We start from the raw sequence: 57,671 nt of genomic DNA on the forward strand, positions 1-57,671 counted from the left end.
CGTCATCGGGTTTCCAGGAACAGGAGAAAACAGCGGCATTCCGTCGTGGAGCATACCGGATGAATATTTACTGAACTTTGGCTCGACAGCTCAATCGAGTAACTTTAGTCGAGTCTCGCAGGTATACTGGATTAGCGGCGGACTGGGAGAAGCTGGTGATATGGGTTCAGCCAACTATACGCCTAGAACGAATGGGCTAGCGCCTTATTCGGTGGAAGGATTGTTCGGTGATCCGCAGACTCCTGCAGAGCGGAAGATTACTCCGTCGAAACGCGGGACCTTGACCTTGTCTTTTAACCCTAATGTGGTAGATGCAGCCGGTACAACGATAACCGTATATCGCTATACGTCAAAACGCGAATGGCAAAACATAGGCGGGGAAGTTGACATGCGGAATCATACGGTAACCGTTCCGTTTGACGAATTCGGTTATTATAAAGTAATGAAGTTAAGTCGCGGCTATAATGATATAACGAATCATAACTGGGCGCGCAATATTTTGAATGGTTTGTATTCTAAAGGGTTTATGAACAACTTGCGTTTTGAACAGTTCGGTACAGACGATCATACGACTAGAGGGGAATTTGCAACGCTGCTCGTTAAAGGACTGAGTCTTCCAATAAACTCGGACGAAAATCGTACGTTTGTGGATCTTGTGCCGGGTGCGCGTTCCGCAACGTGGGATTACGACAGCATTGAGACAGCAGCAAGAGCGGGCATTGTGACAGGTCTGACGGATGGAGTATTTGGTCCGGATCAGCCGCTGACACGTGAACAAGCAGCAGTAATGATTGCCCGTGCTCTGAAGCTGAAATTAGCTAACAACGATGCTAAGCTTGATGCTTCATTGGCCAAAGCCTTTGTTGATTCCGGAAAAGTCGATAAATATGCCCGTCCTGCCGTTATGGCTGTGTCCAAAGCCAAGATCATGGAGGGCTCGGCATCCACGCCGCCGGGACAGAAGAAACCGCAGTACAGCTTCAATCCGAAAGGCAATCTGACCCGTGCGGAAGCCGGTAAAATTGCCGTTGAGCTGCTGAAGAAGAGCACTAATGTTTTCCCTAAAAACCTGAGTTAACACAGATTACACAGGACTGCCCTATCCGTCAGGATAGGGCAGTATTTTTATGACAGTAATCCCTTTCCATTTACAATTCTTTGTAATTTGATGTAGAATACGATACAATAACGAAAGTACATACTATTTTTTAGAGGGTGAAGACGAATTTATGAAGCCGATTTTATCGAAAGCGCAACTGGACTATATGAAGGCTAAGACTCAGTTTGAAGATAAAGCCAAGGTCATGGAGAAGAAGATTGAGCTTGCCCGCGGTGTCCATGATGAGATTACTCAGGAGATCATGGAAGGTCTGGTTCTGGAAACTGGCTTTCACGATGCGTTCAATGAACTGACGTTGGCAGAGAATGCGTTAATCCAATGGTCACACGTTACGATTAAACATGAGAAGACTTACCGTGACAATAAAGTTGAGATCGAATTGATGTATGATAAGCTGAATGATGATCCTCAAATGCGTGCCCGGGTTATCCAGCTCGCTATGAAAATTCGCTAGAATATGACACAGACGCCGAAAGGCGTCTTTTTTTGTTCTTATGCCACGAATTGGCGTTGTTACGCTCAATTTGAGCCTTTTATATAAACTTTTTTAAAAAAATTTAAAAAAACTTGGAAACATCCGCAACTTTTTCCGCTGGCAAACGTTTAAGATGTAGAACCCAATGAGAAACCAATAAGTACCGAATGAAGAAACTTGTCTATAAATTAGAAAAATGTTCTTTACGGTTCTGGGTACTCATTGTATAATACCTAGGTAGGATTATAGGAATCTACTCTAGTTTGCAATGTTCTATTGTTAACCGGTTTCTGTGATACCCGTCACAGACATCATTTATATGATTTCTGCTCAACTCGGGAAAGGAGGTGTACGGCTAATGAGTAACACGAGCTATCAATTTAAAGAAAATAATCAAGAGATGATTCAAGGAGGAGAAAAAAAGGTTATGAAGAAAATTTTATCCGTAGCACTGTCTACAGCAATGGCATTCTCCATGTTTGCTTCTGTTGCATTCGGTGACGCTGCACTTACATCCCAACAAAAGTTTGACGTTCTTAAAGAAGCGAAGATTATGACTGGTTACGCAGATGGTTCTGCTGGCCTTGATAAAGACATGAATCGCGCTGAGTTCGCGAAAGTGGTTGCTAACTTGATGGGCCTGGAGCCAATCAAAGGCCAAGTGTCTTTTAAAGACAAAGGATATACAGAATCGTACTGGGCTACACCTTACATCGAAGCAGTTTACGCTGCAGGACTGATGCAAGGTAAGAACGAAACTAAGAAAATCTTTGACTACAAAGGTAAAGTAACTGTTCAAGAAATGGCTGCGGTATTGGTTCGTGCACTGAAACTTGAAGTGCCAGCTAACCCTAACAACAACGCATCCGACTGGGCTAAAGGTTATGTTCAAGCAGCAATCGATGCAAAAATCATCGAACCTAGCGTGAACGCTAAAGCTAACGCTACAAGAGCACAATTGGTTGACACTGCTTACGAAATTCACATTCAACAGCAGAAACCAAAAGTAGTTTCCTACGAAGTTAAAGAGAGCGGTAAAGTAGTTGAGTTCAAACTTGCTAACAACGAACTTGTTAAAGTAGAACTTGAAACTGCACTGAAAGCTAACACTGCAACTGATGTTAAATTCACTCATAACAACTATGAGTACACGCATAACGTAACTTGGGTTGTAACTTCTGCAACTAAAGTTGAATCCGCAACTTCCACTAACTTGAAAGAAGTTGACGTTGTATTTGACGGTAAAGTTGAAAAAGCGTCCGCTACTGACAAAAACAACTATGTCATCGATTCCAACTCTAAAGGAATCAAATCCATTACTGTATTGGAAGATGGCAAAACTGCACGTATCCTGTTGAACGAATCCAGCAAATTCGTACAAGGAACAACATACAAAATTGTTGTGAAGAATGTTAAAGGCGAGCAAGGCGCTACAATCCCGCAAGGTGAAGTGTCTTTCTCATCGTCCGACAACACGCTGCCAACAGTAACTGAAGTAAAAGCTCTCGGAACTAAAGTTATCAAAGTGACTTTCTCCGAGCCTGTTATCGCTCCATCCAGCAGCAACTTCCAACTGGATGACAAAATGTTTAGTGGCACTGTAACACAAGGCCCTAACCAAAGAGAAGTTATCCTGAAAGACTACACAGGTGGAATCTCTGTTGGCGCTCACAAGCTGACAACTTCCCTGGTTGAAGACTATGCAGGATTGAAATCTTTGGCTGACACTAAAGACTTCACTGTTGCTGTAGATACTGAAGGTCCTAAGGTTACTGAAATTTCCGCTACTTTGGAAAAGGTAACTATAACGTTCGACGAAGAAATCGATCCTGCTTCTGTAACAGAAGATAGCTTCTATTGGAAGTCTGGCGACAGTAAGAAAAAAGGTAAAGCAACTCAAATCGCTGCAAATGTGTATGAAGTTGACTTTACTTCAAATCGTCTGCCAGGATACGAAACAAACCTCTTCGTTGAAGTTAAAGACTACTCTGGTAACGTAAACCCAGTGAAAGAACACAAAGTTACAGCAAGTATTGATCTGGTACAACCACGTGTACTTGAAACTACATTTGGCGTTGACAGAAAAGATACACTGACAGTTCGTTTTGACAAAGCAGTAGATGCTGCTGACAAAAAGTACTTCACTGTTAAAAAAGGTAGCGACGTTATTCCTGTGAATACTGTAGTTGCTGCTGATGCATCAAACAAAATCTTCTATGTTAGCTTCTTCAGTAAACTTGAAGGTACTTACGATCTGAAGGTTAAAGATGTAAAAGACAGAACTGCGCTGCAAAACACTATGGTTGAATACGATGGTACATTCGTAGCTGCTGATAATGCTAATTTGACTCAGTTCTCTAACTACGACTGGAATGATTCAACCCGTAAGCTTTCTTTGCACTTTGGCAAAGAAATGGATATTACCACTACCCAAAACAAAGCTAACTACTACATCGAGTTCCAAAAGAACGGTGGCGATGTACAACAGATCGCTTTGCCAAGCGAAGTTGTACCTTCTGCAGTAAACGGTGGTAAATCGGTAGTTCTTCAGTTCCCAGAATTCATTAACGGAACTAGAGTGACATTTGGTGAGAATGGTACTGTTAAAAAAGTGTTGGCTTCTGGTCTTAAATCCAAAACTGGTCAAAACGTGGCTTGGATTAATGAAACACTTCAAGCAGCTAAAAACCAGCTGACATGGACTGGAGCAAAACAAAAGGATGCTAAGACTTTTGAACTTGAATTCACTAATGTAATTGCTCATGCTTCCTCTAGTGATTTCACTGTCAATGGTTCCTACCCATCAGAAGTAAAAGTAGATGGAAACAAAGTAACATTGAAAACAAGTGATGAGCATACTGGTGCAACAATCACCCTGTTTGCTAACAACTCCATCGAAACTTATTCTAACAACAAGCTTAACTTGTCCGGCAATGCTGTAATGACAGTTAAAAATGTTGTTGCACCTAAATTGACTGGAGTTACGAACAGAGTAGGCGCTTCGTTCACGGTTACATTCTCAACTTATGTTGACTCTGTAAGTGAAGTTGCAGATCTGAAAAATGACTTCATTCTTAGAGATCTTTCAAAGACTAATAATCCAATCATTCCTGTAACTGACTATAAAACTAGTTATGCTAATGATGGTAAGGGCAGCGTGGTAATCACACTTACTGATGCTAAACTGCTTCAAGATAATCCTCCAATTTCAGTAAAAGTTCGCAAGGATGCTCAGTACATTGTAGCCCAAGGTTCAACTACTAAAGCCCTTGAATCTGATGAGTTTAATGTAGCTGCACCTGCTGCACCAGCTGTTGAACCAGTAAGCGTTACAGACACAACATATAATGAAGCAACTTCTACATTGACTGTTAAAGTGGGTAAGACTCTGAATAACATCGTTAATGGTAAAGTTTCGATTGCTACTAATAAAGGAACAACTTATTATAATGCAGAATTGGCTGCTGACGGAAATTCCTTCACAGTAGTAGTTCCTAAGGAAGCTACCATTAATGGTGGAGAGCTGACTGCTAGTGTTGTTCTGAAAGAAAATGGTATTACTGTTGATTTGAAAGGTACTATTAAGTACTAAAATCGACTAACTAAAATAAAGCTTAGCATCTAAGCTTTGACACACTGGAGAACATAATGTTCTCCAGTGTGTTTTTTTAATTCATCAAAGGAAATATCCTCAGCCTTACCTACAGTAGGGTTGTTCAGCTCGAGTGTTTTCTTTATAGTTAAGTAGCATAGATAACTTTAGGAGGAACAGATTACATGAAACCTTATTTGAAGGTTGGCTTGGCGGCGCTGACGATTGGAGCTGGCATATGGATTGGTGCAACCTACAACAACACCGCAACCGGCGCAGGGACCACCCCAGGTACCACTGACGACCCGGTCGTCACCAAAAGCTACGTTGACCAACAAATTCAGCAAGCGCTGAATGGCGGTGGTGGAGGGTCTACGAACCCAACAAATCCTACAAATCCAACTCAGCCATCCCAAGGTGCTGATGAAGTTAAGAACGTTGCGCTGAAACCAGGTAAGATTCTGATTGCCGATGCAGGAACGGAGTTCATTGTTCGCTCAGGTAATGCTGTGATCTACACAGAAGTCGCTAGCGGCGTTGCAGACCTAACCGATGGCAAAGACCTGTTAAATGGTGAAACGGCGCCTAAGAACCATCTGCTTTCTTTCCCGCGTGAAGGTCGGGGAATACAGGTAAAAGAAGGGCAGACAAGCAATCTGATTGTCATGGTCCGCGGTGGTTACACCATTAAGTAGTTCTACTCAAATTATTGCCAGATGTGACAACGTTTTATACGTGTATGCACGGAAAAGAACACAAATAATACTTCTGTAAACAACATTGCAGGAGGTGCATTGAAATGGCTAATAGTAGACGTAATAATCGACAGGTTGTACCGGAAAGCCGTCATATGTTGAATCAGATGAAATATGAGATTGCTGCAGAGTTTGGTTTGAATATGGGTCATGGCAGCAGCTCATATGGAGCTGATACTGAGTTTGGCTCCGAACTGGGGGCTATTGGTGGAAATTCGTCGTCTCGCCGTCCTGGCTGGGGACATATAACGTCTCGTGAAAATGGCTCTGTAGGCGGAGAAATTACGAAGCGTCTGGTTCGACAAGCTGAGCAAAGCATGTTCGGTCAGCTGTAGTATTTTTCCACAGAAAAAAAGTACTCATTACATGAATATTTCGCCGTATGTAAATGTAAAGAAAATTCACGAAAATCCTTGAAAAATGGCTTGGAAACTGGATTGACACCAGGTTTCAAATAAGTTAATATGCATGTTGAGGATTGTACATTCAAACCTTTTCCAATCGGAAAAGGTTCATTTTTTGTGTAGGACCTCTTCTTATACAACATACTATCCATATGGGAGGTTGATCTCATGTCTGTAACAGGGCGACGTTTATTTACTTCTGAGTCCGTAACTGAAGGACATCCGGATAAAATCTGCGATCAGATTTCCGACGCGGTACTCGACGCTTTTTTGGCCAACGATCCCAATGCACGGGTTGCATGTGAAGTGTCCGTAGCTACAGGTCTGGTGTTGGTCATTGGTGAAATCAGCACGAAATCCGAATATGTGGACATCCCGTCCATCGTAAGAAATACCGTGAAGGAGATCGGGTATACCCGTGCAAAATACGGTTTTGATTACAATACCTGTGCCGTGTTGACATCGCTTAACGAGCAGTCAGCAGATATCGCACAAGGGGTAAACGCTGCACTGGAGAATCGTGACCCTTCCCAAGTGGATCAGGAAACCGAGAACATTGGCGCAGGTGACCAAGGTCTGATGTTCGGTTTTGCTACCAACGAAACACCTGAATTGATGCCACTTCCAATCGCGTTGTCCCACCGTATTGCACGCCGCTTGTCGGAAGTGCGTAAAGACGGTACACTGGACTATCTTCGTCCGGATGGCAAAACGCAGGTTACGATTGAATATGATGGTAACAAACCAGTGCGTGTAGATACTATCGTTGTATCGACACAGCATGCAGAAGAAGCTACTCTGGAGCAAATCCAGAAAGATATTAAAGAACAAGTTATTCTTCCAGTCGTTCCTGCGGAACTTCTTGATGAAGAAACCAAATATTTCATTAACCCGACAGGCCGTTTCGTAATTGGCGGACCTCAAGGTGATGCCGGTCTAACCGGTCGTAAGATCATCGTTGACACGTATGGCGGCTATGCTCGTCATGGCGGCGGTGCTTTCTCCGGTAAGGATCCTACAAAAGTCGACCGTTCTGCAGCTTACGCGGCTCGCTACGTAGCTAAGAACCTGGTAGCAGCTGGTTTGGCTGATAAGTGCGAAATTCAGCTTGCCTATGCGATCGGTGTAGCTAACCCTGTCTCGATCAGTGTAGATACTTATGGTACAGGTAAAGTAAGCGAAGAGACACTGGTTGAATTGGTTCGTAACAACTTCGACCTGCGTCCGGCAGGCATTATCCGTATGCTGGACCTTCGCCGTCCGATTTACAAGCAGACTGCAGCCTATGGACACTTTGGACGTACGGATGTTGAGCTTCCTTGGGAACAAGTGGACAAGATAGATGTTTTGAAAGCTCAAGCAGGCATCTAAGTATATAACGATTCATTCAAACAAGATTCGGGACCTAAGCAATATCCGGATCATGAAGCAACAATTACTAGTAAAACATTTATATAGAAGCTGATATCTGATCTCAGGTATCAGCTTTTTTTGTTTTCGGTAGAGTCATCCAGTAGTTACAAGTTTCAACATGTTGTAATTTGGTACAAAACCAAGAATAATCATGCGAATCCAGTAGATTATTGGACTTTTTTCGTAACTTTTCCTCTTAAAAACAGTCTATTAATTAGAGACTTAAAACGTTCTGCAGTAGAGTTGCTAGGACTATAGATGGGAGAGTTACAATAATCATGATGCGTAAGGAAGAGTTGAATCCGTCACAAAGAGGTCATTCGGGGAAAAAATGGTTGGTCATTACACTTGCTGGTGTCATTTGGATTGGTCCGGTCCTTGGAAATGGAATTCCGGTGCTGAATGGGCCACTATCTTCTTCGGTAGTAGAAGCAGCGTCATCATCAGCTAAAAAGTTAAGTGAAGAAATTATTACATCTGGTGCAATTCTTATGAATTACCAATTCACAACAGGCTCACAGAAGTCACTCGCTAACGTCATTCGAGTAGATTTGAAGAACCCTAACGTGAAGCTGGACGTGATGACAGGTAAAGAAGGTTACTTTACGACGAGACAGAGCACAGGCGGGATGGCGAAGGAAAACGGCGCAGTCGCGGCGATCAATGGTGATTTTTTCAATACCGGTGCACAAGGTGCTCCTATGGGAGGACAAGTATCCGGTGGTTTGCTCATGTCAACACCGTCAGTGCTGAAGGGAATGTACGCATTTGCAGTGACTAAAGACGGCACGCCGATGGTGGATGAATTTACGTTCTCTGGCAGCTTTACCGCGGAGAATGGTGAGAAATTTACGCTTGCAGGTATGAACAAATCGGCTTATGTACCGGAAGGAACGTCTTCCACTTTCAGTCATTTGAATGCAGCCTATATATATACAAGTGCGTGGAAAGCAGTAGAGCGTCCGACAAACAGCTCGACCACACCAACTGAAGTTATGGTAAAGGATGGAGTCATTACAGAGATCTCGGATAAAGCCAGCATCCAGAAGTCCATTCCGGAAGGAAGCTTTATTTTGCGGACACATGGCACAGCGGCCAATTTTGTGAAAAATAATCTGGAGGTAGGACAAAAACTTACGGCTGATTATTCATTAGTCTCCAAGAAAACCGGGAAACAGATTAATCCGGAATCTCTTCAGATCATGATTGGCGGGCATACCATTCTGGTAAATGACGGTAAAGCAGCATCATTCTCACGGGACGTCAGCAGCATCGGTGGTTATCGTGCGCGTACAGCAGTGGGCTATTCCAAAGATGGCCGATATGCTTATCTGATTGCTACAGAAAAACATAGCGGAAGCGCAGGCATGTCACTCGGCCAGCTGCAGAGTTTCATGACCCAAATTGGCGTATGGAAGGGACTTAACCTGGATGGCGGTGGATCGACAACGATGGTTAACCGTCCATTGGCTGAGATGAACACAACTTTAACGTTTAACACGGAGTATGGTACGGCTCAGCGCAGTATCGTCAATGCGCTTGGAGTATTCTCTACGGCACCTAAAGGTTCGTTGAAGGGCTTTAAGGTTAGCGGGGACACGACTCTATTAATCGGGCAGACGGGCTCTTATCAACTGAAAGGCTATGATACGTACTATAACCCGGTTGACATGCAGTCTGTGAATCCGACTTGGAAGTCCAGTAATGGTAACATAAAGGTGAGTGGACAGAACGTTAAAGCAGTGTCATCAGGAACTTCGACGGTAACTGCTGTTAGCGGAAACGCTAAAGCAACCATGCAGGTGCAGGTGCTTGGTGGAGGCGATGTAGCATCCCTGAAGGTCGGTACGGCAGCAGCACCATTAGCAGCAGGAACAACCGTTTCTGTGCCTATAACAGCCACGTTGAACAACGGAAAGAGCATCGAGGTTCCGGGTAGCGCGCTCAAGTGGGAATTTATCGGTTTTAATGGTAAAGTAACGGACGGCCGTTTGACCGTATCATCTGTAAATACGAATACGAAAGTAGGATACGCTATCGCCCGTTATGACGGGTTCAGCACCGTTGTTATCCTCTCAGCAGCAGGGGAGAGCACATGGGAGAATTTTGAAAATGTAAGCTATCCGATTAACTTTACAACGAATGTGTCCGGGGTAACCGGAAACGCATCGGTTGTGAAGGGAAGCGGCACTCATGCAAATTCCAAAGTTTTGAAACTGGATTACGATATGAACGGTGGAATTGGGCAGAAAGTGTACGCCTACGCCCAGTTAAACAACTCTACAGGCAAAACGATCCCGGCAGCGGCGACAGCCATGACGCTTGACGTGGAAGGGGATAATAGTCTAAACTGGCTCCGCGCGGAGTTAAAAGACAACAACGGCAAGACCGTATATGTTGACTTGGCCAAAGTGATCGATTGGACCGGCTGGAAAACACTCAGTATTGATCTGAGCGGTTATAACATTGCTTTCCCAGCACAGTTGAAAAGAATGTATGTAGTCAACGTGGAGGAAGGACAGGATGAGCGTGCATTGACCGGTTCGGTATCTTTTGACGATATCCGATTTACGATGCCTGCGCTGTCGAGTGATGCAGGGTTGCCAACGGGTACAGCGGTCATGACAATCGGTCAGAAGTCGTTAACGATGAACGGCAAAAAAGTAGCTATTGATTCGGCTCCAATCCTGAAAAACGGTACAACATATGTTCCGATCAAACATGTGCTGGACGCCTTCGGCGGTCAGGCCAAGTGGAACTCATCAGCTCAGCGTGTAACTGTACTTCGCGGCGGAAAGCTGATGGATCTTACGGTTGGCAAGAAGGATTTTGTCTTAAACGGCAAGCGGATATCAGCTGCAGTCGCACCTATCATCTCTGGCGGTAGGACTTTGGTCCCTCTTCGCCTCGTTTCAGAGCAATTGGGCCTTAATGTAAAATGGGACAAGAACACGAAGACCGTTACGATCAAATCATGATATGGTATGATGTGTGTATGAAACGTTAGAAATGGAGTAGAGTGCGTGGATTATCAAGCTGATGCCATCGACCGTGTCATAAAGAACGCCATCCAAGTGATGGAAGACAGCAAATACCAGATGTTTGAAATATTGGAGACATCGCGCGATGAGCTCGTGTCTCTCAATCAGGAGCTGCAGCAGGTATTGAAAGAAACGACGGAAACCTTGGAGAAGGTAGACCAGTTGGAACTGAACTACCGCCGTTCCCGGATCCGGTTGACGGAAGTCAGCCGGGATTTTGTCCGGTATAAGGAAGAGGACATCAAGCAGGCGTACGAGAAGGCAACGCAACTTCAGCTTGATCTCATGATTTATCGCGAGAAGGAAATGTACTTGAAAGCAAGACGCGACGAGCTCCAAAAGCGGGCTCGCAGTGTCGAGAGCTCGGTGGAACGAGCGGAATCCATCGGATCGCAAATGGGGGTAGTGTTAGAATACTTGTCAGGGGAACTCGGACAGGTGTCTCGAATTATCGAGTCCGCCAAGAATCGTCAGGTTATTGGGTTGAAGATTATTTTGGCTCAAGAGGAAGAACGCAAGCGCATTGCACGTGAAATCCATGATGGACCGGCACAGCTGCTGGCTAATCTGGTTCTTAGGACGGAAATTGTAGAAAGAATGCTTGTTAAGCAGGAATTTAAGATGGTGCAGGACGAAATAGTAGATTTGAAGGGGCAGGTCCGATCCAGCCTTGAAGAAATGCGCAAAGTTATCTTTAATCTGCGTCCAATGGCACTCGATGATTTGGGGCTTATCCCCACACTCCGTAAATACGTGCATGATTTTGAAGAGAAAACCAAAATCCGCATGTTGTTTGAAACACGTGGCAAGGAGCATCGTCTCTCTTCTGCGATGGAGGCGGCCATCTACCGGTTGGTGCAGGAAGCACTTACAAATGCGGCCAAACATGCTTACCCGACATATGTGCTAGTGGAACTTACATACCAGGCGCAAATGGTTAAAATCGTCGTACAAGACAACGGACTAGGATTCAAGGTTGAATTACTGGAACAGAAGAGCAAGGATCACTTTGGGTTAATCGGCATGCGGGAGAGGGTCGAACTGCTCGAAGGGAGAATGGAAATTGAATCAGCTGAGAATCAAGGTACAAAGATCATTATCCATATCCCGACGAACGTAGAGAAGAGAAAGGAGTAACAGAATGGAAAATTTCGAGAATGAAAATCCGGTCATTAAAGTGCTTTTAGCAGATGACCATCAGCTTTTCCGTGAAGGGCTTAAACGTATTTTAAATATGGAGGATGACATTGACGTCATCGGTGAATGTGGAGACGGCATTCAGGTGCTGGAATTCTGCAATCAGATTAAGCCGGACATCGTTCTGATGGACATCAATATGCCTACGGAGAATGGCGTGCAGGCTACCGAGAAACTGCGTGAGTTATTCCCGGAGATTAAAGTTATTATTCTTTCCATTCATGATGATGAGAGCTATGTGTTTGAGACGCTCCGTAAAGGAGCAAATGGATATTTGCTGAAGGATATGGAAGCTGAATCGCTGATCAATGCGATCCGCTCCGTTCACGAGGGCTATGCCTTCATTCATCCGAAAGTAACGGGTAAGCTTATCCAGCAGCTTCGCCGCATGACTTACGTGAATGAAGCCGGAGCTATGGCAGAAGGCGGTACACGTGAAGCTGGCGTTAAATTTGTCGCTGGGGAGAATAACCCGTTGACACGCCGCGAAGCTGAAGTGCTTCGTCTGATGGCTGAGGGTAAGAGCAATAAGATGATCGGGGAATACCTATTCATTAGTGAAAAAACCGTAAAAAACCACGTCAGCAGCATTTTGCAAAAGATGGAGGTCGACGATCGCACGCAAGCGGTTATCAACTCCATCAAATATGGCTGGGTGACACTGTAAGCCGCCGTCCGAAGCACGGACACGGCTGTACACATGGGGGAGGGAATCGCCAGGATATGGCGGTTCCTTTTGTGTTTTTTTGAGGAGTCAGATTAGTGCCGTGACCTGGGGCTAATGTGCGGGCTTCAGGTCATCCTGTCACCGCTTTTCTTTTTTCGGCATATACTGTCGGTAAGAGAAGGAGGTGAGTCTCATGGTTGCCCATTTACTGTGGATACTGGCCATATACGGGATCGCAGTGGCGTTGGTACACATCCTGCATGCCCGTCGGCATCGTGGAGGATCACCGAACCGGCGTTCACGGATGCATTATGAGCTGATTACGTCCAACCATGAGCGGCAGGTGGAATGGTACTTGAGAGCCCTTTCACTGTATGCCCTGCTAAGCGGGACGCGGGTGCGCGTCACCGTCCTTGATGACCGGTCGGATGATGATACGATGGTAATTGTGCACAGATTGGTGAACTTGTCTGGAATAGAGCTGCATGTTGGCGAGTTGAATTCAGATGAGGACGCGAACAAGGGTATGAAGAAGATAACTTCCGAAAGTGATGAACATTTTATTCGCATTGATCTGCGAATCCCAAGTGAGGCTGTCCGAATCCCCTATGTACAGGGTTAGGCGGCAGGAAAGTGGTTATGTCGGCTTTTTTTTCCGGGCTATAGATGTTATGGCGTGAAGCACACTCCAACCTTTACAGGGAGAGGAGGGTGCTTTTTTGCGTTGGGAGGGGCGAGGTGCCAGGTGATAGGCAATGGTTCCATTGGGTATGAAGCCGAAGCATGCGAGCGGACTCACGTTCCGTTATATTGAGTAATTTCGTCTATTAGAGTGAAGTGGCGGACTGAGAGGACGTTATTTGTACCTATTCAAGCGAAATCGGGCATGTTTTGAGGAAATAGCGGCTTCTCAGTCCGAAAAAGATTGCAAAACTCGTCCAATGCAGCGAATAGCGGAATGTCAGTCCGGCAATATGTGCCGCTCGGGGCTTGTCTCGTATTTTCGTACCTCGCGTAGCTCCCGAACATCGGTGTGGCCGTGCATTTAACCACTATCGATTGACAGCGATTAGTTACTTAATAACTTATTGTGGATTGGAGTCCGAGAGTTTTCGTTATTTTATACATGTGGTCGATCGGCGTCATGCAACACCACTCACCGCGTTGGGAGCTGCGTGCGGTGCGAGAAATAAGGACAAGCGGTGGCGGGAAGCGGCGCATGTGATACTGATATTTTTCTTTCATTTTTTATATCTGTAGAAGATGAAAGGCAAGCTTTTTGTACACGACCTTCGTTATGAAAAGTCACACTGTATTGGGACTTGTATGGCTAGTAATAGAGGTGGAAAGGAGGATGTCTGTTGCAGGCAGCTTTGTATGCGGTGAAGAGTATGGGGGTTTGGAGAATTGAGGTATCGTTGGATGTCCGAGTAGATGTGCAGTGGTGGCTGTTAGGTGGGGGGAAAGAGCAGGAATTGAAGAGAGTCAGGGGACTAAAAGGTGGAGATACATATTACGCGAAACTCCCAGAGCGCAGTTCGACGTCGTTTGACGGTGATCGACGACGGCGGCAGGCGACTGACCGTCAACATATTGCAACCTCACCATTAAGGCAGGTTGCTGAGGATCGGGTGATGTTAGAGGGGAATAGGAGGTATGACGGGTTACCTTCGGTTGAGGAGAACAAACAATCAGCAGAATGGTTTGTCCTGTTAGCCTGGAGTTTGCCATTGGGCTGGGCAGTCAGCTTGAGGGAGAGGTTTCGTGGAGAGAGGGTGATGGATGGCTGGGGATTAAAGGAATGGCGTGCATATGTGCTGCGATCTCTGGCTGTGCATTTAGCCGCAGAGCCGCAAGGTCAGGAAGAACAGCTGTTAGGCAAGGCTAATGATATGGTGATGTGGACGTCCGGGAATATAGATGGAGTAAATACCGGGTTTGAGGATTCTATCGTGTGGGATAGGCTGCTTGTGCAAGTGGAGGAGTTAGGGGAACTACTGCAAGGACGGGCACTGCTGGCCGGCGAGGTGGAGGCTTTGCTGGAGGAGGCTTCTGACTGTGTGAAGCCTCCAGAACGCGGTGCGGCGTCGCATGATGCCGCTCGACCACATGGTGGAATGGACTTGTCCGTCGGCTGGCTTGCCGCGGCCCAGCTTGGCTGCCTGCTGGGCCGCCTGCGCCTGAATGCGGGGCTGGCACAGCCCGCCCCGCGGGAGAAGCCCGGCTGGCTGCGCCGCAGCCGGGCAATGGCCCTTCGCTGCCGGCGCTGCGGCAGCGAGGCCCTTAGCCGCACGGCATGCGCCACGTGCGGCTCGGCGGCTTGCGCCTATTGCGAGGCCTGCCTCGCGATGGGGCGCAGCCGCTCTTGTGCGCTGCTGCTGCAGGGCGCAGCGCAACCGGCCGTGCGTGGCACGGCCGGGGGTTCCCCCACCGAGGCCTTGGGCCGGTGGGGGCTGAGCGCAGCGCAAGGCGTCGCTGCAGGCGCCGCGCTGCGGTTTTTGGCGGAGCCGCCGGAGGCGGGCTCCGCGGCCGCCCGCTTCCTGATCTGGGCGGTGACGGGCGCCGGGAAGACCGAAATGATTTTCCCGCTGCTTCAATCCGTACTGGATGCGGGCGGGCGGGTGCTGGTGGCGGCGCCTAGAAGAGACGTGGTGCTGGAACTGGCACCCCGGCTGGCCACCGCCTTTCCGAGTGAGAGCATAGTGACGCTATATGGAGGCAGTCCTGATCGCTGGAAGCGAGGCAGCATTACCTTGGCGACGACACATCAGCTGCTGCGTTTCCGCTACGCTTTTGATCTGGTTGTCATTGATGAGATCGATGCTTTTCCGTATCATAACGATCCGATGCTTGATTATGCCGCCAAGGGGGCCTGTAAGCCAGGCGGCAAATATATCTACCTGTCCGCGACCCCGCCCTCGAAGCTACAGCGTGAGGCGGCTGCAGGGAGACTGCCTCACGCCAAAGTACCCGCACGTTTTCACGGTCATCCCCTGCCTGTGCCGAAGCCTCTCAAAATCCCCTCTGTCCAGCGTTGTCTGACTCAGAAGAGTCTTCCTTCAAATCTGGTGCGTGAGCTAAAGATCTCTATTAGCCGGGGAGCCCAAGTCTTTTTATTCGTTTCGCGCATCCGTCATATTGATTCGTTTTTGCAACTGTTACGCCGCTATTTTTCGGAGATTACGATAGAGGGGACATCTTCTGTGGATCCCGACAGAGGAAATAAAGTGATGTCGTTTCGGAACCGTGATATTCGTCTGCTTGTAACAACTACGATATTGGAGCGCGGTGTCACTGTGCCTAAAAGTGACGTATTTATCGTGGATGCAGACAGTGATCTCTTTGATGAAGCGGCGCTGATTCAAATGGCCGGTCGGGCTGGCCGTTCCAAGGATGATCCTGCGGGGAAGGTTGTATTTGGCTCACCTCAATGGACACGGTGTCAGCGCTCGGCTGTGAACCAGATCAAGCGAATGAACCGGATTGCCAGGAAGGGTAATTATTTGAAGGTTTGAGTGAGAGCTTAGGAGGCCAATAATCATGCTAATGGATACGCTGGACCGAATTCTGGGGCCATTTCACCGAATGCTGGTAGCATCCGGGCAGAAGTGCCTTACTTGCGGTAGAACGACAGCTTTGTCACGTGAACACCTCGGATTATGCAGAACGTGTTACCTATCGATTCCGTGGATTACGAATCCAAGATGTATGTACTGTGGAAGACATATCGGTTGTCCAGATTGTACTCGTGAGAGCGCTGGACCGTGGCATTTTGTATGTAACCGAAGTGCAGCAGCTTATAACGCCGATATGAGGGAGTGGTTGGCACAGTATAAATACCGTGGGAACGAGTCGTATGCTTCACTTTTGATCGGCATGTTGGAGCGGGCGTACCGTCAGTTGCAGCGAGAGGCACAAAAGAGATGGCAGTTTATATCATCACATGAGACTAGTAAAAAGTCAGGTTTGCACTGGCGTATCCAACTCGTTACATCGGTTCCAGTCAGTGAGACGAGACTCAAGGAAAGGGGCTTTAACCAAGCAGAGGTGCTGGCGCGCGGCTTGGCCGCTGCCTGTAAGCTGCCATATGCCGAATTGCTCCGGCGCGATCGGCATACAGACAAACAGAGTTTCAAGAGCCGGATGGATCGATTGAAAGATATGGAGGGGATTTTTCGCTGCATACCGGAAGCGGGAGAAATACTAGACTTTCAAGCAAACCATACATATATAAGTTCTCCCCAGCGAGCATTCCAAGTCCCAACGGACAGTGCATTTCCAATACGAATATTATTAATAGATGATATCTATACAACGGGCAGCACCGTGAATGCTTGTTCCAAAGAGCTAAAGGCCGCTGGGGAGGTACAAGGAATCTTGGTAGAAGTGTATAGTCTGACTTGGGCACGTTCTTGATAGAATAAGGGATAAATACGTAATATTTTTCCTGTAAAATATGGACGCAAGGACTAATATAAGTTAATCTAGGGGTATCAAAGGATCTATGCGTCATGGAGGGCGGTTAGTATGAACTTGGGGAATTGTCCTCGGTGCGGCAAATTGTATGCGCTGAACTTCCGGGATATGTGTTCTGACTGTTTGAAAGGCATTGAGGTAGAGTACCAGGATTGCGCTCAATATTTACGAGATACGAAGGGTGCTACAATCCATGAAGTATCCGAAGCGACAGGAGTTACGATTCGCCAGATCACAAAGTTTATTCGTGAAGGGCGGATTTCTATTGCTAACGCACCGAATTTGTCGTATCCCTGCGAGGTTTGCGGAACGCTGATACGTGAGAGCAATATGTGTGAATCGTGCAGAATACGGCTGACGAAGGAATTAAGAAGCGTTGCTGCGGATGACCAATCCGGAAACGACAGTCAAAGTAAGAAGGACGATCATACCTATAGAGCAGTTGACAAATTACGCAAATACTAAAACGCTACAATCGAACTATTAACTATGTTTCATTCCCGACCGATAATCTTAGTAAAGGTTATCGGTTTTTTCACATTATTCTAAGTCTTTTGTAGAATGTATGTACAGGTTTTTTCTATATAAAAGGAAGGTGAGCGTTATGAAGATTAACGAAACCGGACGCGTTGGCGCTGTCCACTCGTACCAACGAAATATGGAGGCCCACCGACAGGAACAACACAATAAGACTCGTCGCAAGGACGAGGTGTCTATTTCAACGGAAGCGAAGGAGATGCTTCAGGCTCAGGAACGTGCTGGCGATCCGGCGCGCATAGAGAAGATTCAATCCCTGAAAGAACAGGTCTCCTCGGGGACTTACCAAGTGAGTGCCGATAAACTTGCGGAGAAGCTGCTGCCTTATTTTAAGCAGTTTCCTGAGAGCTAAGGGTGTCTGATATGACAGTACAGGTATTAATTGATTCCCTGCAGCGGCTAGAAATGGTATATAACGACATGCTAGCTGTGGCTGACGCTAAGAAGCAGGCCATTACGAAGAACGATGTGGATGCTGTCGTCCAGTTGCTGAATCGAGAGTCTAAAGGAATGAAGACGATTGAGCAGCTGGAGAAGGAGCGCATCGAAGCCGCGTATACTTTTTTGCAGAGCCGCGGAGTCAAGTCACAGTTGGAGTTAACACTGACAGAGCTTGCGCGGCTTGTATTTGATCCGGAGGAAAAAGTGAAGCTGCTGGATGTTCAGTCCCGTTTGTCCCGCACGCTTCTTGCGCTGAAGGAGAAAAATGATCTGAATCAGCAGTTGCTGGTGCAATCACTCGATTTCATCGATTTCTCCCTCGACATGCTGACTGGAAAATCATCACAAGACGAGGTCACATATCATCACCCGTCTGACAAAGGCGGCAGCACAGGACGGCCGGGCCTGTTCGATACCCGAGCGTAAACAGGAGGATTTTGTCATGCGATCTACATTTCATTCATTAGAAACGGCCAAGCGGAGCCTGTTTACACAAACAGCCGCACTCGGAACGACAGGTCATAATATTGCTAATGCCAATACGGAAGGCTACTCCCGTCAAGTGGTGAAGATGCAAGCGTCCATTCCAATGGAAGCCTACGGTTTGTCACGTTCCACTATCGCTGGACAGATGGGTACAGGCGTTGAGTTCACTAGTATTGATCGTATCCGGGAGATGTTTTTGGATGATCAGTTCCGCGGTGAGAACAGTTCGTTCGGCAGCTGGAACATACAATATGACACGCTGGACAAGCTGGAGGCGATTATAAATGAGCCTTCCGACAGCGGTATCCGCAAAGTTATGGATAAGTTCTGGAACTCATGGTCTGAGCTGTCTAAAAGCCCCGATGACCCGACTGCACGCAAAATCGTGAAGCAAACGGCTGAGGCCTTGACTGACGCACTCAATCATATGAGTACTCAGCTAGATAATTTGAGTAAGGATTTGAATTCCAATATCGATGTTAAGGCTAGGGAAGCCCAAGGGTACTTAACAACGATTGCTGACTTAAATAAGACGATTAACCGGATCGAACAAATGGGTGATCAGGCAAACGATCTCCGCGACCAACGCGATCTGATGGCCGATAAGCTGTCCAAAATTATGGACATCACGGTAACGGATGGCGAGGGAGGATACAATGTATCCCTTGGCGGACAAAATCTTGTAGAAGGCGAAGCGGTGACCGTAACCGTTGACGGTGCGTTCCTGACTACAGCTTTTGCAAGTGGTGATCTTAAGGGCGGAGAAGTCCACGGAATGATTATCTCAAAGGATACACTCGTGGAGGATTATCGGAATCAGATCAACTCGCTCGCGAATACACTTGTTAACGGGGATGTTGAGGTTACACTCCCAGCAGGAGCGATGCCTCCAGAAGGGACAATCCTAACCTCCGACGCGGAAGTTAAAATCAATGGACAGGTCAGCACTTTACCAGCAGGCCAGCCTATGCCTAAAGGTGCTGTACTGAACAAAGATGTCTCTACGACTGTAAAAGGTTTTAACGGCCTTCATCAGCTTGGATATACGATGGATGGTTCCACTGACAAAGGGGTGCCGTTTTTTACGGCAGTAGATGGTGGCTCTACCATTACGGCGGGTAATATTCGTCTAAACCAGGTTATTTCGGATAATCCCGATAAAATTGCTACTTCCATGAGGCTCTCTTCAGACGGGAATTCTGTAATCAACGGGAATAATGATCTGGCTAAGCTGCTGACAAATCTTAAGGATTCTCCGTTTACAATACTAGGTGGTACAAGCAGCTCGACTATTGACGGACTGTTCAGATCGATGGTTGGACAATTAGGTGTCCAAACACAGGAGAGTTATCGCCAGACTGAGAACTCTTATACCCTAGTTTCACAGGTTGAGACCCGCCGCATGTCTGTCAGCGGTGTTTCCTTGGACGAAGAGATGACCAATATGATTAAATTCCAACACGCCTATAGTGCGGCCTCCCGTTTCTTGACGACTTTTGACCAGTTGCTAGACAAGTTGATCAATTCCACTGGCGTGGTAGGAAGATAATGAGGAAGGAAGGTATTTAATTATGTTAAGAGTCACCACAAATATGATGAGCAGCCAGTTGATGTTGAACCTAAACAGGAATGCTCAGCGGATGAATGAAACACAACTGCAGGCATCGACTGGTCGTAAGCTTAATAAGCCATCTGATGATCCGGTTGGAATCACATATTCACTGCGTTACCGTGGAGAGCTTTCATCCAACGAGCAGTACCAGAAGAATGTGGATAATGCCGTATCTTGGTTGGATTTTAGTGATAGTACCATGAATCAGGCTGGAGATGTATTAAATAGATTGAAGGCCCTGGTTGTCCAGGCCTCTACGGAGACCAACCCACAATCTGGATTAGACAGTATTAGTCAGGAAGTCTCCCAGTTGAAGGAGCAACTCGTTGATATAGCAAACAGCAGACTAAACGGAAAATATGTGTTTAATGGACAGCAATACGACAAGATGCCGTATGGTTTTCCGAAGAATCCAGATGGATCTCTGGATACGTCTACAGCGGGTGCTACTACCACTGATCAAGGTGCTGTTGAATACTTGGTGGGTGAAAATGTTAAAATCGGTATTAACGTGACAGGTAGTGACGTTTTTGGTAGTGGAAATGACAATGTCTTTGTTATAATGGACCGTGTTTCCCAAGCTCTTAAGGACGGTAAACATGACGAAGTTAGTGCAGAACTAGCTAATATTGAGTCAAGTATGGACCGCCTGCTTAGTATGCGTGCTGAAGTGGGCGCGAAGACGAACCGAATTGAGTTGATGGAGAATCGATTAGGAGATCTTGAGCTTAATTTAACGGAGCTTCAGGCTAAAACGGAGGATGCTGATTTTGGAGAGTTGATTATGCGCTCCAAAATTCAAGAGAATATTTATAACGCATCTCTATCAGCAGGTGCTAAAATTATTCAACCCTCATTAGTTGATTTCCTGAGATAACCATTAATAGAAATTTGGTGTGTAAAGCTTAGGAAGCTGTAGATGGCGGTAAGTCTATCTATAGCTTTCTTTTAATTTATTTAGGATTGGAGTGGTGTATATGATTATTCATACGTCGATGTGGGGGGAATTGGATACGCCAGAAAGCCAAATCTACAATTTTCCCAAGGGAATACCAGGGTTTGAGGAAGAGCATCAATTTGCTCTTATTGATGAAGAGGACAGCCCGTTTGTATATATGCAGTCCTTGAAGCAAAAGCATCTCACGTTTGTTATGGCAGATCCCTTTCTTTTTTATCCTGACTATGAATTTGATTTACCTGATACTGATGCAGAAGAACTTTGTATTGATGATGCGATATCTGTGAAGTGTATTATTACGGTAAGAGAGAAGATCGAAGAGTCCAGTATAAATCTACTTGCCCCGCTGGTGTTCAATCCTCAACAAAGGTTAGGTAAACAAGTTGTGCTTCAAGGAGTGCCATATCGTACAAGCCATCGTCTATGGAACGATTCTGTTGATGAGAATGGAAGGGACGGTGTTTAAGCAATGCTGGTACTCTCACGTAAAGTAGGGGAATCCATCGTTATTCAGGATCAGATTGAGGTCACCGTTCTCAGTGTAGAGGGGGAAACGGTTCGTATCGGGGTCAAGGCTCCCAAACAGGTTGATATTTTCCGTGAGGAAGTGTATCTCTCAATCCAGGAATCTAACCAAGAGTCTGCGACTCCTACACAGGCTGGCATGAACGCTTTAATAAAGATGGTAGACCAAAAAAATAAAAATTAAAAAAAGTAAACTTTGCTATTAAAAGTTGCTCCTTCCTGACGATATATATAATAGAGCGGTAATTCTTCAGGGCGGCCGACCTGTGAAGACGCTCATACCACAAGGATGTGGGAATTAAAACTATTTCAGGGAGGAAACAAACAATGATTATCAATCATAACGTACCAGCTTTGAACACACACCGTAACATGGGTCTGAACACGAATGCAGCAAGCAAGAACATGGAGAAATTGTCTTCTGGTCTTCGCATTAACCGTGCAGCTGACGATGCTGCTGGTCTTTCGATTTCCGAAAAAATGCGCGGTCAAATCCGCGGTCTAGAGCAAGCACAACGTAACGTTCAAGACGGTATCTCTTTCGCACAAACAGCTGAGGGTGCTATGAACGAAGTTAGCTCCATGTTGACTCGTATTAAAGAACTGAGCGTACAGCAAGAAAATGGAACTTACAGCAATAGCGATAAATCCAACATCAAAGCTGAGCTTGGACAACTGGGCGCACAAATCGACAGTATCCTTACAAACACAAAATTTAACGGAATTAATATCTCTGGTGGCTCGGTTGCAATCCAAGCTGACGATGATGCTTTCCAAATCACTATTAATGGTATTAGTTCTGCTGGCTTTAAAGGTTTGACTTCTGCAGTAACACTTGCAAGTGCTACTTCTGCAATTGAAGCAGTAGCTAAGCAACGTGCTCAATTGGGTGCTGTACAAAACCGTCTGGAGTACACTTCCAATAACTTGGGTACAACTGTTGAGAACCTGACTGCTTCCGAATCCCGTATCCGTGATACCGATATGGCAAAAGAAATGGTTAACCTGTCTAAAAACAACATCTTGTTGCAAGCTTCCCAATCCATGCTTGCGCAAGCTAACTCTGCTCCACAAGGCGTTTTGTCCCTGCTTCGTTAATACTGGACATAGATTGATTTTTCAAAAGATCCTGCTCACGGCAGGGTCTTTTTTACTTTTTATTTGTTTACCATAAAAATAATACATAATTGACCGATATATAAGATAGTAGCAGTACAAGACAACTCTGATTAGACTCGCTGAAGTTTATTAAAACTATAAGTGGAGGTTTATATGATATGAACCCGATGATATCGTCCAACACTGGGAATGTTCCAGCAATTCCACAGACAAATTTACATAAGCGAGATATAGCGGTGGATAACGAGAACGGTCAACTTGCTGCACAGGCGACAGCACTTGCAGGAGGTAACAAGCAACAACAAACATTAGAAGACACTGTTCAGCAACTGCAAAAGGCTATTGATGCTATTCAGGGCCCTCCAAGAACACTCGAATTTTCTATTCATGAAAAAACGAATGCTATTATGATTAAAGTTATGAATAAAGAGACAGGCGATCTTATTCGTGAAGTGCCGCCCGAGAAAATTTTAGATCTGGCAGCCAAAATGATGGAGATCACCGGTATTATTGTCGATAAGAAGATATAAGGAGATGAAAGCATGGTAACCAGAATCGGTGGTCTTGCATCAGGTATGGATATTGATGCAATGGTTAAGAAATTGATGACGGCTGAACGAAAGCCGCTTGATAAATTGAATCAGCAGAAACAGTTAATGGAGTGGAAACGCGAGAGTTATCGTGAAACAAGTACGAAGTTGGTGTCGTTTCTCCAAGATAAATTATCAAAACTATCCATGAGCAGTTCCATCAGTGCTCAAAAGGCAACGGTAACCGGTAATACGGAATCATTGTCTGCTGTTGCCTCATCTTCTGCCAGCGGTGTTCTCGATATTACGGTGGAGAGACTTGCTACAGCTTCTCGGTCAGTGACTGTTCTAGATAAAGATGCAGATGGAAAAGTGATTCCATTTGATATGGATGGTTCTACATTACTATCTGATTCCAAATTAAATATCAGTGCAGGATTTGTAAAAATAGGAAATGTTGACATTGAAGTTACAGCTACGGATACGATCGATTCTTTTGTACAAAAAATAAACAATAGTAAAGAAGCGGGTGTCACTGCTCTCTATGATAAAAACTCAGGTTTGTCTCTGACAAGTAAAACAACGGGTTCAAATGAGATTGAAATAGCGACAGAGATATCGAGTGCATTCAAATTAAAATCCACCGCGGGTGTGGACGCTGCTTTAACGGTTAATGGTTTGGCCATCACTAAGTCCTCTAATACATTTGATCTAAATGGAGTAGCTATAACACTCAAGGCCCCAACTAATGGACAAGTAACCCGAGTTGAGGTTTCTAAGGATACAGATAAACTCGTTGAGACAGTTCAAAGTTTTGTAGATGCGTATAATGATGTTTTAACTACACTGAACAGTAAGGTGAGCGAAGAACGTTATAAAAAATACACTCCACTTAGCACTGAAGAAAGGGCTGCAATGAGTGATGAAGAAGCGAAATTGTGGACCTCAAAGGCGAAAAGTGGGATGCTTAGAAATGATAGCATTCTACAAGATACCATTTCTGAAATGCGTACGGCTATGCTTCAGGGTGTGGATATCGGTAGGGTAGAGAACGGTATAAACAAACCCTTAATGCTTTCTGAACTAGGCATTACAACAGGGACATATGACACTAAGGGAAAATTGATTCTGGATCAGGACAAACTCCGTTCAGCACTTGAGAAGGATCCAGACATTGTTAACAATTTTTTTGGTAAGCAGGATCCTGCCAATTTGTTAACAAATGTATATACATCTCAGGACGGGGTATTTGCTAAATTAAAGAAAATAACAAATGTTAGTCTACAAAAGATGGCAGATACAGCCGGTACATCTCGGGTAAGTAGTGATTTGAGTTCTACGTTTTTAAGTACGAGCTCGATGGGGGAGCAATTGACGAGTCTTGAACGACGAATAAGTGACATGACGAGCCGTCTGAATAGGATTGAAACGAATTATTTTAAAAAGTTTACTGCAATGGAAACAGCTATTAACAGATATAACAATCAATCATCAAGTCTCGCGAGTTTCATGTCTTAAGGGAGGTTTTACAATTGATTAACTCACCCTATCAAAAATATCAGCAAATACAGGCTCAGACTGCATCCAAACCTAAACTTCTAATCATGCTTTATGATGGAGCAATTCGCTTTGTCCGTTCTGGAATCGAGGGTATTGAGGAACATAATGTTGAGAAATCCAACAATAACCTGTGCAAGGCACAAGCCATTGTACATGAGCTTATTTCTTCATTAAACTTCGATTATCCTATATCATATGACTTGGTGCGAATCTACGAATATATACTAAATCAGTTGATAGAGGCCAATGTGAAAAAATCGGTCCTCCCTGCACAGGAGGTATTGGAACACTTATCTGATTTGCGTGAGGCTTGGATTGAAGCAAGTAAGGCACCAGGTTTTGGTGGTGGAGTATGAAGGGTGATAGCGAATTAAATCAGTTGCTAGATGAATTGGAGCATATAACCAATACGGTGATCGATAATTTGTTGAATATGGATGAAGAGGATTTTGAGCAGTTTGTGAGTAAAAGGCAAAATATTGTGGAGCAGTTGGAGCCTTACCGCTCTATAATGAACGACACTGATAAACAGAAAATTCGAGCAATAATAGACCATGACCCTGAGATCCTTGAGCAAATGCACGCTCTGAAACAGGAAGCGGGTAACTGGATGGAGAAGAGAGAGTCCATCCGAGTACAACAGAATGCATATCAGCATGCTTATACCTACGATAGTTTGTTTATAGATCATAAGAAATGAATGAGTACTCTATTTTTTAGCAATATAATAATGCCTACTTTTGAATTCAAAGGGGCCGCTCTCTCGGGAGAAGCCTTAGAATTTAAAGGGGGCATTTTTTGAATTGAGGGGGGTTTTTTTATGAAAAGGTTCATTCCCTCAACAATAAGTCCGATATATTATAGAGAACAATTTTAATTTTGGATTGGTGGTATCTTCATGTCTAACTTACAAGTAAACTATAGTTCGCTAAAACAGAGGTTTCCCCATGTTAGAACGAAGATGGATATTATACAAAATTCCCATCCAACTGAATCAAGTTTATATGTAGAAATGATCGATAGGGACTCAGCCTGGCTACAGGCTGTTGAGTCCTCGTTAAATGACTGTAAAATCGTTTTTGTATATGGATTTGGAAGAGGATTTAGTATAGCAGATCTGCTTGATCGGTATCCGGATTGCTGGTTTTTTGTGTATGAGCCTGACGAAAATCTTTTTCTTGAAACCCTATCTGAATACGATATTTCATTTATATTAGAACATCCAAATTTTTACTGGTTATCCGTGGGTGAGTCGCAATTAAACATGCTGTTTCATATGGTTTGTAGTTACATGCAGGATGAAATGGTTTTTGTAGCGTTACGACATTATCTAGAAAATGATATGGATATTCTACGCGGCATTAAACAAAAGTTTATGGAATACAGAGACACATTCTATTCTAATAAGCATACGGAGCATCGTTTCCGAGAGGAATGGACTCGGAATTATTTGTACCATGTAACTGATATACTTAATACTCCATCGATTGAGCAACTTTTTTATTCCTTTGAGGGAAGTACTGCAGTTATTGTTTCGTCAGGACCATCTCTACAGGAAGATATAGAGTACTTGAAAAAATTACATCCTCATGCTCTTATTATTGCAGCCGGTTCGAGTATACAGGCACTAATTAAGCATGGTATTCGTCCCCATCTAATAGTTATTATGGATGGGCACCCAATTAACAAACGGATATTTTCAACCCCAGAATCACTTGAAGCACCTCTTCTGTTTACATCGTCTTCTTATTATGAAATATCTGATTTAAAACACACTCAAAAAATTCATAGTATCATGAAGAGTGATGCTGTATCTCAATATTTGTTAGAGTACAGTCGGGAACAACTCTTTATATCTCCATCGGCAACTGTAGCAGGAACAGCCATTCAGGCTGCTGCATGCCTTGGTGCTAAAAGAATTGTTCTGGCAGGGCAAGACCTCTCCTTTCCGGACCAAAAGTTTTATACAGATGGAATTGAGCACTTTTCTTCAGATAATACGGATGAAAAAGTACAGACTGCACATAAGAAAGTGCTTAATGTGAAAGGGACGTATAATCCCACTGATGATAGTTTTCTATTGATGAAAGATGGAATTGAGAATCTAATTACGGGACTTCCAAAAGTTGAATTTATTAACACTAGTCGCAATGGAGCCGCCATTGAAGGGGCACCATTCAAGCCGATAGATGAGCTATATGAGCAGTTACAATCTGAAAGGGTCGAATCAGATGCAATAGGTGATTGGATTGAAAACAATCATCACATCGTAGACAATAGTCGAATGCTTTATTTTAAAGAAAAACTAGAACTAACTCTTCTGGACCTGTTAAATGTACGTTCAGAGATTAAATTGATAAAGAATCACTTGAATAAGCTGCGCGAGTTAAGTCGAATAAAACCGATAAAAGCACAAAGAGAATTAGAATTGATTGAACAGATGTGGGGCGCTATTGCGAACAGAGGTTGGTTTGCACCTATCGTGGAATCTATTCTGCCCTTACAAATCGCTAAATTTGATCAGTTGTTACCAATCATCATTACAGAACAAAATCTTATTCGTAAGACAGATCTGATCTGCGAGAATCTCGGTAGTTTGCTTACAGAGATCAATGATAGAATTCCTGATTTGGAAGATATGTTTGCAGAATCGCTTCTTCGATTTAAGGATTAGACTGACTTCAGACTTCCAAACAACTCTCTAACGTCTTATATACGGAGGTAATTATGTTTACGAATAAAGTGGTATTAGTAACCGGCGGAACAGGATCGATCGGCAGCGAGATCGTTCGGAATATACTGACTTACAATCCGAAGGCTTTAAGAATTTTCAGCCGGGATGAAAGCAAGCAGTTCAATCTGCAACAAGAGCTCAAAGAATTTGATAATGTTCGACACTTGATCGGCGATATCCGGGACAAGCAGAGGCTGAGCTATGCAATGGAAGGGGTGGACTATATATTCCATGCCGCGGCGCTTAAGCACGTTCCTTCTTGCGAGTATAATCCGATGGAAGCTGTTAAAACGAATGTGATCGGTGTGCAGAACCTCATCGAAGCAGCGCTTGAAAACAACGTGGAAAAAGTGATTGCCATCAGCACGGATAAAGTAGTTAACCCAACTAACACCATGGGAGCGACGAAGCTGCTTTCGGAAAGATTGATTTCTGCAGCCAGTCTGTATAAAGGTAGCAAGCGAACCGTATTCTCTTGCGTAAGATTTGGTAACGTGATGGGGTCGAGAGGCTCTGTCATCCCGCTATTCCGTGAGCAGATCTTAAAGGGAAAGCCGGTAACCGTCACGCATAAAGACATGACGCGGTTTATGATGTCTATTCCTCAGGCTGCTCAGCTTGTTATCGATGCGGCACATTATTCACAGGGCGGCGAAGTGTTCGTTCTAAAAATGCCGATTCTCAAAATAACAGATCTTGCGAAGTGTATGATCGAATCATTCCAAGAGGCATCAGGCCATAGATATGCCGGAAAGGTAACTGAAACGGGAATTCGTCCCGGAGAGAAGATGTATGAAGAACTAATGACACTCGAGGAATCGGAGCGGGCTCTAGAGAATGAAAGAATGTACATTATTCCTTCTTCTTTTATGACGAAAGAACCTCATTATGAAGGTTTTAAAAAAGCCCCCCGCCAGGAATACTCATCCATGACGGCACCGCGTATATATCCGGCTGACATCCGGATGTTGCTTGAAAATTACGGCTTGGGATTTGCGAGAGAGGCAACGTATGAAGAAGCTAGATAAGTGTTTAGCGATTATTCCCGCTCGGGGTGGATCTAAAGGGGTACCACGCAAGAACCTGCGATTGATTAACGGAAAGCCGCTAATACAATATACAATTGAGGCTGCTTTGGGTAGTCGACGTATCGATCAAACGGTAGTCTCGACGGATTGTACGGAGATTGCTCAGGTATCCGTCGAAGCCGGAGCTACGGTTCCTTTTATTCGGCCTTCTGCATTAGCTGAGGACCACTCCAGAACGATTGATGTCCTAAAGCATGCTGTTGAATTTTATGAGAATCAGGGTGTTTTTTACGAACATATTATTCTGCTTCAGCCTACGTCGCCACTGCGTAACTCTTTCGATATCGAAGAGGCTTATAGCATATTCTTGCAGAATGAAGCTGACTCCTTGCAAAGTGTGTCGCCGGCATTGCAGCATCCTTATTTGTTTAGGAAGTTTGATGATACACTCTTGGGGCCGTATCAGTCTGTAGAAGATGAACGGTTAAGGAGACAAGATCTAGAAGAGATATTTGTTTTAAATGGAGCTATTTATATCGTAAAGAAAGGGCTTCTTATGGAAGAAAGCTCGTTAGTTGGATGTAGAAACTGCGGTTATGTAATGCCTAAAAGTCGATCTATCGATATCGATGATGAGTTAGACTTGGAAGTAGCAGAAGCTTATTTGAGAAAAACTACAGGTTGTTGATGTGACATAGGAAGGAGTGAACAGTCATGAGTGAACCACGATTTGGCAAGGACGGGCATGGGGTATATATTATTGCCGAGATTGGTGTTAATCACAATGGCTCACTTCAAAGGGCAAAGGAATGCATCGACCAGGCAGTTGCTTGCGGCGCAGATGCCGTCAAATTCCAAACTTTTAAGAGCGAAAAGCTGGTAACTAAGCAAGCGGTGAAAGCGGAGTATCAAACCGAGCATACCGATGCTTCTGAGAGCCAGTTAGACATGCTCCGTCAACTGGAGCTCAGTTTTGAACAATTTTTGACCTTAAAGCAATACTGTGAGGAGAAAAATATCGATTTTCTATCCACACCTTTTGACGAGGAAAGCGCTGGATTTTTGAATAGCATTGAAGTGGATGCTTTTAAAATTGGATCCGGAGATATGAATAACCTTCCGCTTCTTGCTTACATTGATCAATTTGAAAGACCTGTAATCTTATCTACAGGTATGGCTGATCTTGAAGAGGTGGAAGAATCCCTAAATGTTTTTACTAAGAGTAGTGTTGCTCTTCTGCATTGCACATCCGATTATCCTGCGCCTTTGGAAGACGTCAATCTATTGGCGATGAATACAATGGCTGATAGGTTCAAGACAATGACAGGTTATTCCGATCATACGGATGGGATTGAGATTGCCGTCGCTGCAGTCGCTAGGGGAGCTAGAATTATTGAAAAGCACTTTACGGTAGATCGATCACTGCCCGGACCGGATCATATGGCCTCGCTTGAGCCTTATGATTTTAAGCGCATGGTTCAAGGTATTCGCAATGTAGAGCGTGCTTTGGGAGATGGCGTTAAACGGTGCATGCCATCGGAAGAAAACACGAAGATCGTGGCTCGTAAAAGCATCGTCATTAACTGCAGCAAAAGCGCGGGAGAGGTGCTGACGGAAAACGATTTAGCCATAAAACGCCCAGGAACGGGGATTGAGCCGAAATATTATTTCGATTTGATAGGAAGACAGCTACTTAATGATGTTGAAGCGGATCAATTGCTTCAATGGAGCGATTTAAAATGAAAAAAATTTTAGTAGTTACAGGCACAAGAGCTGATTACGGCATTTATTTTCCTATTATGCAAGCAATAGAAGCTGATTCTTCCTTAAACTTGCATCTATTGGTAACAGGCATGCATTTATCTCCCCAGCACGGACTATCGCTCGAGCAGATTCAAAAGGATGGTTTTAAAATCTCCGCTAAAGTTCCTTGTCTCCTTCATGGTTCGACTCACGCCAATATGTCGCGAGGAATCGGCTTGGCCGTTATGGGAATGACACAGGCTATGGAGGAGCTGGAGCCGGACGGCGTAATTGTCCTGGGAGACCGCGGAGAGATGTTGGCGGCAGCCATTGTTTCCACGTATATGAATATCCCGTTATTTCATTTGCACGGCGGTGAGGTTTCCGGGACCATCGACGAATCGGTACGACACGCTATCAGTAAGCTGGCGCATGTTCATCTTGCGGCTACGGAAGGCAGCAAGGAGAGGTTGATCAAACTTGGAGAAAACGATTGGCGAATCCATGTAGTAGGCGCGCCAAGGCTGGAAACGATCGAAAAGACAGTATTGCCTAAATGGGAGGATGTAGCTGTACAATATGGCTTGCCTCTATTAAATGAATATATTTTATTCGTATATCACCCTGTGACAACAGAGGAGCACGATCTTCTCTCTCTACGCGAAATGCTCGATTCTCTGATTGCAAGTGAACAAGAAATCGTATGCATCATGCCGAATTCGGATGCGGGTGCGGATTCAATCTTAGAGGTTTACGATTCGTACTCCAATGAAAGACTTCATAGAGTCACAAACTTTGAACAGCTCCACTATTTGGCTGCTCTGAAGAATTGCTCCGTGCTGGTTGGCAACTCTTCCTCCGGAATTATTGAGGCCGCATCCTTTCATGTACCGGTAATTAATATTGGAACGCGTCAACACGGAAGAGAACGTTCCGACAATGTGGTAGATATACCGGTATGTGCAGCCACCTTGGCTAAAGCATTAGAGCAGGTGTTCAGTGATCCATTTCAGCAGAAATTGAAAACTGTGCAAAATGTGTACAGCCAACCCGAGACGAGCACGACGATTGTGAATATCTTGAACAATATTTCGTATTCGCAGGACCTTATTCAAAAAACGATTACTTATTAAGGAGAGGGAACCCTTGAGTTATATCGTTTATGGAGCCGGTGGGCATGCCAAGGTTGTCATTGATATTTTGCGCGCTCGTTCTGAGAAGATCGTTGGTATACTGGATGATCATATTCTGGTTGACGAATGGAATGGGCTTCCCGTTTTTGGTGGTACGGATCGTCTGCAAGACATCATGAAGCAATTTCCCGAGTCGTTGTTTATCGTAGCTATTGGTGACAATGAAGTCAGGAAAAGAATTTCTGACACGTTGGTTAATGCAGGAGGACAATTCGGAAATGCTGTTCATCCAAGTGCAGTCATAGCACCAAATGTTAATTTAGGAAAGGGTACTGTCATAATGCCGATGGCCGTTATTAATTCGGATGCTGTAATCGGAGAACATGTGATTATCAACACGTCAGCAACCGTAGATCATGACTGCCGTATTTCTGATTTTACCCATATATCCCCTGGTGTGAATATTGCTGGGGCGGTAAATATTGAGGCTTCCGTACATATCGGCATTGGAGCAGCGCTCATTCAAGGGGTTACAGTAGGGCGCAACACGGTTGTCGGTGCAGGTGCATGCGTGATCAATGATTTGCCGGAAAATGTTGTGGCCGTTGGATGTCCAGCGAATGTAATTAATTACGTAAGGGATGAGACGACATGCTAGAACGTGGTGACAGAATCTATTTATCTTCGCCGCACATGAGTGGACAGGAGTAGCAAGTGAACTGAAATATTGTCTAGTTCATTCTAATCATTATATATGTCGATATCTTAAACTACATGATTTTCGTTAGAATATATAAGCTTTGTGAGGGAAATCGGTTTTTGAATGATAAATTGATAACAATAAAAAGAGGTGCGAAATCATGAAACCTCATGGGATAATGTTTCACCATTTTCACGATGACTACAAACACATTCGTGGTCAAGGTTCAATTTCAACGGATACATTTGAGCTAATTATTAGTTATCTACAAAAGAACTACACGATTTTGTCGGCAGATGAATGGATGGATAAAGCTCTTTGTAAAACATTAAATGACAATGAAATCTGTTTAACTTTTGATGATAATTTACTTTGTCAATACGAGTTAGCTTATCCAGTATTAAAAAAATATAATATTAAAGCATTTTGGTTTGTTTATACATCACCGTTTAAAGGGGAATTAGAAAAAGTCGAAATATATAGATACTTTAGATCAGCTTATTTTCAAGAGATTAATGAATTCTATGATTCTTTTTATAATTTTATTGAGAAAACGGAGTTTAATAGTGAAGTAAAAAAGGCTTTGGAGAACTTTAGTCCTGAATCTTATTTAAGTGATTTTTCATTTTATACTAATGAAGATAGAATATTTAGATTTGTAAGAGATCAAATTTTGAAGCCAAGGCGTTATTTTATTGTTATGGATTCAATGTTAAAGGATTACAATGTTGAACTGAATTTATTAAGGGAGAAGCTTTGGATGAGTAAAGAGAATATTAAAGAATTGCATATTGAAGGGCATAGAATTGGCCTTCATTCTCATACACATCCGACGTCAGTTGCCTCTCTAAGTTTTAACGATCAAATGATTGAATATAAATCTAACCTGGAAATTCTTTCAGAGATACTTGGAGAGGCTCCTGAAAGTATGTCCCATCCTTGTAACTCTTATAATCAAAATACAATAAAGGTACTAGAAGAATTAAAAGTTAAGCTGGGATTTAGAGCTAATATGAAGAATTGTTCAAATGCAATTTACGAATTTCCAAGAGAAGATCATGCAATAATTTTAAAAAAAATGGGGATGAAAGTGTAATGAAAATAACAGTATTCACTAGTAACCAACCGCGACACGTTTCACTAATTGAGGGATTATCAAGTATAGCTGATCAAGTATATGCTATCCAAGAATGCAATACTGTTTTTCCGGGTAGAGTTGAAGATTTCTTTAGAAAATCAGATGTCATGCAAAAATATTTTAATCATGTAATTGCAGCAGAGAGGGAAGTCTTCGGGGATCTGAAATTTACTTCAGATAATGTGACTCAACTTTCACTGAAGAGCGGAGATATAAATATGATTGATCTTGAAACTTTATCTCCAGCACTTAATTCTGATTATTATATTGTTTTTGGAGCTAGCTACATTAAAGGGGGATTATGTGATTTTTTAGTAAAGCAAGGTGCTATTAATATACATATGGGCGTATCCCCTTATTATAGAGGGAACTCGTGTAACTTTTGGGCGCTATATGATGGAAATCCCGAGCTGGTTGGAGCCACTATCCATTTGCTAAGCAAAGGTTTAGATTCTGGTGATATATTGTATCATGCTTTTCCGAAACCAGAATCCATTGACCCATTTGTTCTAGGAATGAAGGCTGTAAAAAGTGCACATGATTCTCTAATAGAAAATATACAAAGTGGCATTATAAAAGAGTTAGTACCATCTAAGCAAAATAAAGAATCTGAAATTAGATATACTAGAAATAAAGATTTCCATGATGAAGTAGCTAAAGACTATCTTGAGAACTTGCCTGCCCCAGTAGACCTTAAAAATAAGCTTGAGCAAAGAGATATAAATCAATTTTTATATCCCTATGTGGGATGAGCTATTGAAGTTATCTTGTACTCATCGTAGCCGATGTGGGTAGATGGGGAATGCATATTGAACTTGTACATCTATCTTTGGTGAACATACGTGATTAGTGATTTGCAGGAAAATGTTGTGGCCGTTGGGTGTCCAGCGAAAGTAATTAAATTACGTAAGGGATGAGACGACATGCTAGAACGTGGTGACAGAATTTATTTATCTTCTCCGCACATGAGTGGGTTGGAGCAGCAATATATCTCGGAAGCTTTTGAAACGAACTGGATAGCTCCTTTGGGTAGAAATGTGGATTGCTTTGAGAAGGAACTTGCTCATTATGTAGGTAGCGAAGGAGCCTTAGCTCTAAGCTCCGGCACTGCTGCAATTCATCTGGCACTAATCCTGCTCAATGTTGGTATGGGTGATGTTGTTTTCTGTTCATCGCTGACTTTTGTTGCAAGTGCCAACCCTATTCTGTATCAAGGAGCAACCCCTGTCTTTATCGACTCTGAGCCCGAAACCTGGAATATGTCGCCTAAAGCTTTGGAGAGGGCACTTAAAGATTATGCTGCTAAAGGACAGAAGCCAAAGGCAGTCATTGTAGTCAATCTGTACGGGCAAAGCGCGGATTATGACCAGATTAAATCGATATGTGATGAATATGAAGTTCCTATTGTCGAAGATGCTGCGGAGTCCCTGGGAGCTAGTTATAAAGATAAAAAAAGCGGCACCATCGGTAAGTTTGGTGTTTTTTCTTTTAATGGCAATAAAATTATAACTACCTCGGGTGGAGGAATGTTAGTTTCGGATGATGCTGGGGCTCTGAATAAGGCGAGGTTTCTGGCTACTCAAGCCAAAGATAAAGCGGTACATTATCAGCATAGTGTAGTAGGTTTCAATTACCGTTTAAGTAACATTTCAGCAGGAATAGGTAGAGGGCAATTACAGGTTTTAAATGAACGGATTCGAAAAAAACGTGAAATTTTTAAAGTTTATTATAATGAGTTATCTCGTATTCCGGGAATTGAGTTTATGCCGGATGCACCTTATGGAAATTCTACACGTTGGTTAAGTACTATAGTTCTGGACCAGGAAGCCTTTAATATTGGTGTATATGAAGTAATTGCTCACCTTGAAAAGCATAACATTGAGTCTAGGCCTGTATGGAAACCACTTCACTTGCAGCCTTTATTTTCGGATGCCGAATTTTATTTGGATAAAGAGGTCGGGGATGTAAGTTATGATTTGTTTACGAAAGGCATCTGTTTACCTTCAGGAACAAGAATGTCGTTAGAAGAACAAATGTATGTAATCAAGCTTATTAAGGATTACATTGGTTAATTTTAGAGGCAGAATAACCTACTTGGAGGTAGTACATGTTTCATCTTGGGGAAATTATTCAGATCACAAACAATGATTGCGATAATTTATTAGGTATTGTCTTAGAGAAAGTAAGAAATGGCGTTGTTGTATTACGAGCTGATCCTGTAATTTATGAGCAAGATTCGGATTGTGTTTTACTTTTAGGCGACCATACGGATATCCCGGTTAATATCACCGAAAAATTGTATGTAGATGAAAAGGATGCAGTGCGTGTTGGGAACGTAGATATTAATACATTCGAGAAAATTAAAAGAAAAGAAATTTTATCTAATGTAAATGAATTTTATCATCTGTTTCATTGGTCTGAAAAACCGTTCATCCCAGAGGAAACATCACTTTCATATGGTGGAAGAGTATATGATGAAAGAGAAATGATGAATTTAGTAGATTCTTCATTAGATTTTTGGTTGACTTCAGGGCGGTATAGCAAACAATTTGAGAAAGAATTCGCCAAGTATATTGGCGTAAAATACGCTTTGCTTACGAATTCAGGATCATCGGCTAATCTATTGGCGTTTTCAGCATTAACCTCACCTAAACTCGGTGATCGTAGAATAAAACCTGGTGATGAAGTTATTACAGTAGCTGCCGGTTTTCCTACAACCGTTACACCAATGGTTCAAAATGGAGCCATCCCTGTTTTTATTGATGTAGATTTAGGTACATATAACATCCTACCGGATCTTATCGAAGGTGCTATAACATCTAAAACAAAGGCCATCATGATCGCTCATACGATGGGAAATCCCTTTGACTTAAAAAGGGTAATGGAACTGGCAAACCACTATAAATTATGGGTTATTGAAGATAATTGTGATGCTCTGGGATCACGTTATGACGACCGAATTACAGGAACATTCGGTCATATTGCAACATCAAGCTTTTACCCTCCTCATCATATGACAATGGGCGAAGGTGGAGCAGTTTATACTAATGACCCGCTTTTAAAAATGATTATTGAATCCTTCAGAGATTGGGGAAGGGATTGTTGGTGTCCGTCGGGTTGCGATAACACTTGCAAAAAACGTTTCGGTTGGGAGCTAGGGACCCTTCCTTACGGTTATGACCATAAATATACTTATTCTCACATTGGCTACAATCTGCGCGTAACGGATATGCAAGCCGCTATTGGTTTAGAACAGTTAAAGAAAGTTCCTAAATTTATTCAAAGACGTATTCATAACTTTAATCGTTTATTTGAAGGTTTACGCGATTTGGAGCAATACTTCATACTCCCTAAAGCTACAGATCATTCTCAGCCAAGCTGGTTTGGTTTTATTTTAACTTTAAAAGATGATGCAGGATTCACCCGAAAAGACATTGTAGATTATCTTGAAGCACGTAAAATACAAACCCGCATGCTTTTTGCAGGTAACCTTACAAGACAGCCAGCATTTCAAGGTGTGAATTATCGTATACATGGTGATCTGAAAAATACCGATAAGATATTAAAAGATACATTTCTCATTGGGGTCTATCCAGGCTTAACTGACGAAATGATTGATTACATTGTTTTTACAATTAGGGAGTTTATCAGCACGATTTAACGACAGGGAGGGTTAGTTATGAAGGTGGTAATTTTGGCAGGTGGGTACGGTACAAGAATCAGTGAAGAATCTCATCTTAAGCCAAAACCAATGATAGAAATAGGGCATAGACCTATACTGTGGCATATTTTAAAGATCTATTCTAGCTACGGGTTTAATGATTTTATAATATGTTTGGGTTATAAAGGTTTTGTCATTAAGGAGTATTTCGCTAACTACTTCCTGCATGAATCGGATGTGACATTCGATTTTAGAAACGGAAATCAGAATATAACGCATAATCATTCTGCCGAACCTTGGAAGGTAACCTTGGTGAATACCGGTATTGATACCATGACTGGTGGAAGGATAAAACGAATCCAACCTTACATTAGTAACGAGCCGTTTTTCCTTACTTACGGTGATGGAGTTTCAAACGTAGATATTCATAAACTTTTAGATTTTCATAAAATGAATGGAAGACTTGCTACGGTAACCTCTACCCAGCCCGAGGGTCGTTTTGGAATTCTAGATATCGATGATCATAGCCAGGTAAGAGGATTTCAGGAAAAACCTAAAGGCGACCATAGCTGGATAAACGGGGGATTCTTTGTACTTCAACCTGAAATATTTAATTATATTGAGGGCGACCATACGGTTTTTGAAAAAGAACCACTAGAACAACTAGCCAAGGATGGAGAACTTACCGCATATAAACATAACGGTTTTTGGCATCCGATGGATACGTTACGCGACAAAAATTATCTTGAAAGTTTATGGGCTAATAATAAAGCCCCTTGGAAAGTATGGGAAGATAATCGGGTGATGTCATTATGAAAGATTTTTGGAACGGGAAAAGAGTTTTCCTTACGGGACATACAGGTTTTAAGGGATCATGGTTGAGTATGTGGCTATCCATGCTTGGAGCGCAGGTTAAAGGTTATGCATTGGAACCTCCAACTGAGCCCAGTTTGTTTGAACTGTGTAAAGTAAAGGAGTTGCTAGTTCAGTCTGTTATCAAGGATATAAGGGACTTAGATTCGCTGAAGAGAGAAATGGTAGATTTTCAGCCGGAGATAGTCATTCACATGGCAGCTCAACCTTTAGTTAGGGAGTCTTATAGTATTCCGGTAGATACTTACTCTATAAATGTTATGGGTACGGTAAACCTGTTTGAGGCAGTTCGTGTGACGAAAAGCGTAAAATCAGTTGTCAATGTGACCACGGATAAATGTTATGAAAATAAAGAATGGGTGTGGGGTTACAGGGAAGGGGAAACTTTAGGAGGATATGATCCTTATTCCAGCAGCAAGGCTTGCGCGGAGTTAGTAACGGATGCTTATAGAAATTCTTACTTTCCAGCAGAGTATTATGATCTTCACGGCGTGGCGATTGCCACAGTAAGAGCGGGAAATGTGATCGGTGGTGGGGATTGGGCTAAAGATCGATTGATTCCTGATTGTATGCAATCGCTAATATTAGGAGAGCCCATACACATCAGAAATCCGCATTCCATCAGACCATGGCAACATGTCCTTGAACCATTGAGTGGATACTTGATGATAGCCCAAAGATTGTTTGAAGACGGAACAGCATACGAAGGAGCATGGAACTTTGGCCCTAACGATCAAGATACAAGATCGGTCGAATGGATTGTCCAGAACTTGTGCGACAAGTGGAAAGGAAGTCAGGGTTATGTTGTTGAACAGGGTGATCACCCACATGAAGCGGCTTTTTTGAAGTTGGACTGTTCTAAATCCAGAATGAAACTAGGTTGGTCTCCTCGCTGGGAGTTGGGTGAAGCCCTAGATTATATTATTGAATGGACTGAGGCTTTTAAGAACGGTGAAGGTCTTAGTGCTGTATGCTTTAACCAAATTTCGAGATACGAGGGTTTTTAACGTGGTTTAATTAATGGTAAAAGTATTATCACAGGTGCAGCCGGTTTTGTTGGTACTTTAGGGAGGGGAAAACTTGTGAAAATGAGAGTTGCAGATTATATTACTAACGCATTATATGATGCAGGTGGAAAGCATGTCTTTTTAGTAACTGGTGGTATGATTATGCACCTGACAGATGCTTTATACCAGCATGAAAAACAAACTTATGTATGTTGTCATCATGAACAAGCTGTAGCAATGGCAGCTGAAGCTTATGGTAGATATACTGGTGAATTAGGTGTTGCATATGTAACGGCAGGCCCGGGTGCACTTAACACGATAACAGGAGTAGCGGGTGCATTTATTGATTCATCTCCATCAATTATTGTTGCCGGAAACTCAAAAGTTTCATTAGCAAAGATTAAAGGACCTAGGCAATTCCCTCTTCAAGGGTTCGATTCCCTGCCGATATTTGATCGGATCACTAAATATGCCGTGATGCTGGATGATATATCTAAAGTAAAGTATGAAGTTCAAAAATGTATTCATATAGCGAAAAGTCATCGTGTGGGCCCGGTATATTTAGAGGTTCCAGTAGATTTACAGGGTGCAACATTTGATCCTGATCTTTATGAAGACTACGTGCCTGAAACAACAGTAGAAGTATGTAGTAACACAGATATTCAAATTGAAATGGTTAAGGAAGCACTACTAACTAGTAAGCGTCCTTGTCTATTAGTTGGAGCGGGAGTTCGGCTAGCAGGAGCCATAGAAAAATTCATGACTTTTATTAGAAAAACTGGTATTCCGGTGTTAACTTCACGACTCGGAATGGATCTAATCGATTATCACCATCATCAATTTGTTGGAAGACCTGGAACATATGGTGATCGACCTGCAAACTTCACAGTCCAGAATGCTGATTTGCTAATTGTAGTGGGTTGTAGGTTAGGAATTGGTTTAGTAGGCTATGACTTCGAGGATTTTGGAAAGAAAGCTAAAAAAATAATAGTAGATATAGATGACTTAGAATTGAGTAAACCATCGGTTATTCCTGATATTGCAATTAAAGAAGATGCTAAAGTTTTCTTTGACAAAATGAATGCGGTTATTGATAACGGTAGCTTTAATTATTCTGCTTGGGTGGATCAAACACAACTATGGAAAAGAAAATATCCTGTAAACTTACCTGAATATTCCAATGAAACACAGGGTATTAACTCATATCGTGCAATGACCCACTTTTCAGAACGTGTAGGTAAAGATTCTACCTTTGTAGTTGATACAGGTTCTTGTTTTCACGTTCACGCACAGGCATTTAAAGTGAAACTAGAACAACGCCACATAATTACTGGTGGTCTTTCAACAATGGGATATACTCCAGCTGCGATTGGAGTTTCTGTTGCTAAGGGTGGGAATGAAGTATATTGCATAACTGGAGACGGGTCATTCCAAATGAACTTACAGGAATTGCAAACTATCGCACATTATAAACTTCCAATAAAATTTTTTCTACTTAACAACGGTGGATATTTATTAATACGACATACACAAAACAACTTTATGGAAGGCCGTTATATTGGCGAGAGTAGTGATTCTGGTGTAGGCTTTGCAAGCTTAGAAAAAGTAGCTGAAACATTTGGCTTAGGGTTCATGAAAATTTCAAATCTAAAAGAATTAGATGAGAAAATAGACGATTTCATTCACTATAAAGGAGCTATGATATGTGAAGTTATGACTCCGTCTAATCAGCTTCTCATTCCGAGAGTTGCATCTGAAAAGTTAGCAGATGGAACGATGGTATCTAAAGCATTCGATGATATGTTTCCTTTCATGTCTAGGGAAGAGTATTACTCAAATTGTTTAGATTAATTATTGTTTTAATCAAGAGGTATTAATAAAAATTATGGGGAATAACATCATGATTGATAGTAGATTGAAAGTGGCTATCTTGGGAAGCGGGAATATAGGGACTGATCTTCTTATGAAGACGATTAGATCACCTTACCTGACATGCACTTATTTTGTTGGCAGGCATATAGATTCTCTTGGAATACAAAAAGCAATGAGAAAAGGAATAAGAGTATCAGATCAAAGTATTGATGCATTAATTAATGATCCTGATAGTTTTGATCTAGTGTTCGATGCAACCTCAGCAAAAAGCCATAAAGCGCATGCTCCTATCCTTAAGGAGATGGGGAAGGTTGTAATCGATTTAACTCCATCCAACATCGGAGAAAAGTGTGTTCCTGCCGTTAATATTGATCGATGTATTCATTACGACAATGTGAATATGGTTACATGTGGGGGACAAGCATCAATTCCGTTAGCTTTTGCTATTGGTCAAACACAAACAGATGTTGAATACATTGAAGTTGTTTCTAGTATTGCTTCTAAAAGTGCTGGCCCAGCTACTCGGAATAACCTGGATGAGTATATTGAAACGACAGAAAAAGGGATTAGCAAGTTTTCAAATTGTAACCAAGTAAAAGCTATACTCAACTTGAATCCTGCTGAACCATGTATTGATATGCAAACCACTGTGTTTGCTAAGGTAAAAAGCCCTCGGTTAGTGAATTTAACTAAATATGTAAATGAAATGGTTGAAAAAATGCGAAATTACGTACCGGGCTATCAATTGCTTATTCCTCCAACAATTGAGAATGAAAGAATTGTAATTATGGTAAAAGTTCAGGGCCTGGGGGATTTCTTGCCTGCTTATGCTGGTAATTTAGATATCATTAATTGTGCAGCTATTGCTATGGCAGAGAAACATGCATTAGCTAGAAATGTTTCAAATGAGAGAGGAGTATAGCATGCATCAAGTACTAATTAGTGACCCTACTTTGCGTGATGGATCACATGCTGTTCGTCATCAAATAACATTTGAACATATGATGTTGTACGCTGAACTAGCTGAGGCTGCGGGGATACCCATTCTAGAAGTTGGGCATGGTAACGGATTAGGGGCCTCATCCTTGCAATTGGGTAAAAGCCTTGTATCAGACGCCCATATGTTAATAGGCTGTAGAGAAAAGTTGGTTAATACTAAGTTGGGTATCCATGTAATACCAGGTTTTGCGACTATTAATAAAGACTTGAAAAATGCAATAGATATTGGTGTAAACGTTGTTCGTGTAGCTTCTCACTGTACTGAGGCTGATATTACGAAGTGTCATATCGAGTATGCAAGAGAAAGAGACGTTGAGGCATTTGGAGTGCTAATGATGTCGCATATGGCATCGGCGACAAAGTTGCTTGAAGAAGCAAAAAAAATGCAAAGTTATGGTGCTCAAGCTGTTATCCTTATGGATTCTGCGGGAGCCTATTTCCCTAGCGATGTTAGCGAGAGAATAACTAGATTAGTTCATGATCTTGAGATTCCCGTAGGATTTCATGCGCACAATAATTTAGGGATGGCGATTGCCAATTCGATTACTGCTCTTGAGAGTGGGGCTGTAATTCTAGATGGAACAATTAGAGGATTCGGTGCTGGAGCAGGAAATGCTCAACTTGAATTGTTAGTTGCAGTGTTAGAGAGACTGGGATATAAAACAGGTATTGATCTATATAAATTGTTAGATGCTGCTGATATTGCTGAATCACATTTCGCCAAGGTCCCATATGTGAGTTCAACAAATATTGTGAGTGGACTTTCAGGTGTTTTCTCTGGGTTTGCTAAGCCAGTCGAGAGAATATCTAGGGAGTTTGGTTTAGATCCTAAAGATATCTTCTTCGAATTAGGGCGTAGAAAGGTTGTCGCAGGTCAAGAAGACATAATCCTCGAAGTTGCAGTATCATTATCACAAAAGTCGGGTGAGTAATGATATGTTGAAAAAGAATCATGTTAATATTGCTATCATAGGAGCAACAGGCCATATTGCGAAAAACCTGATTGTTGGATTAAGTAATGAACGAAAATATAACTTATTATTATTTGCTCGTAATCATAACAAACTTAATCAATTTATTAATTGTTGTGTTAGTAATAAAAAAAATATTTCAATTCATTATTTTGATAATTTCTTGCTAGGTGAATTTGATGTAATTATTAATTGTATCGGCATTGGTAATCCTACTGTCTTAACTCAGTCATATGCACATATATTTAGCATAACAGAGGAATTTGATAATTTAATATTAGAGTACCTGCATAAGAACACGAGTACTTTATATATTAACTTCAGTAGCGGTGCAGCATATGGAGCTGACTTTTATTCACCAGCAACAGTTGATAAACATGCTTTATTTAGCATTAATAATATAAGTACAAATGATTACTACTCGATCGCGAAGCTGAATTCTGAGAAAAAGCACAGAGCATATTCTAACTTTAGCATCATAGATTTAAGAATCTTTGGCTTCTTTAGTAGATATATAGATTTGAAAAATGCTTATTTTATGAATGACTTACTTCGAAGTGTGAGAGATGGAGTAAAATTCATAACCAGCAGTGATGATATGTTTAGGGACTACATACATCCCATTGATTTATTGAATATTATACAAAAGTGTATTGAGTTACAAACAGTTAACGATGTATTTGATGTGTATAGTCTGAATCCGGCTTCTAAGTTTGAAATTGTGGATCTTTTTAAAAAGACATACAACATTGAGGTACAAGTTCAGGATGTTCGTTTTGATTCTCCAACTGGAAATAAGTTAAATTATTACTCAGAAAACTATAACTTAGAGAGTATAGGTTATACACCTAGATATACTTCACTCGAAACAGTTAGTAGTGAAACCAAAGCTATCTTCAACTTGGTGTGATATCCCTATATCATCCATAATCTCTAGATTGGAGACCGTTGGTTGGAGAAACCTCTAGTAAGAGGTCAGTCATTGTTTCGATGAGTTAATTTATGCAACTAACTTGAAGCATTAGTGTTATTTAGGAAACAGTCTTATCGAATTTACAAAATCAATAGATCACTTGAGGTTCATTGATCTTCACTTTTATGTAAAGAAAGACCCGCAAGAGCGAAAAAGTCTCCTTGCGGGTCTTTCTTTGCATATTTTATTGTAACTTTGCGTTAATAAAGCTGAAGCCTTCTTCAATTAATTTCAAATCCTTCTGATAATGGAGGCGGTCACTACTTACATTTGTTTTATAGAATTGTTCATTAGAACAGAATTGATACGCCTTTTCATTCAATTCCCGTAGGTCCAAATTTGTTTTACTGTAAAATGCTTGAATTGAGATGGCAACTAGAATACAGGTTTTTGAACAAAGCTGCAAGTACATCTTTCTACGAAGGTCAATATCTTCTTTATATATTTCTAAATCTCTAAAAAACACTGCGAAATCTTCGTGTTGCTCCAATCTTCCTTCAATCGATGCATAGTAAGGTATGATTAATTTCTCTATTTCAACTTCATCGCAGTCCGTTTTTTCAGCCAGACCTTCGTGTATTAGTACTAGTTCTGTACTCTGTACATGACCATATTGGCATAACAGCATCTCCCACACCATATGAGGATACCAAAAGCATGCACTATTACTTATATTAACTTTGATATATTGAATACCATTAGCTTTTTGAAGAAGTTTATTACTATATATAATACCTGACATGTAATTAGAGGACAGCATAAATTGTAACATTGCTTCTTTACCCATAGATGCAATTTTATTGGATTGTTTACTTTGTGATGAAGTTGATGCTCTAAAAATGGATAGTGTCTCTTTAGATTTATTTAGACTATCCATAATTATACTGAGAACTTTGGAATCGATTTGATCCTCATCGCTCAATAGTAAAATGAATTCTCCCTTTGCTAGCTCGCACACTTTACAACAGTTCAGCGCGTATCCTTGGTTTTCTTCAAAGGCAAAGTATGTTAATCTTGCATCTTCAATTTCACTAATTTTTTCATAGTATGCTTTTGTTTCATTTTGAGTCCCATTGTTGGATAATATAATTTCAATTTCTTCATTGTAATGGAATTGCAGTAACTGGATGATGTTTTCATATGCTTTGTGTCCTCTGTTATAGCTTGGGATACAAATGCTCAGTAGTATGCGATTTCCGTTTCTATGTTCTTTACTTATACGAGTGTTGTGGATATCTGAAAGAACATTCTTGCTTACATCAGATTTGTCCTCTGTCAGGTCAATTATATTATAAGGAAGTATTGAGTTAGTAGTTAACAGGTACTCCTTCAATTTATATAGATTGTCGAAAATCATTATATTTGAAATATCGTCTAACAACGATCCTTGTAAGCAGGATAAAAACTTGTCTATCTGATTTATTATTATGTATGACTTTTTGTTAAGTTTCCTTGTAGCGTTAGTAATGGCTACAATATTATTCCAATCCCATTCTTCAAGTACTAAAAAGTCAGAAAAAGCATCTGAAATGGTTACGGAGGGTATCTGTTGATATTGATATAATGATATTTTTTCTTTTATCAGCTGCTGCTCTTTATCATACAAGTAGTATTCATTCTGAACGCCCGTTGGAAGCAACCAAAAAGATAACTCTTGAAATGGTAGGCTATTCTCGATATATAGATATGAATTTTTATTTAAGTATTCAATGTTAGCCTCATAGTTATCTTGGAATTCATTTAAATTAGGCTCGATAAAAGCTTCATAGAGCACTTTTTCTATTTCCTCTCTTGAATATCCATTTTCTTGTGCTTTAATGAGCATCATAAAAAATGAATCAAACTCAGATACTCTGAACAGGAAATATGCAAATGAGAGGTAGACCCTTGCCAGTAAATAATGGGAGTTGCTGTTCTCTCTTTCTAGTTCTTCAATAAGCTCGATATAACTATTGTACGCCTCATCCACCAACCCGGTATTAACCTGATCATCTATTTTTACTAAAGCTTGATTTATTCGTTGTTCTAATAGATTGTCATTTATCATGAGTATTCATCCTCTTTTTTAGAATATAATATATGTCGGCATTATCTTGCTAGTATTAAAGAGGTCTCGTAGATTTAAGGGTACTTCTCGCCGTTTTCCACGAAAATCAATGTTGTTACATTTTTCCCCCACACCTGTTTCGCCTCCCCCTCATCAGGTTAAGAACCAATGACACCGTTTTCATTTTCCGTAAAACTCATACCTTTAACTCCATTGACAATGGATATCTTTGGATGATATAGTCGGAAATGTGGACAAAAGGTGTCTACACACACTTTTATTTGATGATGAAGGGAATGTTAGTGCATGCAAGGTAAAGTTAAATGGTTCAACGCAGAGAAGGGTTATGGCTTCATTGAAACTGAAGACGGCGGCGACGTATTTGTACATTTTTCCGCAATCCAGTCGGAAGGCTTCAAGACTCTGGAAGAAGGACAATCCGTAGAGTTCGAAATCGTTGAAGGTGCCCGCGGACCGCAAGCAGCTAACGTAATCAATATATAATCATCCCGGCTCAGCCGACCTACATATGCGGTATAGATGGTTAACAATTGAAGATTCGGTAGCGACAGACTCCGGTGAATGCCGGAGTCTTTTTTTGTTGCGTGCCCAGAAGCACGCATTATCTAGTTGGTGAAAGTCCAACCGAAGGAGGGTCCAAGCCACCTTCGTAGCTAGGACACCTGCGTATGGAGAAATCCATGCGTAGAAGCGTGTCGACGAAAGTATCTGTCAGTGACAGGGCGAGCAATATGCCAGGCCGTAACATAAAGTGAATCCTGCCGCGTCGTCAAAAGGGCCTCGCAAGAGGGAAAAGAGGGAGCCGAGTCTTGAGCAAATGGGCGAAGGCCAAGGAAGCTGTAAAGAACTTGGAGCAACAGCGAAGAATCCTCCGGCGTAAGGGGATCGGCATGGGATAAAAGATAATGCAGTGAACTGGGGAGACCCTCCCCTGCACAGAAAAAAAAACTGTAAAAGGATGCTCTATAAGCCAAAAGTGAAATGAGTTATTCGCAGGAAGGGAGTCCGAGGGGTTCATAGTACTGAAAAACTGCAGGACAACATAACCTGCGGGAGGGAAGGAACCCTGCTTTGTTCATGTTTCTTAAGGAGGTACGAGTCAGTGAATGCCAACAGGCTAACAACACCAAAGGAAAACGTTCAACAACTCCAAGAGAAACTAGGTCATGCGGCCAAGGAAAACAAAAAGCGCAGATTTCACGCGCTGTACGATAAGGTATATCGGATGGATATATTGTGGGAAGCATGGCGAAGAGTGCGAGCCAATAAAGGTTCCGCAGGAGTAGATGGCCAGACCCTAAAAGAGATTGAAGAAAAAGGGGAATTCGTCTTTATCCATGAATGTCATCGGCTCCTTAAAGAAGGTGCTTACCACCCGCAACCTGTACGGAGACACTACATCCCAAAGAAGGATGGAAAGCAAAGACCGTTAGGCATACCAACCATCCGAGATCGCGTCATACAGATAGCGACTAAACTGGTCATGGAACCAATTTTGAAGCGGATTTTCAAGAAGTATCATTTGGTTTTCGCCCCAAACGGGGTGCAAAAGGAGCGCTTGACCGCATCCGTAAAGCCTGTAACCGTAAAGGAAATTGGGTGGTCGACGTCGACATCCAAGGCTACTTTGACAACATTAATCAAGAGAAACTAATGAAACTGGTAGAAATGCGAATCAGTGACAGACGAGTGTTGAAACTAGTACGAAAGTGGCTAACGGCAGGAGTCATGGAAGAAGGAACAGTAAGGCGCTCGGATCTTGGGACACCACAAGGTGGTGTCATATCACCGTTATTGGCAAACATCTATTTAAACTACTTCGATGTGCTATGGGAAAAGCATGGCAGTAAACTAGGTGAACTAACACGATATGCGGATGACTTTGTGGTTGTTTGCAAGACGAAGAAAGATGCGGAGCATACATACAAGCTCATACGCACCATAATGGAACGCCTAGAATTAACGCTGCACCCGACAAAAACTCGAATCGTGGGATTATGGACAGGAGAAAAAGGTTTTGACTTTCTTGGAATGCACCATCGCAAGGCGAGAGCAGAAACGGCTAGAAGTCAAGGGTATTACACGACCCAACAATGGTTAACGAAGAAGGCTGAAAAGCGAATTCGGGAAGTTATTAAAGAGCGGTTAGCGCCACCGAGTATGCGAAAGATATCTGTTCAAGAACATATTGAATGGCTCAATCCCAAAATACAAGGATGGCGTAACTATTATTATACTTCTTATAGCCAACGGAAGTTAGCAAAGCTAGATTGGTACATTATGCAACAGCTCAGCCGATGGTACGCTAAAAAAAGACAACGGAGAAGATGGATGAGTTCGCTTGCCGAAGTGAAATTCATGACCAAACAATATGGATTAAAGACGCTATTGTAATCTGCATGCCCATGAAAGACGAACATCGGAAAGCCGTATGAGGGAAAACCTCACGTACGGTTTGATGAGGAGGGGCTGAAAAAAAACTTCAGCCCTTTACTCTAGTGGTTTAAGCAGAAATAAAGAAATGTTTTGAGGGTTTCAAAATAAAAAAGAATACGCTTTTCAGCACCAAATCCCCTTCAAATAAGGGTCTCGCAACTGTCCCTGAACGGGTTCCTTTATGCTCTATACGAAAGTACTTTTAAGCTCGATAACATACACAATTTCGACTTTTTACATGGGCTTAACAAAGTGTTATAATGAAGGTGCAAAGGAGGAGTGCCCTATGCAATACAGTATTCGAGGTCAACAAATTGAAGTGACCGAAGCTTTAAAGGACTACGTTGACAAGAAGCTCAACAGACTTGAGAAGTATTTTGATGCACCCCTTACCTCTGAAGGATACGTAACACTAAGTGTCATTCGAGGATTGCACACGGTGGAAGTGACCATTCCGCTGCCAGGCGTTGTCCTGCGGGCGGAAGATCGAAGCGACGATATGTACGCTTCCATGGACGCTGTTGTGGACAAATTGGAACGACAGATCCGCAAACACAAGACGAAGTTAAACCGCAAGTTCCGCCAGGAAGGTAGTCTGAAGACGCTGTTTGTGGAGAATGGAGCCGCAACGGGTTCCGTAGCTGTCCAACATGAGGAACACGACGAAGATGAATTGGAAGTAGTCCGTACGAAGCGTTTCACCATGAAACCGATGGATGTGGAAGAGGCCATTTTGCAAATGAACATGGTCGGTCATAATTTCTTCGTATTCACCAACATTGATTCACAAGAAGTGAATGTCGTTTACAAACGTGATGACGGAAAGTACGGTTTAATCGAGAGGGATTAGGCTCACCGAACTCTTACCGGAAATGTAGCTGTACTCGTACAATCCGAATTTACGGCTTAACATGAAAAGTGGAAGACGAGCCTTCACCCGTGAATAGCGGGGGGAGGCTCTTTATACGTATATAAGAAGAGATCGCTTAATGTGTTGCGGCATCTCTTACAAACTGTTACAATTTATGCAAACAAACTAATCCGGCAGGTATGTTTTTGTCTGCCAGGAATGAAAATTTTTCATTTAGTTTCAATGAATCGATTTCATCATACAACCCTTTGGCACTTAATGAAGTTGATTCTATCATCTGTTTTGCACGAAAGGGGTTAACCATGCTAGGACTTGTCAAAAAGATCTTCGGCGACACCAACGAGCGCGATGTCAAACGTCTCATGAAGACAGTCGATGTAATTAACAAAAAGGAACCGGAATTCGAGGCGCTCTCGGATGAACAGCTTAAAGCGAAAACCGAGGAGTTCCGTGCGCGGATCGAAAAGGGTGAGACGCTGGATGAGTTGCTTCCAGAAGCGTTTGCGACAGTCCGTGAAACCTCCAAACGGACACTGGGCAAGCGTCATTATGACGTTCAACTAGTTGGAGGGATGGCCCTCCATGAAGGCAGAATTGCAGAGATGAAGACCGGGGAAGGGAAGACGCTTGTAGGAACCTTGCCGGTTTATTTAAATGCGCTTCTTGGCAAAGGTGTACACGTGGTTACCGTCAATGACTATTTGGCGTCACGTGATAGTGAAGAAATGGCGCAGATATATAATTTCTTGGGCATGACGGTTGGGGTTAACCTGAGCGGCATGGACCATGCGTATAAACAAGAAGCTTATGCTTGCGATATTACGTACGGAACTAACAACGAGTTCGGGTTCGATTACCTGCGTGATAATATGGTGCTTTATAAAGAGCAGATGGTACAGCGTCCGCTTCATTTTTGCATTATTGACGAAGTGGATTCCATTTTGGTCGACGAAGCCCGTACCCCGCTCATCATTTCGGGACAAGCCCAGAAATCGACGGAGTTGTACTATGCGGCTGACCGTTTTGTAAAGCGTCTCGATGCGGAAGAGGACTACACGGTGGATATTAAAGTTAAAGCCGTTTCTCTTACGGAAAAAGGTGTGGCTAAAGCGGAACGCGCCTTCGGGATCGACAACCTGTATGACCACAACCATGTCACGTTGAACCACCATGTGGTTCAAGCGCTGAAAGCAAATGTCATTATGCGCCTTGATGTGGATTATGTTGTAACGGAAGATGAAGTTGTAATCGTTGACGAATTTACGGGCCGTCTGATGGCAGGACGCCGCTACAGCGACGGATTGCACCAGGCGATCGAAGCCAAAGAAGGCATTGAGGTTCAGAACGAGAGTATGACGCTTGCTACAATTACGTTCCAGAACTACTTCCGTATGTACCGCAAGCTGGCTGGTATGACCGGTACAGCGAAGACGGAGGAAGAAGAGTTTAAGAAGATTTATGGCCTTGAAGTACTTCAAGTCCCTACGAACAAGCCGAACCAACGGGTTGATATGCCGGATGTCGTGTACAAGAGCGAAGAAGGCAAGTTTAGGGCGGCTGTGGTCGAGATCGTGGAGCGCCATAAGAAGAATCAGCCAATACTGGTTGGTACGGTATCCATCGAGAACTCCGAACGTTTGTCAGATATGCTGAAGCGTAAAGGCGTACAGCACAAAGTGTTAAATGCTAAGTACCATGCGGAAGAAGCGGAGATTATTTCCCACGCTGGTCAGCCGGGCTCTGTAACGATCGCCACCAACATGGCGGGACGTGGTACGGATATCCTGCTTGGGGAAGGCGTACAGGAAGTAGGCGGTCTGCACATCATCGGTACGGAACGCCACGAATCCCGTCGTATTGATAACCAGCTTCGCGGCCGTGCCGGTCGTCAGGGTGACCCGGGTTCGACCCAGTTCTACCTGTCTCTTGGCGATGAACTGATGAAGCGTTTTGGTACGGATAATGTATTGAATATGATGGAACGCCTCGGTTTTGAGGAAGACCAGCCGATTGAGAGCAAGATGATTACCCGTGCTGTAGAATCCGCTCAGAAGCGTGTTGAAGGTAATAACTTTGATGTTCGTAAAGTCGTCCTTCAGTATGATGACGTGATGAACCAGCAACGGGAAATTATTTATAAGCAGCGCCGCGAGATCTTGGAATCCGAAGATATCAAACAGATTGTCATTGATATGATTAAACCGGTCATTGACCGTGTCGTTGATGCACACTGTAGCGATGATATTCCGGAGAACTGGGAACTGCAGGAAGTTGCGGATTACATGAACAGCAAACTTCTTGATGAAGGTGTTGTAACACGTGACGAGCTGTGGGGTAAGGAATCTAATGAAATTTCCGAACACCTCTTCGAGCGCGTGATGCAGAAGTACAAAGAGCGTGAGCAATCCATCGGCGAAGAGCTGGTGCGTGAGTTCGAAAAAGTTATCGTGCTTCGTGCCGTAGACAGCAAGTGGATGGACCATATCGACGCGATGGATCAGCTTCGCCAAGGTATTCATCTTCGTGCTTACGGCGGTACAGATCCGCTTCGCGAGTATCAGTTCGAAGGATTCGAGATGTTTAATGCGATGATCGCTAGCATCCAAGAAGAAGTGTCGACATATATCATGAAGGCACATATCGAGACCAACCAGGAGCGCCAGGCGGTTGTGGAAGAGAGCAAGGTATCCACGAACGGTGAGCCAGCCGAGAAACGTCCTGTTCAGGTTGCTGATCAAATCGGGCGCAACGATCTTTGTCCATGCGGTAGCGGTAAGAAGTACAAGCATTGCCATGGACAGAACGCATAAGGTATCAATTAAATAGTTAGGCGTACTGCTGTGACTAGCGGTACAATCATAGACTCCCTTGAGAGTAAACAAGGGAATACCGGGATGGCTTTAATGCGCATCAGGTATTCCCCTGTGCATTCTTAAGGGAGTTGTTCTGAAGAAAAAAGAAAATACGGTGTATGAGAAATGGTCTCCATCTGCCTGAATTGAACTCACGTGGAACCCCATATCCATCCCTCCCGATTGGCCCAAGAACGTTTTTCCTGGTATGAAGGGTATAATGAACTTATAAGTGAAAAGAAAGGACGAGGTGTCATGATCGATCCAAGTGTGAGGCAGGACCTACGTGAAATTAGCAAGAAATTAACCAATCTTAGGGGGTCTCTTTGACTTAGATCTTAAGCAGGAAATGATTGCGAACTTCGAAGAGAAGATGGCCGCTCCCGATTTCTGGGACGATAACGAAAAGGCGCAGAGTCTCATTGCTGAGATGAATGCCGTGAAATCAAGTGTGGATCAGTATGAGAAGTTGCAGCAGGATTATGATGATGCGGTTGTTATGATTGAATTGGCTGATGAAGAGGGAGACGACACCCTAAGCGGCGAAATTGGAGAGTCCATTAAAGAAATCGTGCGGCGTGTCGAAGAGTTCGAACTGCAACAGCTGCTGAACCAACCTTATGATAAGTTAAATGCCATCTTGGAGCTCCATCCCGGTGCAGGCGGAACGGAGTCACAAGACTGGGGACAGATGCTGCTCCGTATGTATACCCGCTGGGCCGAAAAACGCGGCTTTAAGGTGGAAACACTTGATTATTTGCCGGGTGATGAAGCGGGAATCAAGAGTGTCACGCTCCTTATTAAAGGCTACAATGCCTATGGCTATCTGAAGGCTGAGAAAGGTGTACACCGTCTTGTTCGTATTTCGCCTTTTGATTCCTCGGGCCGCCGTCACACCTCCTTCGTATCCTGTGATGTCGTACCGGAAATTACGGACGATGTGGACATTGAAATCCGTACTGAAGATCTGAAAATAGACACCTACCGTGCCAGCGGCGCGGGTGGTCAACATATCAATACAACAGACTCTGCGGTACGGATTACGCACTTGCCGACTGGTGTTGTAGTAACCTGCCAGAATGAGCGTTCCCAGATTAAAAACCGTGAACAAGCCATGACGATGCTCCGTTCCAAGCTATATGAGCGCAAGATTGAGGAGCAGCAACAGCAGTTGGCTGAAATCCGTGGTGAGCAATCGGAAATTGCCTGGGGTAGTCAAATCCGTTCTTATGTATTCCATCCGTACAGCATGGTTAAGGATCACCGGACTCAGGTGGAGACCGGGAATGTAGGTGCTGTAATGGACGGCGATCTGGACGGCTTTATCGATGGATACCTGCGCAGTCAGATTAAGCAGGATGTGGAGTAAGAGGAGAATGTAACCATCATGGCCCAATCTGTACGCACTAAACGAAGAGAACCACTCATTCCGGTAAACGGCCCGGTCCGTCAATTGGCTGACACGCTGTTTATCATTGTAGGTTCGTTTATTATGGCACTATCGTTTAATTCATTTTTCCTCCCGAACCGCATCGCTTCTGGCGGTGTCTCGGGAATATCTGTTCTGCTAGAAGCTCTCTTCGGCATTCAGCCGGCGTATACGCAATGGATGTTCAATATTCCGCTTTTTGTACTTGGCTTTTGGCTGCTGGGACGGGAATACGGAATTCGATCGCTGCTTGGCAGTGTGGTTTTGCCACTGTTTGTTTTCATAACTAAGGACTGGGTCGAGCCTACTTCGAACCCTCTCCTCGCCTCCATTTTCGGAGGGATTGGTGTGGGCACCGGAATCGGTCTTGTCTACCGGGGGCGCGGTTCTACCGGTGGGCTTATGATCGTGGCGCAGATTGTGCAAAAATACAGCGGACTCAGCTTCTCCTTCTGTGTTGTGATGCTTGACGCGCTTGTCATTAGTTCGGCGGCGTTGGTGCTGTCGCTGGAACAGGCGCTGTACGCATTAATTGCTCTGTACGTCACAGGCAAAATTATTGATACAATCGAGCTTGGCTTTAGCTATACGAAGGTCGCTTACATTATCTCGGATCATACAGAGCCGATTACGAAGGCTATCCTGCATGATTTGGACCGTGGTCTCACCAAGCTGAACGCCGAGGGAGGATATACCGGGGAAAACCGGACAGTGCTCATGGTCGTTGTGGGCCAGAGTGAAATCCCAAGGCTAAAGACATTGGTGCAATTTGTCGATCCGGATGCTTTTGTTATTATCAGCAAAGCCCATGAGGTGCTCGGTGAAGGCTTCCAGAAGGTTAAAGCCTGATTGCAATGTCGACACATCCTTGTCTGCGTTAGATTGTTGGTTTATAGTCTATCGTATTGGGGATACCTGACTAAAAGGGCAGTGGGCGTACATTAGTCTAGTGAAGTTAACAATCAAGAACGATGTTCCTGAAGTGGGTTAAAAGGGATAATCGAGGTACACACCATAGATTTTAAAATCAAAAACAGGTCAGTCAAGGATTTATCCTTGTCTGGCCCGTTTTGTGTAGTTCATCGTATGATTTTAAGTCGATTGCGGGCGAGTAAAGTCCAGTCCAGGTAGATCAAAGATTTAAAAGTCTTCAACAGAGAAGGCGGAATTATTTTGGAGAAGCGTAGAGGTCGCCCGAAAGCTTTCCACAGGAAAGCTCGCATCGTAAGCATAAGCTGTCCCCGGATTTCAACGATGGTATAAATACATAAAAGAAATTTGGGGGCAAGAGCGATCGTAAGAATAATCCGCATTCGTAGTGATGCTCAAGCTAAGAATCATTAATTCAACTTTTGTAGATGAAGAAGATTGTAGGAATGATTCGTTCTCACAGCGTCTCCTAACACAAAGAGAGGGTATCCCTAAGGTCTTTGAACCTTTTGGGATATTCTCCTTTTATTTTTGCGAGCACACGATATAATGATAACTAATCTATTGGGGGTGTCGATATGGAAATCAAAGAAATATATGGTAACCTTCCGCAGCTTCAAACTGAACGGTTACTTCTAAGGAAAATAACAATGCAGGATGCCGAGGATATGTTTGCCTATGCATCAGACGAGGATGTGTCCAGATACGTTACTTGGGATACACATCGGACGATCGAGGATAGTAAAGGTTTCATTCATTTTATTGAACAACAGTATGACAATGGGGCATTAGCTCCTTGGGCCATAGAAGATAAGGAAAGCGGCCGGATGATCGGGACGGTCGATTTTGTTATCTGGAAACCCCAGCATCAACTAGCGGAGATCGGATACGTGCTGAACAAGGATTACTGGGGCAAGGGCTTAATGGCGGAGGCAGCGGGTGAGCTGCTGCGTTTTGGTTTTATGGAGATGGATCTGGTCCGTGTTCAGGCGCGATGTTTTGCTGAAAACATAGGTTCTGGAAGAGTGATGGAGAAGATCGGAATGACATATGAGGGTACTCAGCGTAAAGCCGCGAAGATTAAAGGGGTGCACTGGGACCTTAGAACATTCGCAATTTTAAAAGAGGAATATGAGTTACAGCTATAAGGACAAGTCTATTAATTCATTTATGGATTCCCATTTTTTAATTTAAATGAAAGATACCTGTTGTATTAATATGAATACGGTCGTATAATAATACATATTTATGAGACGGGATAGTGAAAATCTACCAGACGCGAGTGGGAGAGAGGGATGGGTATGATGACAGAACAGAAGATTTTGAGAGCTGCGATTGTCGGTTCAACCGGCTATGGAGGGGTGGAGCTGATCCGATTGCTTCAGCATCATCCTCAAGTGGAGATTACGTCGGTTATCTCCTCCTCCAGTTCAGGAGTTCCGATATCGGACGGATTTCCTCATTTGACGAATATCGTGGAACGGAACCTGGACGGTGTCGTACCGGCGGAGATTGCGGAACGGGCGGATGTTGTGTTTACGGCAACGCCGTCAGGCGTTAGTGCCAAGCTGGTGCCACAGCTGATGGAAGCTGGACTTAAGGTCATTGATCTTTCCGGTGATTTTCGAATCAAGGATGGCAGCGTGTACGAGGAATGGTATAAGCATAAGGCACCGGATGACGATGTGCTCGCACAAGCGGTATACGGTTTATGTGAAGTGTTCGGGGAAGAGGTTGTGGATGTGGATTTCATCTCGAACCCAGGCTGTTATCCTACTGCGACGCTACTTGGTCTGATCCCTGCGATTAGCGCAGGCTGGATTGATCCGGCAAGCATCATCATCGATGCCAAATCAGGTGTGTCCGGAGCGGGACGCGGTACCAGCTTGATGGCACACTATGCGGAGATTAATGAGAACTTCAAAGCTTATAAGGTGAATAAGCATCAGCACATTCCAGAGATCGAGCAGGTGTTGAGCGAAGTGGCCGGTGAAAAGGTGACGGTTACCTTTACGACCCACCTCGCCCCTATGACAAGAGGAATTATGAGTACGATGTACGCCTCCCTTCTGGGCGCATATACTGAGGAGGATTTTGTAGAGCTGTACCGCCAGTACTACAAGGATCGCCGTTTTGTACGTGTCCGTGATCAAGGCACTTGGCCGGCAACGAAGGAAGTCAGCGGCTCGAATTATTGCGATATCGGTTTTTCGGTGGATTCCCGGACGGGAAGAGTCACCTTTGTATCCGTAATTGATAATGTGGTGAAGGGCGCCGCAGGGCAGGCGATCCAGAACCTGAACTTGATGATGGGATGGGAGGAAAGTCTCGGACTTACGTTTACGCCAGTGTATCCGTAAAGATGGGGAAAGCATATGGGAGAGAGTTTATATACCATCGTAAGCGGTGGAACGATTGTTTCGCCGCAGGGCTTTAAGGCTGGAGGTCTGCACTGCGGACTGAAGAAGACGGATCGCCATGATCTCGGCGTAATTGTGTGTGATGTACCGGCTGTTGCGGCAGCAGTGTATACAATGAATGTGATCCAGGCGGCTCCGCTGAAGGTAACACGTGAAAGTCTGCAGAACGGCAAACTCCGTGCAATAGTCGTAAATAGCGGCAACGCCAATGCATGTACTGGTAAGCAAGGGGAAGAGGACGCATATACGATGCGTTCACAGACGGCGGCACAGTTTGATATCGCCGATGAGGATGTGGCTGTGGCTTCCACCGGTGTCATCGGGGAACTGCTGAAGATGGACCGTGTACGGTCGGGAATATCTGGACTCCCATCGCGAATCAGTGGTGAAGCCGCTGGTGCCGAGGCGTTCAGCCAGGCTATTTTGACAACAGACCTGGTTAAAAAAGAAGCCTGCGTCACCGTGAAGGTAGACGGCCGTGATATTACAATTGCAGGGGCAGCTAAAGGCTCGGGGATGATTCACCCGAATATGGCGACGATGCTCGGTTTTGTGACAACGGATGTCGTCATCGGACAGGAAGCCCTGCAGCAGCTGCTGCGCGGCACTACCGACCTGACGTTCAACATGATTACGGTGGATGGGGATACAAGCACGAACGATATGCTGATTGCCATGGCGAGTGGGCTTGGCGGTAACGATGTTTTGACGCCGGATCATCCGGATTGGAGCGCTTTTGCGGCCGGGTTTGAATATGTGTGCCGGATGCTTGCCATCGCGATTGCAAGGGACGGCGAGGGAGCGGCACATTTAATTGAGGTTCGGGTACAAGGAGCAGAATGTGACGATGATGCGCAGGCGATCGCCAAGACGATCGTAGGTTCCAGCCTCGTGAAATCCGCTGTATTTGGCGCCGACGCCAACT

The 57,671-nt window shown here is 43.4% G+C and carries 50 protein-coding genes and 1 pseudogene (2 of these 51 cut by a window edge); 50 read left to right on the plus strand and 1 reads right to left on the minus strand.

Features of this window, described 5'->3' with window-relative positions; translation table 11 throughout:
- The 40 genes from B9N86_RS01620 to B9N86_RS01815 form a co-directional block, all read left to right on the plus strand.
- Nucleotides 1-1,078, plus strand: partial view of an S-layer homology domain-containing protein gene (locus B9N86_RS01620; protein WP_208917474.1) — the 3' end only. The gene continues 2,795 nt to the left of window position 1, outside the view; the window shows 1,078 of its 3,873 coding nt (coding positions 2,796-3,873); the start codon falls outside the window, past its left edge; the stop codon is at nucleotides 1,076-1,078.
- A 151-nt stretch (nucleotides 1,079-1,229) separates the two neighbouring features.
- A complete protein-coding gene (locus tag B9N86_RS01625; protein WP_208917475.1) occupies nucleotides 1,230-1,574 on the plus strand; it encodes a hypothetical protein in 345 nt (114 codons plus the stop codon).
- A 379-nt stretch (nucleotides 1,575-1,953) separates the two neighbouring features.
- Complete coding sequence (locus B9N86_RS01630) at nucleotides 1,954-5,187, plus strand: S-layer homology domain-containing protein (protein WP_208917476.1); 3,234 nt, start codon at nucleotides 1,954-1,956, stop codon at nucleotides 5,185-5,187.
- 185 nt (nucleotides 5,188-5,372) lie between these two features.
- Nucleotides 5,373-5,882, plus strand: a complete 510-nt coding sequence (locus B9N86_RS01635; protein WP_208917477.1) for a hypothetical protein — start codon at nucleotides 5,373-5,375, stop codon at nucleotides 5,880-5,882.
- Between the two features lie 104 nt (nucleotides 5,883-5,986).
- Nucleotides 5,987-6,277: an alpha/beta-type small acid-soluble spore protein gene (locus B9N86_RS01640; protein ID WP_208917478.1), complete on the plus strand. Its 291-nt coding sequence runs from the start codon at nucleotides 5,987-5,989 to the stop codon at nucleotides 6,275-6,277.
- 237 nt (nucleotides 6,278-6,514) lie between these two features.
- Nucleotides 6,515-7,717 (plus strand): methionine adenosyltransferase, encoded by a 1,203-nt coding sequence (metK, locus tag B9N86_RS01645; protein ID WP_208917479.1) that lies wholly within the window; start codon nucleotides 6,515-6,517, stop codon nucleotides 7,715-7,717.
- A 320-nt stretch (nucleotides 7,718-8,037) separates the two neighbouring features.
- The gene (locus tag B9N86_RS01650; RefSeq protein ID WP_208917480.1) at nucleotides 8,038-10,737 is read left to right on the plus strand and encodes a stalk domain-containing protein; all 2,700 of its coding nucleotides are present in this window, start codon (nucleotides 8,038-8,040) and stop codon (nucleotides 10,735-10,737) included.
- Between the two features lie 45 nt (nucleotides 10,738-10,782).
- Nucleotides 10,783-11,937 (plus strand): sensor histidine kinase, encoded by a 1,155-nt coding sequence (locus B9N86_RS01655; protein ID WP_208917481.1) that lies wholly within the window; start codon nucleotides 10,783-10,785, stop codon nucleotides 11,935-11,937.
- 4 nt (nucleotides 11,938-11,941) lie between these two features.
- Nucleotides 11,942-12,664: a response regulator gene (locus B9N86_RS01660; RefSeq protein WP_208917482.1), complete on the plus strand. Its 723-nt coding sequence runs from the start codon at nucleotides 11,942-11,944 to the stop codon at nucleotides 12,662-12,664.
- A gap of 193 nt (nucleotides 12,665-12,857) precedes the next feature.
- The gene (locus tag B9N86_RS01665) at nucleotides 12,858-13,286 is read left to right on the plus strand and encodes a hypothetical protein (RefSeq protein ID WP_208917483.1); all 429 of its coding nucleotides are present in this window, start codon (nucleotides 12,858-12,860) and stop codon (nucleotides 13,284-13,286) included.
- A gap of 1,012 nt (nucleotides 13,287-14,298) precedes the next feature.
- Nucleotides 14,299-16,179: an ATP-dependent helicase ComFA gene (locus tag B9N86_RS01670; protein ID WP_208920042.1), complete on the plus strand. Its 1,881-nt coding sequence runs from the start codon at nucleotides 14,299-14,301 to the stop codon at nucleotides 16,177-16,179.
- Nucleotides 16,180-16,204: 25 nt separating this feature from the next.
- On the plus strand, nucleotides 16,205-17,080 hold the full coding sequence (locus tag B9N86_RS01675; RefSeq protein WP_208917484.1) for a ComFC family protein: 876 nt from the start codon (nucleotides 16,205-16,207) through the stop codon (nucleotides 17,078-17,080).
- Nucleotides 17,081-17,191: 111 nt separating this feature from the next.
- Nucleotides 17,192-17,605: a TIGR03826 family flagellar region protein gene (locus B9N86_RS01680; RefSeq protein WP_208917485.1), complete on the plus strand. Its 414-nt coding sequence runs from the start codon at nucleotides 17,192-17,194 to the stop codon at nucleotides 17,603-17,605.
- Nucleotides 17,606-17,744: 139 nt separating this feature from the next.
- Nucleotides 17,745-18,029, plus strand: a complete 285-nt coding sequence (gene flgM, locus B9N86_RS01685; protein WP_208917486.1) for a flagellar biosynthesis anti-sigma factor FlgM — start codon at nucleotides 17,745-17,747, stop codon at nucleotides 18,027-18,029.
- An 11-nt stretch (nucleotides 18,030-18,040) separates the two neighbouring features.
- Nucleotides 18,041-18,544 (plus strand): flagellar protein FlgN, encoded by a 504-nt coding sequence (locus tag B9N86_RS01690; RefSeq protein ID WP_208917487.1) that lies wholly within the window; start codon nucleotides 18,041-18,043, stop codon nucleotides 18,542-18,544.
- Nucleotides 18,545-18,560: 16 nt separating this feature from the next.
- Complete coding sequence (gene flgK / locus B9N86_RS01695; RefSeq protein WP_208917488.1) at nucleotides 18,561-20,153, plus strand: flagellar hook-associated protein FlgK; 1,593 nt, start codon at nucleotides 18,561-18,563, stop codon at nucleotides 20,151-20,153.
- A gap of 22 nt (nucleotides 20,154-20,175) precedes the next feature.
- Entirely contained in the window at nucleotides 20,176-21,093 is a 918-nt protein-coding gene (gene flgL, locus B9N86_RS01700; RefSeq protein WP_208917489.1) for a flagellar hook-associated protein FlgL, read from the plus strand.
- Nucleotides 21,094-21,193: 100 nt separating this feature from the next.
- Entirely contained in the window at nucleotides 21,194-21,640 is a 447-nt protein-coding gene (locus tag B9N86_RS01705; protein ID WP_208917490.1) for a flagellar assembly protein FliW, read from the plus strand.
- Nucleotides 21,641-21,643: 3 nt separating this feature from the next.
- Nucleotides 21,644-21,883 (plus strand): carbon storage regulator CsrA, encoded by a 240-nt coding sequence (gene csrA, locus B9N86_RS01710; RefSeq protein ID WP_208917491.1) that lies wholly within the window; start codon nucleotides 21,644-21,646, stop codon nucleotides 21,881-21,883.
- A gap of 143 nt (nucleotides 21,884-22,026) precedes the next feature.
- Nucleotides 22,027-22,797, plus strand: coding sequence for a flagellin N-terminal helical domain-containing protein (locus tag B9N86_RS01715; RefSeq protein ID WP_208917492.1), 771 nt, complete (start codon nucleotides 22,027-22,029; stop codon nucleotides 22,795-22,797).
- A 179-nt stretch (nucleotides 22,798-22,976) separates the two neighbouring features.
- On the plus strand, nucleotides 22,977-23,348 hold the full coding sequence (locus B9N86_RS01720; RefSeq protein WP_208917493.1) for a flagellar protein FlaG: 372 nt from the start codon (nucleotides 22,977-22,979) through the stop codon (nucleotides 23,346-23,348).
- A 12-nt stretch (nucleotides 23,349-23,360) separates the two neighbouring features.
- Nucleotides 23,361-24,866, plus strand: coding sequence for a flagellar filament capping protein FliD (gene fliD / locus B9N86_RS01725; RefSeq protein ID WP_208917494.1), 1,506 nt, complete (start codon nucleotides 23,361-23,363; stop codon nucleotides 24,864-24,866).
- Between the two features lie 14 nt (nucleotides 24,867-24,880).
- The gene (fliS, locus tag B9N86_RS01730; RefSeq protein ID WP_208917495.1) at nucleotides 24,881-25,264 is read left to right on the plus strand and encodes a flagellar export chaperone FliS; all 384 of its coding nucleotides are present in this window, start codon (nucleotides 24,881-24,883) and stop codon (nucleotides 25,262-25,264) included.
- Nucleotides 25,261-25,608: a flagellar protein FliT gene (gene fliT / locus B9N86_RS01735; protein WP_208917496.1), complete on the plus strand. Its 348-nt coding sequence runs from the start codon at nucleotides 25,261-25,263 to the stop codon at nucleotides 25,606-25,608. The genes fliS and fliT overlap by 4 nt, the downstream gene beginning before the upstream one ends.
- Nucleotides 25,609-25,806: 198 nt before the next feature.
- Nucleotides 25,807-27,582 carry a motility associated factor glycosyltransferase family protein gene (locus B9N86_RS01740; RefSeq protein WP_208917497.1) on the plus strand — a complete coding sequence of 592 codons (1,776 nt, stop codon included), beginning with the start codon at nucleotides 25,807-25,809 and terminating at the stop codon, nucleotides 27,580-27,582.
- Between the two features lie 53 nt (nucleotides 27,583-27,635).
- Nucleotides 27,636-28,670 carry a UDP-N-acetylglucosamine 4,6-dehydratase family protein gene (locus B9N86_RS01745; RefSeq protein ID WP_208917498.1) on the plus strand — a complete coding sequence of 345 codons (1,035 nt, stop codon included), beginning with the start codon at nucleotides 27,636-27,638 and terminating at the stop codon, nucleotides 28,668-28,670.
- Complete coding sequence (locus tag B9N86_RS01750; protein ID WP_208917499.1) at nucleotides 28,654-29,358, plus strand: acylneuraminate cytidylyltransferase family protein; 705 nt, start codon at nucleotides 28,654-28,656, stop codon at nucleotides 29,356-29,358. Before B9N86_RS01745 ends, B9N86_RS01750 begins: the two co-directional genes overlap by 17 nt.
- A gap of 26 nt (nucleotides 29,359-29,384) precedes the next feature.
- Nucleotides 29,385-30,413, plus strand: a complete 1,029-nt coding sequence (gene neuB, locus B9N86_RS01755) for an N-acetylneuraminate synthase (RefSeq protein WP_208917500.1) — start codon at nucleotides 29,385-29,387, stop codon at nucleotides 30,411-30,413.
- A complete protein-coding gene (gene neuC, locus B9N86_RS01760; RefSeq protein WP_208917501.1) occupies nucleotides 30,410-31,546 on the plus strand; it encodes a UDP-N-acetylglucosamine 2-epimerase in 1,137 nt (378 codons plus the stop codon). The genes neuB and neuC overlap by 4 nt, the downstream gene beginning before the upstream one ends.
- 13 nt (nucleotides 31,547-31,559) lie before the next feature.
- Nucleotides 31,560-32,204 (plus strand): acetyltransferase, encoded by a 645-nt coding sequence (locus B9N86_RS01765; RefSeq protein WP_208917502.1) that lies wholly within the window; start codon nucleotides 31,560-31,562, stop codon nucleotides 32,202-32,204.
- 202 nt (nucleotides 32,205-32,406) lie between these two features.
- A complete protein-coding gene (locus B9N86_RS01770) occupies nucleotides 32,407-33,342 on the plus strand; it encodes a polysaccharide deacetylase family protein (protein ID WP_208917503.1) in 936 nt (311 codons plus the stop codon).
- Nucleotides 33,342-34,136: a formyltransferase family protein gene (locus B9N86_RS01775; protein ID WP_208917504.1), complete on the plus strand. Its 795-nt coding sequence runs from the start codon at nucleotides 33,342-33,344 to the stop codon at nucleotides 34,134-34,136. The genes B9N86_RS01770 and B9N86_RS01775 overlap by 1 nt, the downstream gene beginning before the upstream one ends.
- A 171-nt stretch (nucleotides 34,137-34,307) precedes the next feature.
- On the plus strand, nucleotides 34,308-35,456 hold the full coding sequence (locus B9N86_RS01780) for a DegT/DnrJ/EryC1/StrS family aminotransferase (RefSeq protein WP_208917505.1): 1,149 nt from the start codon (nucleotides 34,308-34,310) through the stop codon (nucleotides 35,454-35,456).
- Between the two features lie 35 nt (nucleotides 35,457-35,491).
- A complete protein-coding gene (gene rfbH / locus B9N86_RS01785; protein ID WP_208917506.1) occupies nucleotides 35,492-37,045 on the plus strand; it encodes a lipopolysaccharide biosynthesis protein RfbH in 1,554 nt (517 codons plus the stop codon).
- 18 nt (nucleotides 37,046-37,063) lie between these two features.
- On the plus strand, nucleotides 37,064-37,861 hold the full coding sequence (gene rfbF, locus B9N86_RS01790; RefSeq protein WP_208917507.1) for a glucose-1-phosphate cytidylyltransferase: 798 nt from the start codon (nucleotides 37,064-37,066) through the stop codon (nucleotides 37,859-37,861).
- Nucleotides 37,858-38,925, plus strand: a complete 1,068-nt coding sequence (gene rfbG, locus B9N86_RS01795) for a CDP-glucose 4,6-dehydratase (protein WP_208917508.1) — start codon at nucleotides 37,858-37,860, stop codon at nucleotides 38,923-38,925. The genes rfbF and rfbG overlap by 4 nt, the downstream gene beginning before the upstream one ends.
- A gap of 81 nt (nucleotides 38,926-39,006) precedes the next feature.
- Nucleotides 39,007-40,776: a thiamine pyrophosphate-binding protein gene (locus tag B9N86_RS01800; protein WP_244563114.1), complete on the plus strand. Its 1,770-nt coding sequence runs from the start codon at nucleotides 39,007-39,009 to the stop codon at nucleotides 40,774-40,776.
- A 49-nt stretch (nucleotides 40,777-40,825) separates the two neighbouring features.
- Nucleotides 40,826-41,719, plus strand: coding sequence for an acetaldehyde dehydrogenase (acetylating) (locus B9N86_RS01805; RefSeq protein ID WP_210190629.1), 894 nt, complete (start codon nucleotides 40,826-40,828; stop codon nucleotides 41,717-41,719).
- 1 nt (nucleotide 41,720) lies between these two features.
- Nucleotides 41,721-42,728, plus strand: a complete 1,008-nt coding sequence (gene dmpG / locus B9N86_RS01810; protein WP_208917511.1) for a 4-hydroxy-2-oxovalerate aldolase — start codon at nucleotides 41,721-41,723, stop codon at nucleotides 42,726-42,728.
- Between the two features lie 4 nt (nucleotides 42,729-42,732).
- Nucleotides 42,733-43,677, plus strand: coding sequence for an NAD-dependent epimerase/dehydratase family protein (locus B9N86_RS01815; protein ID WP_208917512.1), 945 nt, complete (start codon nucleotides 42,733-42,735; stop codon nucleotides 43,675-43,677).
- Between the two features lie 247 nt (nucleotides 43,678-43,924).
- Here B9N86_RS01815 and B9N86_RS01820 read toward each other — a convergent pair whose 3' ends face one another.
- Nucleotides 43,925-45,787 (minus strand): glycosyltransferase family 2 protein, encoded by a 1,863-nt coding sequence (locus B9N86_RS01820; protein ID WP_208917513.1) that lies wholly within the window; start codon nucleotides 45,785-45,787, stop codon nucleotides 43,925-43,927.
- Nucleotides 45,788-46,093: 306 nt separating this feature from the next.
- On the opposite strand from B9N86_RS01820, the gene B9N86_RS01825 reads away from it, so the two are divergent.
- From B9N86_RS01825 to argJ, 10 genes and pseudogenes are all read left to right on the plus strand, one after another.
- Nucleotides 46,094-46,291, plus strand: coding sequence for a cold-shock protein (locus tag B9N86_RS01825; RefSeq protein WP_208917514.1), 198 nt, complete (start codon nucleotides 46,094-46,096; stop codon nucleotides 46,289-46,291).
- A gap of 619 nt (nucleotides 46,292-46,910) precedes the next feature.
- Entirely contained in the window at nucleotides 46,911-47,462 is a 552-nt protein-coding gene (locus tag B9N86_RS30090) for a reverse transcriptase family protein (RefSeq protein ID WP_244562924.1), read from the plus strand.
- Nucleotides 47,360-48,202 (plus strand): annotated as a pseudogene (locus B9N86_RS01830) (reverse transcriptase domain-containing protein); the annotation flags it as partial. The gene B9N86_RS30090 and the pseudogene B9N86_RS01830, both read left to right, overlap by 103 nt.
- Nucleotides 48,203-48,530: 328 nt before the next feature.
- Nucleotides 48,531-49,094 carry a ribosome hibernation-promoting factor, HPF/YfiA family gene (gene hpf / locus B9N86_RS01835; RefSeq protein ID WP_208917515.1) on the plus strand — a complete coding sequence of 188 codons (564 nt, stop codon included), beginning with the start codon at nucleotides 48,531-48,533 and terminating at the stop codon, nucleotides 49,092-49,094.
- A gap of 323 nt (nucleotides 49,095-49,417) precedes the next feature.
- On the plus strand, nucleotides 49,418-51,925 hold the full coding sequence (secA, locus tag B9N86_RS01840) for a preprotein translocase subunit SecA (RefSeq protein WP_208917516.1): 2,508 nt from the start codon (nucleotides 49,418-49,420) through the stop codon (nucleotides 51,923-51,925).
- A gap of 297 nt (nucleotides 51,926-52,222) precedes the next feature.
- Nucleotides 52,223-53,336, plus strand: a protein-coding gene (gene prfB / locus B9N86_RS01845; RefSeq protein WP_208920043.1) for a peptide chain release factor 2 whose coding sequence is annotated in 2 segments (ribosomal slippage) — nucleotides 52,223-52,294 and nucleotides 52,296-53,336 — 1,113 coding nt in all. Because the reading frame shifts where the segments join, the coding sequence is not laid out codon by codon here.
- Between the two features lie 18 nt (nucleotides 53,337-53,354).
- Nucleotides 53,355-54,245 (plus strand): YitT family protein, encoded by an 891-nt coding sequence (locus tag B9N86_RS01850; protein WP_208917517.1) that lies wholly within the window; start codon nucleotides 53,355-53,357, stop codon nucleotides 54,243-54,245.
- Nucleotides 54,246-54,904: 659 nt separating this feature from the next.
- Nucleotides 54,905-55,474 carry a GNAT family N-acetyltransferase gene (locus B9N86_RS01855; RefSeq protein WP_208917518.1) on the plus strand — a complete coding sequence of 190 codons (570 nt, stop codon included), beginning with the start codon at nucleotides 54,905-54,907 and terminating at the stop codon, nucleotides 55,472-55,474.
- A gap of 156 nt (nucleotides 55,475-55,630) precedes the next feature.
- Complete coding sequence (gene argC / locus B9N86_RS01860; RefSeq protein ID WP_208920044.1) at nucleotides 55,631-56,686, plus strand: N-acetyl-gamma-glutamyl-phosphate reductase; 1,056 nt, start codon at nucleotides 55,631-55,633, stop codon at nucleotides 56,684-56,686.
- 15 nt (nucleotides 56,687-56,701) lie between these two features.
- Nucleotides 56,702-57,671: the 5' portion of a bifunctional glutamate N-acetyltransferase/amino-acid acetyltransferase ArgJ gene (argJ, locus tag B9N86_RS01865; RefSeq protein WP_208917519.1), read on the plus strand. The gene runs 257 nt beyond the window's last position; the window shows 970 of its 1,227 coding nt (coding positions 1-970); the start codon lies at nucleotides 56,702-56,704; the stop codon falls past the right edge of the window.

The sequence above is a fragment of the Paenibacillus uliginis N3/975 genome, assembly GCF_900177425.1.
Lineage (GTDB): Bacteria > Bacillota > Bacilli > Paenibacillales > Paenibacillaceae > Paenibacillus_AQ > Paenibacillus_AQ uliginis.

Excerpts from the sequence above, each read along its gene's own strand:
- dmpG (WP_208917511.1), top strand. The coding sequence starts at position 41,721 with ATGCATCAAGTACTAATTAGTGACCCTACTTTGCGTGATGGATCACAT.
- B9N86_RS01675 (WP_208917484.1), top strand. The coding sequence starts at position 16,205 with ATGCTAATGGATACGCTGGACCGAATTCTGGGGCCATTTCACCGAATG.
- secA (WP_208917516.1), top strand. The coding sequence starts at position 49,418 with ATGCTAGGACTTGTCAAAAAGATCTTCGGCGACACCAACGAGCGCGAT.
- flgK (WP_208917488.1), top strand. The coding sequence starts at position 18,561 with ATGCGATCTACATTTCATTCATTAGAAACGGCCAAGCGGAGCCTGTTT.
- B9N86_RS01640 (WP_208917478.1), top strand. The coding sequence starts at position 5,987 with ATGGCTAATAGTAGACGTAATAATCGACAGGTTGTACCGGAAAGCCGT.
- fliT (WP_208917496.1), top strand. The coding sequence starts at position 25,261 with ATGAAGGGTGATAGCGAATTAAATCAGTTGCTAGATGAATTGGAGCAT.
- B9N86_RS01815 (WP_208917512.1), top strand. The coding sequence starts at position 42,733 with ATGTTGAAAAAGAATCATGTTAATATTGCTATCATAGGAGCAACAGGC.
- rfbF (WP_208917507.1), top strand. The coding sequence starts at position 37,064 with ATGAAGGTGGTAATTTTGGCAGGTGGGTACGGTACAAGAATCAGTGAA.
- B9N86_RS01745 (WP_208917498.1), top strand. The coding sequence starts at position 27,636 with ATGTTTACGAATAAAGTGGTATTAGTAACCGGCGGAACAGGATCGATC.
- metK (WP_208917479.1), top strand. The coding sequence starts at position 6,515 with ATGTCTGTAACAGGGCGACGTTTATTTACTTCTGAGTCCGTAACTGAA.
- neuB (WP_208917500.1), top strand. The coding sequence starts at position 29,385 with ATGAGTGAACCACGATTTGGCAAGGACGGGCATGGGGTATATATTATT.
- B9N86_RS01850 (WP_208917517.1), top strand. The coding sequence starts at position 53,355 with ATGGCCCAATCTGTACGCACTAAACGAAGAGAACCACTCATTCCGGTA.
- B9N86_RS01740 (WP_208917497.1), top strand. The coding sequence starts at position 25,807 with ATGTCTAACTTACAAGTAAACTATAGTTCGCTAAAACAGAGGTTTCCC.
- B9N86_RS01820 (WP_208917513.1), bottom strand. The coding sequence starts at position 45,787 with ATGATAAATGACAATCTATTAGAACAACGAATAAATCAAGCTTTAGTA.
- B9N86_RS01690 (WP_208917487.1), top strand. The coding sequence starts at position 18,041 with ATGACAGTACAGGTATTAATTGATTCCCTGCAGCGGCTAGAAATGGTA.
- B9N86_RS01715 (WP_208917492.1), top strand. The coding sequence starts at position 22,027 with ATGATTATCAATCATAACGTACCAGCTTTGAACACACACCGTAACATG.
- B9N86_RS01705 (WP_208917490.1), top strand. The coding sequence starts at position 21,194 with ATGATTATTCATACGTCGATGTGGGGGGAATTGGATACGCCAGAAAGC.
- B9N86_RS01825 (WP_208917514.1), top strand. The coding sequence starts at position 46,094 with ATGCAAGGTAAAGTTAAATGGTTCAACGCAGAGAAGGGTTATGGCTTC.
- fliD (WP_208917494.1), top strand. The coding sequence starts at position 23,361 with ATGGTAACCAGAATCGGTGGTCTTGCATCAGGTATGGATATTGATGCA.
- B9N86_RS01750 (WP_208917499.1), top strand. The coding sequence starts at position 28,654 with ATGAAGAAGCTAGATAAGTGTTTAGCGATTATTCCCGCTCGGGGTGGA.
- B9N86_RS01660 (WP_208917482.1), top strand. The coding sequence starts at position 11,942 with ATGGAAAATTTCGAGAATGAAAATCCGGTCATTAAAGTGCTTTTAGCA.
- B9N86_RS01805 (WP_210190629.1), top strand. The coding sequence starts at position 40,826 with ATGATTGATAGTAGATTGAAAGTGGCTATCTTGGGAAGCGGGAATATA.
- rfbG (WP_208917508.1), top strand. The coding sequence starts at position 37,858 with ATGAAAGATTTTTGGAACGGGAAAAGAGTTTTCCTTACGGGACATACA.
- B9N86_RS01720 (WP_208917493.1), top strand. The coding sequence starts at position 22,977 with ATGAACCCGATGATATCGTCCAACACTGGGAATGTTCCAGCAATTCCA.
- B9N86_RS01855 (WP_208917518.1), top strand. The coding sequence starts at position 54,905 with ATGGAAATCAAAGAAATATATGGTAACCTTCCGCAGCTTCAAACTGAA.
- B9N86_RS01630 (WP_208917476.1), top strand. The coding sequence starts at position 1,954 with ATGAGTAACACGAGCTATCAATTTAAAGAAAATAATCAAGAGATGATT.
- B9N86_RS01665 (WP_208917483.1), top strand. The coding sequence starts at position 12,858 with ATGGTTGCCCATTTACTGTGGATACTGGCCATATACGGGATCGCAGTG.
- B9N86_RS01800 (WP_244563114.1), top strand. The coding sequence starts at position 39,007 with ATGAGAGTTGCAGATTATATTACTAACGCATTATATGATGCAGGTGGA.
- rfbH (WP_208917506.1), top strand. The coding sequence starts at position 35,492 with ATGTTTCATCTTGGGGAAATTATTCAGATCACAAACAATGATTGCGAT.
- B9N86_RS01770 (WP_208917503.1), top strand. The coding sequence starts at position 32,407 with ATGAAACCTCATGGGATAATGTTTCACCATTTTCACGATGACTACAAA.
- argC (WP_208920044.1), top strand. The coding sequence starts at position 55,631 with ATGACAGAACAGAAGATTTTGAGAGCTGCGATTGTCGGTTCAACCGGC.
- B9N86_RS01670 (WP_208920042.1), top strand. The coding sequence starts at position 14,299 with ATGTTAGAGGGGAATAGGAGGTATGACGGGTTACCTTCGGTTGAGGAG.
- B9N86_RS01780 (WP_208917505.1), top strand. The coding sequence starts at position 34,308 with ATGCTAGAACGTGGTGACAGAATTTATTTATCTTCTCCGCACATGAGT.
- B9N86_RS01680 (WP_208917485.1), top strand. The coding sequence starts at position 17,192 with ATGAACTTGGGGAATTGTCCTCGGTGCGGCAAATTGTATGCGCTGAAC.
- flgM (WP_208917486.1), top strand. The coding sequence starts at position 17,745 with ATGAAGATTAACGAAACCGGACGCGTTGGCGCTGTCCACTCGTACCAA.
- hpf (WP_208917515.1), top strand. The coding sequence starts at position 48,531 with ATGCAATACAGTATTCGAGGTCAACAAATTGAAGTGACCGAAGCTTTA.
- B9N86_RS01650 (WP_208917480.1), top strand. The coding sequence starts at position 8,038 with ATGATGCGTAAGGAAGAGTTGAATCCGTCACAAAGAGGTCATTCGGGG.
- neuC (WP_208917501.1), top strand. The coding sequence starts at position 30,410 with ATGAAAAAAATTTTAGTAGTTACAGGCACAAGAGCTGATTACGGCATT.
- B9N86_RS01635 (WP_208917477.1), top strand. The coding sequence starts at position 5,373 with ATGAAACCTTATTTGAAGGTTGGCTTGGCGGCGCTGACGATTGGAGCT.
- csrA (WP_208917491.1), top strand. The coding sequence starts at position 21,644 with ATGCTGGTACTCTCACGTAAAGTAGGGGAATCCATCGTTATTCAGGAT.
- flgL (WP_208917489.1), top strand. The coding sequence starts at position 20,176 with ATGTTAAGAGTCACCACAAATATGATGAGCAGCCAGTTGATGTTGAAC.
- B9N86_RS01775 (WP_208917504.1), top strand. The coding sequence starts at position 33,342 with ATGAAAATAACAGTATTCACTAGTAACCAACCGCGACACGTTTCACTA.
- B9N86_RS01625 (WP_208917475.1), top strand. The coding sequence starts at position 1,230 with ATGAAGCCGATTTTATCGAAAGCGCAACTGGACTATATGAAGGCTAAG.